We start from the raw sequence: 57671 nt of genomic DNA on the forward strand, positions 1-57671 counted from the left end.
ATTAATATTTGGCGCTTACGACTTTCCCACTAGAGTGCGTTGATGACACGAGAACTAATAAGGCTGGAAAACTGTTCCCAGTTTTCCAGCCAATACAATGAATAATGTCTCTATTTATATATAATCTCCGTTTTTACTATACCTCAAGTTCTCTTATTAATGAGTTCGCTGATCCTACTTCAACAATTTCTCCTGTATCAAAAACGAATACCTCATCGCACTTCCGAATAGTATGCAGTCTGTGTGCAATAAAAATGCAAGTGATATCTTGGCAATTTCTATATATCATATCAATAATTCCTTTTTCAGTAATAACATCTAAGTTGCTAGTTACTTCATCAAAAATTATTATATCTGGCTTTTGTAACAAAGCTCTAGCTATACCTATACGTTGACGTTCACCTGCGGATAAATTATGTGCATTTTCGGATAGAACTGTATACAAGCCATCTTCTTTCTTATTAATTATCTCTTCCAATTGACAATCATATATAATTTTTTCCAACTGCTCTTCAGAAATTTCGTTTCTTCCCAGAAGCAAATTATCTAAAATTGTTTTAGAAAACAAAAAAATGTCTTGCGGCACATATGCAATTTTTTTATGAAGACTATTAGAATCTATTTTATTTATATCTTCACCACAAATTAAAATTTCTCCTTCTTCTGTTTTTCGTAAACCTAATAATAAATTAACTAATGTAGTTTTACCACTTCCACTCTTTCCAACAAAAGCCACTTTGCTTCCTTTTTTTACTTTAATATTAATGTTTTTTAGTGTTTCATCAGAATAACCATATGAAAAAAACAAATTACTAATTTCTATGGCATTATCACTATATCTACTTATTTTTGTCTTTTCATGATCTGTGTCATTATTTTCATAAACAACATCATTTAACCTTTCTATAGATACAACAAATCTTTGGATCTTATCTTGAGTTTCTATTAAGCTCCTAACTGGAATTAGCATATTCTGCGCTAGTATAATCACCACTAGTAATTCACCAATTGTTACAAGACCTTTTAAACTAAAGAAAAATCCACACCAAAATATAACTATAATTCCTATAGCTTCTATTGATAAGGAAAGTCCCCTATTCAAAAATGCAATTTTTTCATTCTTATAATTAGAACTTACTAATTTTTCTATTTTTTCATTATTTTCTTGTTTAACAAATTTCTCTGCTGCAAATGATTTTATTGTAGTAAAACCATCAATGGTTTCTTTGAATATAGCTAATATGTCTCCATGATTTTGTGCTATTTCTCGATTAGTGCCATAAAACACTCTATTAAAACATACCACTTCCACAATATATACACTAATAATAATACAAGTAATCATAAATAATATAGGGCTCTTCGTTAGTATAATAATTCCTGACGTTATGGCAGTAATCAAATCTAAAATAATATTAACTATTGTTGTACATAAAGTTTCTTTTATATGTTCAATATCATTTAATCTTTCAAGCGCTTCTCCATTTTTCCGACTATCAAAGTATGACAACGGAACCTTTAGTAAATTTTCGAGAAAATCTTCAAGAAAATCCTTTTCCATATCACGAGAAAGCATAGCTGCTACAATTCCCCTAAATATATATATGCCCAGCCTTAAAATATAAAGTCCAATTACGATAGCAAAAATAGTATTGACTTCTTTCATCAGTTCAAAATTTGGATGTATCATAAAATGATCGATAATATGTTGAAACATAAGAGTGCTTAATATTGTAATTCCAGTGATCAATAAAGACATACCTAAAATTTTCAAAAATTCTTTCCTATATTTTTGTAGTAATAAGAAATAATTACGATAAGTCCCTTTTTTTAAATTCCCTTCTTTAAAACGAGATGTTAATGTAAAAGAGATAAAATAACCCGTCCAGATTTTAGCAAATGAATCTAATTTCATTTTTACATTACCTCTATCCGGATCAAACAGCCATACAAATTTTGTATTTATCTTCTTTATAACCATAAAGTGATAAAAATCATCTTTTATTGTATGTACGATGAGTGGTACCGAGATTTCCTTTGTCTCATTTATATTGTAAAGTAACTCTTTTATCTCTCCTTGAAATGCATCTGCAGCTATTCCCAGGATATCTGCAGCCTTACATATCCCGTAAATACTAGAGCCGTTCATGTTCACTTTTTCTAATTCTCGAATAAGAGATAACGGGACTTTTAACCCATAAAAGCTACACACTGTGGCCAAGCATGCAACTCCACAATCTTTTGTGTCATGTTGATAAATTCCGTGAAATCTCATTTTCTCACCTCTTTATGTCCTTAATAATTCTCCCATCTTCAATATAAATAATTCGCTTGCTATTATTTGCAATTTTTTTATCATGAGTAATTAATAAAATTGTTTGTCCATATGCCTCATTTAACTCTCTAAAGAGTTTTATAATTTCAAGACTGTTTTTCTGATCCAAATTTCCAGTTGGTTCGTCAGCTAAAATTAATTTAGGCTGACTAATAAGTGCACGGCCAATTGCTACTCTTTGTTGCTGCCCTCCCGATAATTCATTTGGCAAATGATCCGCTCTCTCTTCCAACCCAAGTATTTCCAACAGTTCCTGTAATCTTCCTCTATCTACTTTCTTATGATCTAAAAGTAACGGAAGACTAATATTTTCTTTTACATCCAGCACGGGAATAAGGTTATAAAATTGATAAATCTGCCCAATCTCCCGTCTGCGGAATATTGTCAAATCATGATTTTTCATTTTGTAAATCGAATGTCCGCCTATAAAAACCTGTCCCTGTGTTGGTTTGTCTACCCCACCAATTAGATGAAGAAGTGTAGACTTTCCAGATCCAGAAGGGCCTAAAATTGTAACAAACTCTCCTTTCTCTACAGAAAAAGACACTCTATTTAATGCGATTACTTTATTTTCTCCATAGCCATATTCCTTTGTTAATTCCTCTGTTCTTAACACTTCCATCTTATTCCCTCCTTCCTATATATTCTCATCCCTAATAGAGTCTATAATATTCAAATTTTTTAACTGAGACATAGCACAAACTACAGGTACAAAAATCAAGAGGATTGCAATTACAATTTGTACCGGAATCATATCCCATGGCATTTTCCATACGATTGCATATGTTAGCCTAAAACTGAGGTATACCTGATGCAAAACAATAAAACTAATTGGTATGCCTAATAAGCATCCACTTAGTCCATATATAGCAGTCTCTAAAACTAACATGTTTCTCAATGTGTTCCGGGACATTCCTATAGACTGATAAGCAGAAAACTCTTTTCTTCGCATCCGCATTGCTGTAGAAATATTTTGAAAAATATTTGTCAAAGATAAGATTGTGATAAACAATACCAAACCATATCCAAGGATTAACTGAAGAAATTTTTCCGAATGAAAATATTGATTTCTTTGCCAAAGCAACCGGCTGTTAAAAGAGAATGTATCATTTTCTGGCAATTTCATTCCATCCGCAGTCATCCGATCATAATCAGATGGTTCTCCCGGTGTCAGTCCTACTTCCTTAGCAATCTGTTTAATTTTCTCCCCCATATTCTCATCTTCTTCAATTTGGGAAGCTTCTCCTTTCCCATGTAATATTTCGTTTAGTAGTGTATCGCCATCACTCTTTCCCGATTTCTCAATATCAAATTTTAAATACGTTGCAATGCTTTTGTGACTTTCATAATTAAAAGCATAGGTATCTGTCGGATGTTCTCCATATGTTTCACTATAAGCAGGATCTTCTAATAATTTTTCAAAATCACTCATAGTCATATAAATATGGCAAATACCTAATGTTCTTTCTTGATATCCATCTATATCATCTTGCATGCCGGAAAAATAAGGATATGGTGGAACTATTTCTGTTGTTCCGATTACCTTGAAATTCCCCTTCCTTATCTCATCAAGTTCTCCAGACATCCCCCCTGTATAAGACTCCATATCTCCATATCTACTATAATAAAAAGAAAATTCGCTGCCTGGCTGTAAATCCAGTATACTTCGTTGATCCACACCTTGCGGTGTCTTGACTTCTTCATAATCCTCTATAAGCACAGAATATGACTGTTCTGAATGTTGTGGGATTTCATAACCTGCGGTTCTCACATAATTTTGAAAAGTATAATCATCCAGGCCAACAATCACTGTACGCAGGTAATATCCCTCTATCCATTTTCCTGAATGCATATCCTTAACCTTCTTAATCTGTGATAAGTCTTCATTCCATGAGAATCCCGTTACATCTGATATCTTAAATTCCTCCAAATCCTTCTGAATTTGCTCGGGTTCTAATAATATCCCACCCAAATCTAGATTCCTTTCTAATGAAACCGCTGTTATCTCTGGAAGCTCTTTTACCTCTTGATATAACTTCTCAATCTTGTCATTATCCATCGTATACAATTCTGTCCACAGTTGCAATTCCTCCCGTTTACGGTCATCTTTTGGATAATAGTCCCCGTTTAATCCACGCATAACAGCCATTCCATCTAAAATCATACAAAACGTGAGAATTATTAATATTCCAGTAGAAATATAATTTTTCCGGCGTATCCAAACATTTTTTGCTGCCATCATTCCCACTGTCCCTAATACCTTGTGGCTTCTAAGTAAATTGGTCTTCTGACGTATTTTTACTCCTATGCTATAAGGGCGTACTATAAGCTCCAAGCTGGAAGCATTAACTGCTTTCCACGCCGGGAAAAAACAAGCAAAAAAAATCATGAGAAATCCGAGTATAACAAGCAAAATAATTTCTTTTGGCGTCACAATAGCCGTAAGTGAGCTATCAAAAAACAAAAGCTTCTGTAATCCAAGGACAATCAATTTTATCAAAACTATGCCTATCCCAATCCCAACAGGAATACCTATTATTCCTTCTAGAGCACCTTCCCAATAAACTACACTTGCTTTTTGAAGTCTAGTAGCACCAATACTGCCAAGTGTCCCCAAGTATTTTAACTTTTCGAAAGTGGAAATTGCATAGGCATTGTAAATCAATACACTTCCCATAAGCATCACAAGAATAAGGATTAAATTTATGAGTGACCCTACGCCAAATTTGCCTATCTGATTAATCCCATAATATTGCAAAAGTTCCATATGGTATGAAACATTATATTTTCCAATCTCACGATATGGTAATTCAATCCATTCATTTTTTGGAAGCTGTTTCATCTTAATTTTTTTTGCTATATCCTGAGTAGCAGAAAATATACGCCAATTAACCTTTTTCATCTCTACTTCAGCGCATGTGTTATTATTGGTCCCGTGGCTGTTACACTCTCCTAATTGTATATGCCTAATTCTCTTATCGTTGCTTAAGCGCATATACTGTTCTTGATCCAACTCATGAAAAATCACGTGGTAACTTCCTTGCTCATCTCCAATATTACTTCTAAGCATGCCTAACAAAGTATTTGAAAAGAAATAAATTGTACTAAGGACAGTTAATGTACACACTATTCCAAGTATTGTAGCCTTTGTACGTCTTCGGTTTTTCTTCATATATTGCACTGTCAATTTATAAATAATACTCATATATTACCCCCATAGTAAAAAAACCATGGCATTTAGCCATGGTTTTCAGCTCATCCATTATGACCAATGTACATTATGAAGTCCCCAATAATGCATAACCATTACGTCATGAAAGTCAGTGGAAAAGCTGCAGTACTGACACTTATATCTCTTTCCACCTACCACTTTTTTCGCTTCTTCTTTTGAAATTTTTTTCATAATTGACGCCTCCTTTCTTTTTTTATTCCGATATTTGTTAATAAAATAATACATCATTTTCTCATTTTTCGCAACAATTTTATTTATTTTATATTGCAATATCATGTTTTCACCTTAAAATATCACACTTTTTCTCTATCACACTTTTTATTTTCAAAATGTATAATCCCCTTTCTTTCTCTAATCTCTGAAATCCTTCATCTCTCTTCCTCCTTTCACATATCAAAATGGAATATTTAGTATAATAGCATTTGACCAAAACTATATATAGTGGTATACTTATTTTGTAACATATATCTTGTGTCTATCCGGGATGGATGATCACACGCTGTTTAGGTTTGTAATTAGTCAGAGGGATTTCTGCCGTTATGGCAGCTCCTTCTGACTTTTTTATTTTGCATGAATATTTGCACGCAGTCTGAGAATGAAGCATATCGTCATTCTCTTTTTTTATGTCCAAACCGGAACAGAGGATTGTTTTACCAATTCTACGGATAGATGCCATAACAGAAAGGAGAAACCAATGACCTACAAAGAATTTGAATTAGAAATGCAACGCCGGATCCAGAGCATGATCGGATCTAGAGTTACTGTCACACCGCAAATATCAGTAAAGAACAATCAGACCTTCCAACATGGTCTTCTGTTTCGGGAAACACCCGAAAATCCGGGAATATCCATTTCACCTATAGTTTATCTGGATGACTTTTATTGCGATTATCTGGAGGGAACTTCTTTGGAAGAAATTGAGGAGAAACTGCTGAAAGCTTACGGAATTGCTCTGGAAAGTAGTGCAATCTCGCTCGAATACTCAACTTGCTTTGATAGAAGCAAAGGAAACATCGTTTACCGGCTGATCAATCGAGATATAAATAAGGAAATGTTGCAAAACATGCCTCACGTTCCTTATCTCGATCTTGCTATCGTTTTCTATTGCATACTGAAGTTTACTGACGATCTTATGGCCTGTTTTCCTATTATGAATGAACACTTGGAACAATGGAATCTTCAGGTAGAGGATCTTCAAAAGTATACACAGCAAAATACTCCCAGAGAACTTCCCTACTCTTTTCAAACAGTTCAAACAGTCCTTTCTGAATCGGGAGAGTTTGACCCCTCTTTGTTTCCGGAAAATCCAGCGACACAGCTTTGGGTTCTGACAAATCAATTTCGGCAACACGGTGCTGCGTGTATTCTCTATGACCATGTTTTAGCTGAGATCGGAAAAACACTTGGCGAAGATTACTATGTCATCCCAAGCAGTATCCATGAAGTATTGATCATAAGAAGCAGCCAGACCGAGGATGTCTTTGAACTTAGCAATGTCATAAAGGAGGTTAATGCAACGGCTCTTTTAAAAGCCGATATTCTCTCCTCACATCCTTACTTCTACAATTGCACCACCAATACATTAACATCTGTTGACTTAACAGACGAAGGAATGTAAAACATGAGTCAAGCGAAACATCTTAGACATCTAGACGGTTCCTTTTTCCGTTCAGAAAGGGGTGACGAAGCTATGGAAGAAAGAAAACACACCATTTTAACTTTAAAGTTTATCGGCATCGATGATTTCGCCTGTCCGACCTATCAGGATCAGTACGGGCGTTTTTGGAAGGATCAGAATCTGGGGAAGTCTGAAAATCCAGACTTATACTCTGTTACGGTCAATGACCCGGATGGGGAACCACTATCCCCCATCCAGCAGGAGCATACTTTTGATCCAAAGCCATTCCGAAGAAGCCTGTATGAGTTTCAATATATGATGTTAGGCCGGCTGCAGAGCGACTGTGAGTATTATCTCGGATATGGACGCCGGAGCCTTTCCATTTTATCCGGGAAGGATCCAAGGCATCATATTAATCGTATGAAAGAATTATGGCAGGAGTTCCCTGAAGACGAAAAGCCGGAATGGTTGACCTGGGAACAGCTACTGGAATATGAAAAAGAAATGTGTATAAATCCTCCTGTCTCAGAAAAATCTTGCTAACAAAAATTTTCTTATCTGACATTTTTAACGTAGAATAAAGCAATCGCAATCATCAAAAGTGAAATGAGGTACGGTCATTCCTGTACCTCATTTCTTTTCAATCATCCTTTTATGCTTGTCCCTTTTCTCTTCAAAGCACTATTTGCATCTTTTATAAATTGATCCTTTCCACCTCTCTTCAGATACAGACGCCACAAATCTTTATGAATTTTCTCAGCACTCTTACCTGCAGCCTGATTCTCCAGCATCTTAACAAACGGATAAACCATGGTCCCTTTAATTTTTCCGGACTGTGTAACACTCTCCTCTTCCATCTGATACACTTCATAAAGACATTCCAGAATTGCCCCTGTATCTGTTACCTTTTTTATTTCTGGTTTCACCCACTCCTTCTTCATTTATATTTCCTCCTATATACGAACGCTCAATCCATCCAGTTTCGTCTCTGGAAATCCAACTAAGTACCACTGACCGTCCATATTTATTTCAATCCGGACCGGCACCCAGACTTCTTTGACCTTAACTTCGAAACACTCTCCACAATGCAGTCCCCCATAGTAAAACTCTACTCCAAAACAAATATCATATCTTCCATCCTCCTTGTTAAAGAACAAATTTCCTTCCCGTTTTTCCATTCCATCTTCCTCCTAACATCGTTCTATATGATAGAAACCAGATTGTACAGTATTTTGGAATATTTTATAGCCGGTTCGCCTTTTCCTTCATCTCTCTTCTACTCGTATTTGTATACAGCAGAGTAGTCCGTTCACTTGAATGACCAGCCTGATTTGCCACTTCCGGAATACTGTACCCGCATTTAAGAGCATGTGAGCAAAAGAAGTGTCTGAGTTTATGAGGCGTAATTCGATCTGAACACTGTCTAAAGAAACGGTTCACACTACTCCGATGCAACTTTCCACCTTTTCTGCTGACAAACAGGTATTCACTTTGAGATTTTCGTTCCTTCAGATAATCGCGAACTGCATGGATGATCTTATCATTAATAAATACAATCCGCTGCTTGTTTCCTTTTCCTATCACACGTAGTTCCCGTGCTTGAAAGTCAATATCCGTCAAAAGAATATTAACACTTTCACTAACCCGCAGGCCAGCATATGCCAAAAGTGTCGCAATCGCATAGTTTCGTTTCCCGGTCTCTACAAGTACTTCTTGAAGAAATTCATCCACTTCCTGCTTTTCAATATCCGCCGGGCTCGCAATCATCTGTTGAAACTTCAGTCTATCCTTTGCTGTTATTACCTGTTCTTCTTGGATTCCATTCTCAATCAGGAACTCATTATAGGAAGAAAGTGCTGACAGTTTTGCGTCAATGGAATTGTATTTCAATCTCTTTATATTCTCGAGATAGGAACGGTAGTCCAAAATATTAACATGATAAAGTTGAAGCATTTCTTGTCCATAGGATTCTTCATACCATAGAATGTATCCTCTAACATGCCCCAGATAAGTTTGGATTGTATTCTCTGCTTTTCCCCTCTCTTCCAGATATTCCTGAAATTCCATTAGCGAAATCATCCGTTTCCCTCCTCAATGCAATTATGTTGCGTTCATTTCCCGGTAGTTGGTGTGAAATTATGTTGCGTTCACACGGTGTTTTCCGGTGTTTTTACCGTTCTAACACAACATAATTGCTATTATGTTGCGTAAAGAAAAATCCCTTTTGGGATCCTCCCTTGCATTACTTCCTACATATAATAAATACGTCTCTGAATTAGAGAACGCAAAAAAGACAGCGGATCGTCTCCGCTGTCTTCAGTGTGTACAACCATTCAAACCTCAATTGATTTACTATACTACTAGAATACTGGTATATAAAAAATTAAAGAAATTAACAAGTTCCAAAATTCATATAATTATACTTAGACTACCTCCCACGAACATAATACCTAATTCAGTAGACTTGAATTCATCTGTCAGTTGCTCTCTTGACTCCCCTTTTTAGAACAATCATCGAGTAAAGTTAAAAACTGGTTTTCATAGCTATCCTTACAGTTAAAAGAGTCGCTCATTATAGAATTATCTGAGGCAACAGAATAGTATTCTACGAAAGACGTATAGAAAATATATCCAAATGTAAGCCTTCTCATTTTTCATTTTACCTTTTTTCTTTCACTCTGATCACTTTCAGTATCCGCTTGAATAAATATACAACGCCTCATAAGTCGGGAACTCAGCAACATCAGTAATCAGTTGAATTTTATATATATACCATCTACCGTTTCTTGAATTTGTACGTTAATTCCTTGATTGCGTAACGAATTCAACAGCCTGTTTTCATAAGAAAGTTGTCCACATTTTCGTAACCCCACTATTATTTTTTTACAAAATTGTTCGCTTCTTAATTTCCTTATCAGATAGTCCTTAGAATATGCACTCTTTGAATGGTATTCAAAAATTTGTTCTAGATTTTCGGCTTCCAGCTCTGTATTACTCATTTCGCTAAATGCTAACAAAAGATTTAGTGTTGAGATTTGTATCTCTACATCATAATTTCTTTGTTCTTGAGAAGCCATCGGAGTATTACTCAAAGACCATAGATCATAATTTTCTTCTTCCTCATGTTGTCTTTCAATAATTGCTTGATGTACCATTACTGCATACGCTTCAAATTCTTCTTCAGAAATTTCTCGATAAGTGTTTTCGAGACCTATATTAACACAAAATTTTCTATGTCCTTTTATTATATCTAAGACTTTAGAAAACTCTCTATTACTAATATTATATTTCCTTTTTACTTCTTCTCTTATTTCGATAAACTGATCCTCACCCCATTTCTCATACTTAGGAAGTGATCGCGAAACATTCTCAATATCTTCCCTCGATAAGTTCTTTGTAAAAGTATGCAACTGATATTCTCTTATACAATTTTCGAGAAAATCTATCATTTTATCCAATTTTCCCATAATATCATTGAACTGCTCTCCAAATGTGTTAATACAAATATGGGATATTTTATTATGAATCATATGAGGAACTTCATGTACATCTTTCTCATATTTAAAAGCATCCCCATCTTTATCAAAATAATAAAATTCAACCAATGGTTCTATTCCCTTATAACAACTAGGAAGTCTCCGATCTACTTTTGCTAAACTTTCAACCATTTCAAACAATGTTTTAATATCATGACAATGTATTTTCTTTTTTTCTTCTTTTATAATTTCATCTGACTTTACAATTCCTTTTAACTTTTGCAATTCCCACAGTTGTTCAATAATAATTTTTAAAGCCAATTCAAAACTATGCCTAGCATTATAAACAAGTGGATATACTAATGTATCTTCCGTTTCATTGTAATTACTTGACAGTTCAATTAATATATTAGCAGTTCTTTGAAATCCACTTTTTATAACTTCATTATCTGTTCCACCATTATCCCCAACACAAGCTATTATTGGATCATTTTCTTGAAACTCAAATGGATTAGCGTATTCTTTCATAAACATTATGCCTCCCTAATTATAAACAATTTTTCTCACTCCATCTTAATCCTCTTTACCACTTAATGAAATTTATTTGCACTTTGGAATTCTCACTATCGCATATGCTCTGAAATCTTTCCTTCGCACCTTCATCACGCCAAAAGAAATCTATTTTTTCTGCACGCCTTACAATTTCTTCTACATATATGTAATCTTGTTCTCCACATGCCAGTCCCAGAAATACAACCTTATCACACTGATTTATATGTTCAAAAAAAGATCTATTACATTCTAAAACAGATTTACTATCCTTATAATATAATTTTGCTGCCTTTAACAATACATTATCTACTTCTTCCATTGACTTTGTGCTTCTATAATCTGAATCTTCATTCCACTCTACATTATACAAATCCGGTTCTTGATAATCGTTATGCCCGATTATTAGATCTTCACCAACTTTTCCATGTATATGCAATATATTTGCCCTATCAAGCGAATAGTTTTTTTCAATAGTTTCTGTATAGTTAAATGTCAATATAAAATCCTCTTTGTCTGGCATAAAATAAGCATCTTGATTTATATTTACATCAATATCGTTAATCCAATTGGTGAACTCTTGTTTTAAAATATCGATATATTGTGTGTAATAGCCGACATTCCAAGCCGGGCTATCAAAAAAGTCTGCTCTTTCATCATCAGTTTCAGCATTACTCAATGCTTCTTCATATATTTCATCCCTGTCTAAGTGGCAAAATACTACAAGCATGTCCTCCAAACTGTTCCATTCCTCAATATCCTCTGGTGCATTCGGCATATTATATCTAGAAAATAAATCATCTATTCTTCCTACAACATCAGGGTTTACTGCAGCTAGATATTTTTTAAATACTCTATAACTTGTTTGAAGCCCATAATGTAGATCAAATCCATTGCCAATAACATAGAATACCATTTAGTCATATCCCTTCTACTTTTTCTTTATATGTATATTATATGTATTTTATATCAAATAAACAAAGAAAAATAGCAGTCTCTACACTCATATTGTTTAATAATGAAAGGAGTGCAAAACACAGCACTCCTTTCGACTCTCCACTTTACTTAGCCAATAAATCGGAATTTTTTAATGCAATAGAGAAGTACTCGATTCAACTCCTGATAAAGATCTTCATCAAAAACTCCCTCCACAATCGCATGTTTAATCAAAAGTGGTTTATACATCTCTACGATTTTGGCTTTTGCCTCCGGATCCCCCTCCTGCGCCTGCTGTAAAATCATCTCAAAACTCAATTTCTATTCACCTCTCATTCGATAACGGATCTTCTTGATCGCATAGTAATAACGGTTCACCAATTTTTTCTGAGGAATTCCCAGCTCCTCGCTCATTTCCTCAAAAGACTTTTCCTGGAACACATGCCTGAAAATAATATCTCGCTCCTCCTTCTTCAATAACTGTATTGCCCGAACCAAGTGATCGTTTGACAGTTCATTCCAGTCCGGATAACTTCCTTGCATTTCTGCCTCCAGCAGCCTTTCTCTCTCTCTAACCGTATAATAATCGTCAAAGAGCCCAACTGGTTCAAATTCCATATCATCCTCTAAATAATTTTCCATGCTCTCACGGTAATGCTTTTTGGCCAAGTACTTTTTTCTCGCCCCGCCAAGACTCTTTACAACATATCCCGTAAACATATTCTGGATTTTATTCTTATATGTATCTTGATTATCCATGTTTGTCCTCCGTAATCCATATCTTTCGTTCCTTTCATTACGATTGATTTGCGGAACGGAGGACCGCGACTACTTTCGCCAATTTTCGACAAAAAAATACCGAGCCAGCATATTGCCGGCTCGGTTTCTTCTTCATCTGTTTGTGTTTCTTCTATATATAATGCGTATTTAAAAATTGATTCTTTACGCTTGGCCGAATCAATTTTTTCGGATAATCACTTTTCTCTCCACACCTAGAGAATGTACCTCCCCAAGATTACTTCTTCCAAATATAATACCATACTATTTTCATATATAATATATGTAGTGGTAGAAGCACTGAGCAACTACCCCTACTTTCCATATTCACCGACGAAACGCCGCCATATTTCTCAACACACTCTTGGCCAGTTCCGGATCCTTTTCCACATACTCTGACACATCGACCACAGTTTCTTTTGAAACGGTTTCCTCTTTTTGTTTTTCTGAGTACTCTTCCTTTAGGATTTGTCGGATTATCTGACGAAGATCTGCCGGATCCACTTCTCCAGCTTGCAGCGATTCCCCCTCATAGGCCAGAATCGCTCTTGCAATATAGTCCGCTTTTTCACCTTTGCCAAGTTGATTCAAAATCTGTGCCACCCGGACATGATCTTCTTTTTTCTGGTTAAAGCCAATGGTAAAGAAATATGGATTTTTCTTCTCTGCCATAACAATCACGCTTCCTGCTGATACAGATAGTCATATCCTTTTGCGTTTGCATGAATATCCTCGATAAACAAATACCGGTTTAACATCCCGGTCTTTTCTATCAGTGGTTTCAGCAGGATCGAGCCGCCTCCTAAGAAAATCAAAAAGGTGGATTTCGGATCAATCCCGCGCTCCCGCAGACTGGAAAGAATATCTGTTACATAAGCCTGTGCTTCCTGAAGGACCGTTTGAACAATCTTACCATCATAGAATTCTATCTTTCCCCGAATAATACTGTCGATATCCGTTTCTTCCAGAAGCAGATCATAATCTGCACGTAACCTTGCAATCACATGGTTATACAGGCTGATTACGCCGGTTTCCATAGAATCGCAAAACTCCATATCAACATCACCGGTACGAAACATCAGGTAATCTGTTGTAAATCCTCCGATATCTACACCTACGGCTCTTGGATACTGCCGGATCATCTGGAACTGCAGCATGATGGCTGCATAGTCCTGTGGAAACGCCCGGACATCTTCAATCAAGATATTATAATCCTGCTGATTATAGTTGAAATGAATCATCTCCCCGTTTCCCCGGAAGTATTTCTCGTATTTCTCATACAATTCCGCAAAGTGTTTGGGTGGAATCCCAATCGGAAGCTGCACTTGTATAATATCTCCTTTTTCTACATTCCTATTCCTTTCCAACTCTTTGGCAATTCCCATCAGTGTCAATGCATAAAAGCGAACATCTTTTGTCTTGTCACGCTGGTATGGCATCCGCCGGTTACTCGGCAGATAATATCTCCCATCATATTCAAGATACGTGGTCCCTCTCCCCGGCATAATGTCACTGACGGCGATTCCTGTTGTGAATACCGTGTTTACAGTCTTTATATTCCGATTTCCGAGGTCGATAGCAATTCTTGCGCGTTTAATCATAGCAACATCTCTCCTTTTCTCTGTTTACTTAATATATACGTACAAAACACATAAGCGCAAAATCCTACGCGGCAAATTTTTGATATTCCTTTGGAAATATCGCCCTTGCTTCCTCCGGAAGAATCCGCACAAATAATTCCATGTATCTTTCACCCGCCTCCTGTTTTAACGGCGCTTGCAGAGAGGTCATACTCCACACAAGCAGTTCCTCTTCCTCCGTATCGTATTTTGACCCGATCCTGAAGCGGTTCCCATCAAACTCCGGATGCGGCGGCTTTTTGATTTCAGTTAGTTCCCCTTTGGTACGAGCTTCCACGATCATTTCCACTTTCTTTTCAAAAAAAGCAAGAATCACCTTATCCATCATTCCACGTTTCTGATAGGCGCTCGCTCTGGCATAGATCTGCTGCAGCACATGAAGCCGGACTTCAAAAAGTGAATCATTTTCCCGCAACAACAGGGTTGCCAGTGCTTCTGCATATTTAAACTCCAACATAATTTCCCTCCATTCTCTAGAAAAGCCCGTATGGGGTTACCCATACCGACTCATTTCCTTTCCTCTTTTATGGATTGACTTGTTCCTGTTCCAGGACCCCATGCACCAAAAACCGTTTGTATCTGCTGGTGTTGGTACAGGTAGACAGCGTCACGATCCGATCTTCCGGCCCCACCTGGGTTCCCGTATCATACACGGAATTTCTCAGCATTTCATCAAGGAATGACTTAAATTCTTCCTCTTTGGAAAACAGATAGGTATAGGCCACGCTATCGGTATATCCCTCATATGCAGATAAAATGCGATAGATAAACACTTTATCCGGCAGATAAAGATAAAAATACGGCTGACTCTCATACGTAGATCTTTCCAGATATCCGTCCAGCTTTCCAAACATACTGTCATCCCGCATGTTATGACCATAGATAATCGTATTCTGATCCGACAGATCCGGGTGGTTCTGGCAATCCATGAAAACACTTCCGCCCGTTCCATAGGCACCAGATGCCAGATGGGAAAGATAATACGCATTATCTTCTTTTTGGAGAACCGGATAGCTGATTCCCACTCCGGGAATATCAATCCATCCGATCACATCCGGGTTGGCGGCTTTCAATCCAGCAAAATCAATCTGCAAGAACTGGTATCCATTCTCGCTTGTCCGTTCCTCCTCCGGAAGTTGCGGATGATCCACAAACTCTTCCTTCATCTCATTATAAGTGTCCTGGCTGTCTTGGTAGTTCTGGTAAGCTTCCAACAGCTGCATGACTACCAAGATAAGAATACCGGCCGCAACCACCATCAGGATCAGCGCAGCCTTTTTTTTCAGTCGTTCCATAAACCGCTCCTTTCTTCTCTTAACGCAGCATAATAATCATCAATCCCTTTTTCTGTCCCATTCCACTCCCCTTTCTCATCCAGGCTCCATACCATTCGATGACAGGGCAGGGAGAGCTCATTACAGATCCGGTAAAGCTGCATACAGCCTCTTTGAATATTGTCCCTTTTTACTTTCAGACGTTGGCACCGGATCTCTGATACCTGTATGCGAATTTGTCCGGGGAGGGAACGATATCCTTTATAGGATTCACATTCCGCTTGATTCTTACAGGTGCGGCAGGCTTCTGGAACTACTGCGCAGCGGATCAACTTATCCATATCATAGGCTTCATTTACACAGACCAGGCCTTGCTGCTTCAATGCCTCCAAAGCCTCCGGCAGTTTCTTATACTGCATGACGCCCGCAACACATAGAAAGGTTTTCCCCGTCAGATAATGTGCGATCGTTCCCTTCAGAGGCCCTTCTGTCACATACACTTCGGGGGCCGGCCTTCCGATCATATGAAGTGGGCTTCCCGACGAAGTCCCCTTCCTTCTGCCGCCACTGGAAAACCAAACGTATTTCCGGTCATCGACCACATGATCCGTGCGGATCTGCATCCCTTGTATCTTCCCATCAAAGGTTCTGACCGGAATCAAAAACCCAGAATTTCTCCTATGGAAATTGATCGTCCACTCACCGTTTTTATCCTGATAAAATCCAGGTACTCCTTCCACTACACATTTCATTTCCTGCAATGTACCGGCCAGCTTTTTGACTCCAAAAACCGGCGTGCTTCGATACCCTTCTCTCTTGATCTGCTCCTCTGTCAATCCACGGGCAAGCAGATCCTCCCTGTGTTTTTGTGAAAGAGTTAAGTGTGAGAGCAGCACGGAATAGGTATGATGGATTTCCTCTTCGGAAGCTCTGATGCTTTCTGGAACAACACTGTTTGCGTCTTCTGATCCCGGCACTTTCGCACGTTCCACAGATTCCTCAAAACTCAGCTTCTGACAGATCTCGTCATATGCCTCTTTTGCTGTCAGATGGTAGTAACTGGCATACAGATCTACCATCCCTCCGCCAGCGCCACACTTCACGCATCCGTATACATTTTTCACATAATTGATATTCATCTTCCCTTTGCCGCCGCAGAAAATACAGTTAAAATCACTGTTTCCCGAATGAATCCGTACCGGTTGAAGTCCCATCAACCTCTGAACATCACCAATGCGGAAAGGGAAATCTTCAATCGGGTGTCTCATAACCCTCCCTTTCTGCGGCTCCAGGCCGGGGAGCCGCATATAAACTACTCCTTTTATGCCGCTTGCTGAAGCAGAACTTGTGCCGCCGCACGCAGTAGATTATTAGGTCCTTTATAGCTCTTGATATACCATTCCAGAGAAGCTGGGTTCTCTATCGCAAGCTGTCCCATCGTCTTACCGCTGTTGACACCGTTTCCAGGAATCACAACCGCCTTCGCCTGTTCAAAATTCAAGCTGCGCAGCAATTCTGCTACGGATGCTCTCGGATCAAGCATCGGCATATTCGGTTCTCTCTGGCTGTTTCCCCTTGCCTCTAATCCAGGATTTCCTGCGCCATTCGCATAGGGCATTGTTCCGGGCATATTGGGCATAGGCACTGCCTGGCCATTCCCTGGATATCCTTGTGGCAGTGGGATGCCAGCGTCCACTTGATTTGGGTCGTTTTCCTCGCTTTCCACGAATTGAATTCCATAACCTGCGTCGGCCAAGGCGCGGCCCGTTGCGGCGGTCTCAGCCGTCTCTAAAAATTTATTTCCAAACTGAGGGTCATCGGTCCGGAATTTCTGAGACAGCGCAGAAGCAATATATCCTTCCTCTGGATCGTCTTTATCCAGATAGATTTTTGCTTCCACGACTGCCATATTCTCCTGAAGAGATAAAATTTTCTTTGAAATCTTTCCTCTTGGATTACAGAGCCGAAACCAAAGTTTTCTGAACTTTACGTCCAGATAGAGCTGTGGTTCCTGCCCATCGTTTTGGATGAGCCGCGCAAGTTCCATCGGATCAAATCCATCCACTCGGTTTAAATCAGCGACCGCCTTTGAGCGGTTAAATAATGGTTCACTCATCTTGTCACTTCTCCTTTCACACAGAAGAGCAGACCATCTCTCATGAAATAGAATCCGCTCTTCCTCTGTTTTCTGGAAATTAAATTGCCAGTTCTAATTGCTCATACTTAGCTTTCTGCCCAGCTCCAGTCGCCAAGCGGTATTCTTCCACAATCCGCTTTGCCAGCAGGGTATTTCTTTTTCCACGATTATCTGCCCGGATTGCCTGGTAGATGGCCGGTCGTTCTCCGATAATGATCAATTTTTCCTTTGCCCTGGTAACTGCCGTATATAAGATTGGACGTTTCAGCATGGTATAAAACCCTTTGAGCCAGGGAAGAATCACTATGGGATACTCAGACCCCTGCGATTTATGGACGGTCGTGGCATAAGAAAGTTCTACTTCCTCCATCTGCTCTGAGGAATAAATCAGTTCCCGATTCTCAGAGAATAGAAGCTTCGCCTTTTTCTCGCCTTCTTCGTCCTTGTAAAATTTTAAAATTTTCCCGCTGTCCCCGTTGCTTACCTCATTCCGGTTTTTTGTCTGAAGAATCTTATCTCCTTCCCGAAATTTTTTTCCAGCTACGGTCATCGTCCGCCTCTGGCTATCTGACGGATTCACAACTTCGCGAAGCACTTGATTCAATTCATTGACACTGGCCGCACCACGTTTCCGATAGGGTGTCAATACCTGGACATCCTCCACGGTTCTTCCCTGCAGCTCCTGCCGGAAAACTTTCTCCACCAGGCTTGCTGCCTCTTCCGAGCCATGGCAGTCCAAGATCTGGAAATCCTCTCCTTCCACGAGTGCTCCACTGTTGTTCTTAATCCGTTGTGCGTTTTCATAAATTCGGATATGCTCAGCCTGCCGATAGACCAGATCCAGCACCGTCACCGGGATTAGCCCGCAATCAATCAGCTCACGAAATACCTCACCTGGTCCCACACTAGGGAGCTGGTCTGCATCTCCGGTACACAGGATCCGCACGCCTTTCACCAGATGCCGGAAGAACTCAAAAACAAGCCGCATATCCACCATGGAAAACTCATCCACGCATACGAAGCCTGCTTCCAGATATTCAAAATCTTCCGCACACTCATCGGCGCCGGTTAAGCCAAGGGCTGTATGCATCGTAGAGGCCTCTGTCTGGCCGGTGCTTTCCGCCATCCTTCTCGCCGCACGCCCCGTAGGTGCCATCAGGCACACTGGATCGCTGCAAAGTTTTTTGTAAATATACAGGATGACCTTCAGTACCGTGGTCTTTCCGGTTCCAGGGCCGCCGGTAATGATGGCGACTGGATGGGCAAACGCCATCCGGACTGCTTTGGCCTGGGCAGTTGACAACTGAATCCCAAGGACCTGCTGTGCCTCTTTTAGTTCCTGCTCCACATTGTAGACAGGAACAGCATCCAGCAGATGATCGACTAACATTTTTGCAGTCTTTCGCTCCATTTGATAGAATCCGTATCCATAAATCCGACTGCCTTCCACAACAATATCCTGCTGCAATGATAAACGGTACAGAACACTTTGTATCTGCCGTTCTGTAACCGCCTGATATGAAAGTCCCCGATTCAGAAGTTCCAAGGCCTGTGTAAATAGCACCTGCTGGTACATAAACAAATCCCCTTGACCGGATGCCTCCTGCAGCAAATGGGAAATACATCCCGCTATGCGGATTGGATCATCCAAAGCACCGTTTAATTTCCGTGCAATCTCGTCGACCGTAAGGAATCCAAAGCCTTTGACCGCACAGAGTTGATAGGGCCGCCGCCGGATAATCTCCGTTGCATTGGAACCAAATTCCAAAAGAATCTTCTTTATTTTTTTCGGTGTAACTTGAAAAGGCGCCAAAAAAGTCATAAGTTCCCGAAATGTCTGGTTCCTTCCGTAGGACTCCTTGATCTCCTCCAATTTCTTTTCTGTAATTCCTCGGATCGCCAGCAACTTCTCCGGATTCTGTTCCATAATCTCCAGCGTCTCCAGCCCAAAACGGTCAAAGATTGCCTGTGCAGTCTTTTCCCCAATTCCCCGGATCACGCCGGATGACAAATAACCTATGATACCTTCCTTGGTCCGCTTTACCACTTCCATGTGTGTTTCCACCAAAAACTGTGTCCCATATTTGGGATGGTTGACCCAGTGTCCTGTCATCTCATAAGTCAGGTTTTTCGTCAACGGGAGGTCATTGCCTACTGCTGTAATGATATATCCGTTGCCTGCAGGCTTTTTCTGTGCCTCGCTTGGAAGAGACGGATCCGCAGTCCAATAAGTGGCTATCGTATAGCCACCCTCCTCACTCTGATAAATTTTCGACTGATACCTGCATTTCATTTAATTGCCTCCAATCATTAATAGCGACCAGAATATGCTTCTCTCCTGGAAGATAACGGAAAACAGCAATATGCTCTTGAAACGCCTTTTTAATTTCCGCTTCCATTCCCTTGCTGATCCGCGTCCCGCATATGATAAGCACCTGACAGATTGTCAACAATTCTATTGCGAAAGAAAGGGCAAGAGCCCTTTCCTCTGGATCATGGTCATCTAGCAGTTCCGGCAGATACGCATGCGGTGCATAGGTCTGATAGCCAAACACGTTCCGGATTTCCTTCATGCACGCTCTTGCATATTGCATGTTCTTTTCTACTTCCAGATCCGTTTCTGCAGACAAAGGGGAGCAGATATATGCTCGTACTCCTTGTTCCATTAAGCTGCCTCCTTTTTTACCCGGAAAGTGCGGCTGACGGATTCAGACACTACATCCGCATACGCCTCCGGATACAAATTTTCCAATTTTACGATATTTTCTTTATTCACCGTCTTTCTGCTGGTTGGATTATAAGTAATTCTGTATCTGTCGTTTCCAGATAACAGAACCGCCGAACAATTCTTCCCCATTTTCTCCACAAAGGGGATGCTCAAGCTTTTTTGTTCCTGTTCAATCTTTTTCCTCATTGCATCCAGACGGGATTTTCTTTCCGCCAACTGAAGATACCGTTCAATCAGGGCTTTATCCGCTTCATCCAGATTGATCGGCGGAAGCGTTTTATCCGGGGTCCCCGCATAACGGCGGATACTCTCCAGCACAAGGTCCGGCCTTTCTTCGTAAGGCGGCTCATTTCTTGCTTCCACCTGGTCTATCCAGAAATTCTTTTCCTCCTGGATTAGCTGTTCTTCCAGCTCATAATCTCTGTCAATCCTGCGGATAAAGAACTCTGAATCGTTATTCCCGTACAAGCAGGCTATGTAGGCGACATCACAATTCTTTATCGCCATATAATGCCGGCACTGCCACTCATAGTTAATCGGAACCTGATTGTCCTTCCACTTGAACTGACTGTTATAATTGCAGGTCTTACATTCCAGAATCCCTTTTGTTCCATCTGGAAAAACAATCACAAAATCCAGGTCCGCAATCATAAAAGGATAAAAGGGATGGCTGTACATATTCTTGTCCTCATATACTTCCAATCCCGTTTTCCTTGCAAAGATCATGGCAACCAGTTCCTCTAATCGATTTCCGACCTGCTTTGCCACCCAGTTGTCTTCTTCTGGATCGATCTTGATTGGATTCTTGCCAATCTTATCGTAATAAAGATCTCTCTTGGTTGCCCAAGGTGATACCCCCATGACGATAGACGCTTCACTGCCTCCGATTCCGCGCCGCCGGTCATTCAGCCATTCCTCCCTTGTCATATTTTCTGTGCTCTTTATAATGTTTGGTTCGTAGCTTAAATTCAACATATACATCCTCCTTATTTCCACGCAACCGTTCCGGATACATCAAATTCGCTCCAGTCACACTGGATGACACGCATCAATTTTTCTTCCAGTTTCAAAAGCTGTGTATTGTCTTTTCCCCGGCAAGCGGCAAAAAAGAGCAGTTCATTCAGTCCGTAATAAATTTCATGGGCATTGGTTGGACCCTCCCCATTCTGAGCCACAAAAAGCTCGACCGCGTTGCTTCCGATTTTCTTCCCAAGCTGATATCTATTGATGATTCCAATCATCGTGTTTACCGGATGCTCAATTGGAATCTCCAATAATTTCTGCATAGATAGAATCGCCTTTTGATAACGCGGATAGATCTGTTTCAACTGTTCCCGGAACTTCCCTATATCCGCATTTCCTGCATGGGGAAGCCGGATTGGATATCCCAGGTTGATTCCCTGCGGCCCGTTATCACACAATAACATCTGATGGATGGTAACACTTTTTGCAGCCACGTCAGATGTAGAAAGCTGCAGGGCCGGCGCATAGACTCTCCGTTTAATCCCATACGTATCTAAAGCATTTTGATAATCCTGTATCAGCTCCGGATTCCCGGATAATTCCCAGATTGCAGATACGGAAGAGTGATCATAGGTTCCAGAACTTTCCACGTAATGCACTCCCGGATACTGAGAATGAAGATAGAAGATCGTCTCCTGGAATAGTTCTTCTATATCCAGAATCTTATATTCCGTTTCATCCCCGCCATGTACCGCAGACACTTTTCCATCTGACAGTTTGATCAATGCCAATCCTTTGGTACACTTCAAGCAGGCATTAATGATTTCTGCATATTTCTCATGTCCGACTCTCTTCAGTCCATCACCCCTAATACCTGCACGCGATAAAATGGTATGCATAGCACAATCCCTGACTGGAAGGAACTCTCCTGGATAAGTGGAATCCGGTACTTTTAGCATCAACTTTGTGTTTTTTCTCGTATCCGCTAAAACTTCATCATACGCAGGTAAGCCCTTGTATGCTACCTGAACCCTTTCATCCTCCATTGGAACCAGCTCCAATTCATTTGTAGGCCTCCTCAGCCACTCTCTGTTCTGACTTCTACGGCGTAAAAACGTCATCATGTCTCCCTGTCTTGCAAAACTGGTAAAGTACCTGTCTGCAATTACATTTTTGTCTCCCATGTTGCTTTCCACCTTTCTTAAATTAATTTATTCATCAACGGCTCAAAAGCCGTTTCTGACAATAAAAAAAGAATGGAATAACGCTATCGTTCTCTCCATTCTTTCGGTGTGGCACATCTGCCAACAAAAAATGCCATAGTCCGCCTTTTGAGCAGTCTATGGCACTACTTACAATCATAAACAACTTATGCTGGATGGCAAAACTACCGCCACCTTTATCGTTTGGGATTCATATCTATCCCAAAACTTCCCCCTCTTTCTTGGGGTACACATAATGAATAATACAATTGTATATTAACACAATATATAGTGTGCGTCAACTTATCTAATACTGTATTTTGTATTATTCAATAGTGTTCATCATAATCTTACTTAAAAAAATGTGAATGTTTACGTTTTTCAGTGTTATTGAAAATCACCTCGATTTTATTTACTCCATGGATTATCTTCGATTAATTTACTTAGCTCCTTTTTAATTTCTTCCTCATAAATCTCATTTTCCGCACTATCTTCTGTTTTATTTTCAACCGAAAGCAAAAACGCCACTACATCCATCTGATCAGAAGCTTGAAGTTCTAAAAACTGTTTTGTCAAGACAAAGTCTTTAATACGCGGATATGCTTCTTCTATATCAATAAATTCTTCAAATCTTTTTTTATTCAATTCCCATATTCTTCTAACTGTAAAACTTGCTTGCGTTCCATGTTCTATTGAATAAGAAATAATTTTTACCAATGAGATATCTTGCGTAATAAGCAGTTTTTTCTTACTTTCAAACAATTCAGGGTCTAACTGTTGTAATAAAGACAAGAAATTTAGTCCCCTTTCTTTACGTAAGGCGCTCCCTGATTCTATAGCTTCTAGTGCACGCCTTTTAAAAATATTTTCTAATTTTTCAACTTCTTCACGAGAACATATCTGTTTTGATTCACTCGGGGTCCTTTCAGTAAAACGACCACATTTCGTTTCGAAGTCACGAAGTAATAAAGCAAGAGTAGAGGCATCTACTTCTTCATCCTCAAAAATTGATTCAATAAATAAAAACCGAACATCTGGATTAATTACATCTAATAACAGATCGACACAATTTAGGTATCTCCAAGCAAATGGTACAGAAAACATCCCTGTATCATCCACTTTAAATGAACTCCACTGTTGCGAAAGACACCGAATTAGTAATATTGCTCTTTCCGATGTTATAGTGCTATTACTCTTTTTGACCGCATGAGCCTGTATTTCATCCAAAAGACGTTCAATTTTCCCTTCTTTGTATAATTTCAAAACACCTTCTTTCAATTCTTCTTCTTTGCAATGATAAATCAGATTTTCTACAATAGACGTCGGAATTGCAGCATCTTCTAGCCTTAAAGAAAAATATCTATCAAAACACTCAAGAGCCGCAATATTGTTATTAATAATAAAACTTTTATCTACATAGTGTCTCCCTATACCGTAAAAAGAATTAACAACGACTCTAGTTCTGGGGAACAATATTCCAAGAATATTCTTAGCAGCATCTACGTTTGAAATTGTTCCATCCCCAGGAACAAGCATCTCTATAGTTTGCTTCACTTTTTCTTCATCTTGTTTCTGTGATTCATATGAATATCTCAGGTTATTACCACATAAGTTTTCTTTATAATAGGGAAGTTTTGAATAAAGCATTGGTTCAAATACCTGTAAACATGTAAGACCAAGTAAATCAACAGGATCTGTTTCATCCTGTAGTAATTTGTATTTTAAAGAAAACACATTCGAATATCGAATAACATCGCGGATAGATTGTACATATTCTTTAATTCCAAATTGAAACAGGTTGGACCATATAGCTGTATCCCATTTTTCATCTGGAATATCCCCTAATATCGCATTAAGCTTTGAGAAAAGCGCATTATGAAAATCCGTCATGATTGGAGCAGGTATTTCAAAAGGAACCTGAATAACCTTTTCCAAATATTCTTTACCATCACCATGCTGAATTTCCTCTAACGCTTTAACTACGACCTCGTAATCAAAAGCAAGAACATAAACTGTATTAGGAAAATCTCCTAACGATTTAACCAACTGAAAAGCAGCAATGATTTCCTCATTTGAAAGCCTATCGATATCGTCAATCGAAACTATAATTTTAATATTTTCTTCTCTTAGTTTATTTGCAATCTGATTTTTAATATTTTGTAAATCACCACGTTCCTCATTGTGTTTTCTAGCCTTTTTAGACAACAACTTTCCTACCGCCGCCATTGCGCTACCCACATATGGAATTATGTTTACGGCTTCAATAAGTTCCGCATAGCCATCTATAAGTCTACAAAGCTTATCGAAATTACTTCCCTGCATTTTCAGTATAGTTCCCATTTGCTTAAAAAATTGAACAATAAGCTGTTTGGGGTCGGAACATAACCATGGATTAAATCTGAAAACTATTGTTTTGTTATCAATTTTCTCTATATTTTCAAACACCATATTAAGCAGCGAGGTTTTTCCACTTCCCCATTTCCCATAAAGTCCTAAGACAAACGAATAAGATGATATAGGATCTTTTATCAAAACCTGAGCAAGCATTTCTGCAAAAGTTCTCCTATTCAGCATATCATCTTCGGATTTCATTATGGGAAGATCTGGATTGAGCATTATTTTCACCTCTATTTTTTATATATAGTATAAATTCTACAACATGTAGTATAACACAGAAATATAGAATGTGATGTCGAAATTTCTGTATGAGTATAGCCATTATTTTTTCCATAAAAAAACATCTTACAGATTCTTTATTACAAAGAGATTATCTCTGAATATTTAGTTCCTTGACAACTTCACATCTGCCCCGGTGGTCATAGAGGCGCTGTAGATAGTATAGCATTTTGCGTGCCTGCAGCTTAATCCTGGCATAGCCAGCCCTGATACGTGGCTTTAAGAAAGGCATAGGAACTGAACCGGCGGCAGCTCTTTTGAATCTTACATAAGAGTGAGGTGTTTTTTTGAATAAACAAATAAACCCCGATGATTTCAAGGCTTATTCTGTGCTGGAGATCTCACAGATGCTTGGAGTCGGAAAAACAAAGACCAGAGAAATGCTTGACAGCGGAATCCTGCCGGTAACAAAAATCGGAAGACAGTATTTCACATCTCCTTCATCCATACAAAACTTCCTAAAGAAAAATATCGGAAAAGAATTGTATTTTTAGGATACGCCAAAGGATTGCCACAGATATAGATCTATATTACAATAGACCCATACCTTAGTTGGCACGATTTTGGCTCTGAAAGGAGTAAATCATGGCAACAACTACGAAAGGTACACAGCAAAAACGACGATCCAAGGGTGATGGATCCATTTTTAAGAATAAGAGAGGAGGTTGGACAGCCCGGTATCGAAAAAAAGGGCTGCCGGATAAAGAATTTAACGCACCCACCAAAGGAGAAGCAAAAAAGCTGCTGGATGAATGGAAGGTAAAGATTGCGATTCAAGACGCAATCACCACTAATATCAAAGTCTGCGACTATGCTCAGAAATATCTTTTCCGCAAACTCCTATGTGTAGAGGCTGGCAACTATAAACAAAGTAGCTTGGATCGCCTGGAAAGAACCTATAATACACATATACGAGATACCGACGCAGCAAAAAAATCTTTCACGAACCTGACTGCAGATGATATAACCCAGACAATCAATGCAAAGAAAGAAGAATTAAGCTATTCATCCCTAAAGAAAATCTATCTCTTTTGGTCTGCATTGATTAGACACGCGAAAGATACGGGCGAACTTCCGCAGAATTATTCCATCATGAAGTCCGTCATTATGCCTACCGAAAATTCACTGATAGTGGAAACAAAGGAAATTCAAATCATTGACGCTAAAGATATCCCCATTATTGAGGAAATCGCAATGATGCCAAGTCCGAATCGGAATGAACAGTTCCTATACCGCTATGGACCTGCTATTGTATTTCTTTTGCACACAGGTCTTAGAGGCGGCGAACTTCTAGGTCTGGGAAGGACAAAAATTCTATGGCGGGATAAACGTCGCTGTGTCAAAATTGATCGGACATTGAACCGTGTAAAAAATCGTGACAAAGGAACAACAGCAAAAACGAAACTTGTTTTGACAGCTCCAAAATACCCCAATAGTGAAAGGATTGTCCCGTTAAACAAGAAAGCAGACTTCTGTCTGCAATGTATGCTGGATTTGTATGACACAAATTATTTTGATAGCGATCTGATTCTTACAACCCAGAATCATCTCAGTCCAACACTACAGAATTTGCGGAATACACTGATAAAAATATGTCGTCGGGCTGGTATACAGGAATACTCTTTACATGCCTTAAGACATACATTTGCAACTAATATCGTCCGCAACACAACAAACATGGGGGAACTAAAAGATGCTGCCGAATTGCTGGGAGACAGTTATGAAGTAATTTTAAAAACTTACTTCCATACTGACACGCAAAAGAAAATGGCATTGGTCGATGCAATCGCATAGTGTCCACCTTATGAACCACCTTATGAAACGATTTTATTCGATTTTAAGCGGTTTCTAGCGATTACAAATTTGAAACTTTTTAATTGAAATTAGAACGAACAAGGTAAACATTAAAAATTTTTTCGTTGGTCTAAAAAATCTGCCACCTTATTTTTTTAAGCGTCATAAAACAAAAAAAGAACCCGAAAAACCTTGATTTTCCGGGCTTTTTGAGAGGCGCAGACCGGATTTGAACCGGTGCATCAGGGTGTTGCAGACCCATGCCTTACCGCTTGGCTACTGCGCCATCATTGAAGGATTTTGCTATATAGTTGTCAATATATTGGCACTTATCAAATGGTGTGAGGCTGGTGTTGCAGACCCATGCCTTACCACTTGGCTACTGCGCCGCGGTGTTCCGCTTCCTGCGGAACACTCATATTATAGCAAACTCCATCTCTTTCGTCAATGAAAAGATTCTTATACTTTTTGATTCTGTTTTCCGTAATACTGTTCTCTGGCGAACCTGTTCAGGGATTCCCCGTCGAAAGGAACAACGATCACTTTACTGGCATGGCCGTCATTTCCTTTATCTTCCTCCTTTGGAAGATCCAGTACCGAAAAGGTCATAGCCTTCACAACCCCCTCTTCTAAATATACCCCGGGACGCTCTATTTTATTCCATCTATTGACCACATCTGAATCCTCGTATCTGATAAAATCACGGAGAGGGCTGTAGGCGATGCCATCCGCCAGCTTCCAGCCGTCCACTCCATTTTCCGAAATGATATAAAAGGCGGTTCTGGCGCTCCACTGGTTCACCACGCAGTGGTACAGCCCGCCGCTGTACCAAAGTACCGGATCCTCCATGTTCTCCGTTGGCAGACCTTTTATTTCCGGCCAGATATTTTCATGTCTCAGGTGAAATGTATCCAGAATACTCCCCTCGCACAGGGCGATGAGACCGTCTCTGTTCAGCAGCTCATAAACACCGTCCGGTCTTAGGATGATACAGATCTTTCTGATCATACGGCCCATACAGGTGATCACTTACCGCCTCGACCGCCAGGGAGCCGCTCCACCCTCCTGTTCCATTGACCTTTTCAAAACCGTCCGCCTCATCCCAGCGGCTGGCGAACATATGATATTTGCCACAGCCGTCCTTATCATACAGGATAGTGCCGTCCCAATATGTATAATTCACCTTTCCGGTTATGGCAGGATCCTCCAGCACTTTATCTTCCAGCCCGTTATCCTGGTCTCTTGGAAGGACATGTTCCGCACCCCAGCAGTCCCCGGTCAGCTGCCCGGTCACAGGCACAGGGAGAAAGCAGTCCATAAATTGTTTGATTTCCGTTCTTACAAAACCGCTCATCATCAGAACCCCAGCGCCTCATCTACCAGGATAACCTTGATCCTGCCCTTGATCTTTGAAAATCTCGTGATCAGGATCTGGCAGCAGATAGTGTCCGGCGATTTGCAGTCGTAACACATTCCATTCTTTGAGCAGGGCGTATCCAGGCCAAATCTTTGCGTGTTGATGGGAGCCGCCTCATTTCTTGCTCTGGAATACGCATCTTCCAGGCTTTTGACCACCTTATTCATCCCCGCGATCACCAATACCGTCCTGGGCCCCGCCGCAATTGCAGACACCCGGTTTGCAAAGCCATCCACATTGATCATCTCTCCGTCTTCTGTAACCGCATTGGCGCTGGTCAGGAAAAAGTCACAGTCATAGGCCGCAAGCTCTGCCGCTCTTTTTTCCTCCGGATTTTTCGCCGCATCCCGATTATAAACTTTGTAATTTCCTGAACATACCGCCTCCTTCAGACCGATTTCCGCTATCGTCATCGATCCTCCCCAGGAAAGACTGCTGCCCTCCGGAATTAATTCCAGCGCCTTCTTCAGCGCCTCCTCCTTTGTCTCTGCATAATACCCTTCCATATTCCGGGATTCCAGTCCTCTGATCACCCGATCTCCCAGCAGCCGGTTCCTCTTTACCCGATTTTCATTCATATGTCTGTCCTCCTTTTCCCAAACAGGTTATCACCTATTGAATCTCTGCATTTATGCAACCATTATATCACAATTATCCCCATAGTTATCCACACACTTTCCCAAAAATCGTGGAAAACTTCAATTGGGGACGGGGGATTTTTAAAAATCCCCCGTCCCCAATTGAAGGATATAAAACGCCACCAAAATCCGTACCCGGTTTTCATTATTCAAAATATCGTACCCCAATACTTCCTTGATGGTGTTCAGTTTATATGTCAATGTGTTTTTATGACAGTACAGTGCCTTTGCGGTACAGATCGTGCTGCAGTCATTCTCAAAATAGGCTCTTAGAATTTTCATGTAGTCTGTTCCCTGCTCTTTGTCATATGCAACCAGCTTCCCCAGTACCTCCTCGACAAAATCCGGGTAAATCCCCGGATCCTTAATGTCAGTAAGAATCTTATAAATCCCCAGTTCATCGTACACCAGAAAATTTTTGGGGATGGTGGTCTTTGTAAGCTGATAGGCTGTATACGCATTTTCATAGGAGCGGTGAATATCTTTCAGACGATTTACCGTGGTTCCCGCACCAATATAAAGATTCGGATCCTCCCGGCACAGCTCATAAAATTCCTTCTGCAGCCATTCTCCCCGGTAACCGGCCGCCAGAACGATCAGTCTTCCCTCCTCTTCGTACACGATGGTTCTCTTCAGACGGAAATGCAGGGTTCTCTGAATCGCTTCCAGAAGCTCGTTCCCTTTTTCCGTATCGTAAGTGTGGCAGCTTATGATGATCACCGTATAGGAACTGTCCCTGGAAAACCCGTTCCGCTCCAGATGGTTCAGATAAAGCTCTTCATTATCCGGATAAAATATGGCATTCTTCAGCGCCGCGATCAGGTTTGTCTCCCTCTGTTCATTTTTCAGCAGGATCTCTGAAAATTTGCGCATAATATCAATATACGGCGTATTTCCTGATGCGGAAAACAGCGGGAATCTTCGCTCATTACACCAGTCGATCACCTTCTGCGGAAATACCTTCCCCTCCTCCAGTGCCAGGATCACACCGCCAGCTCCCGCCCGGTCCATAGCCCTCAGAAATTCCTCCAGCCATTCCTCGGAGTTGTAATTCAGTCCCGAATTAAATACCAGTTCATCCCCGTACAAAAATTTTGCATGTTCGCTTCCTTCCACCATATGAACCCAACTGATCTTCCGGTCAAAACAGGACTTTGTATGAAGCTTCACCTCGTACTCTGGCCGGATTTCATGATACAAATACTGTAATTCTACTGCCATTTTCCGCCCTCCTTTCTATTTAGAATACCATTTTTGTGCTCGAAGCACAATTATTTTGCAAATCTCTGTACCAAAAAAATATTTCCAAAGGTTATTCTCTGTGATATATTGTAATCGAAATACAAAACAAGTATTTGTACCCCGAATCTTTGTATTTCCATCACAATCTCTAGAATAAAAAAATGCGGCGTGTAAATACACGCCGCATTTTCGTATCCTTAATATTCTGGTATTCTGCTCACATCCCAGAGTCACTTTCCACCCTCTTCTCTGAGGATGCGCCTTCTCTCCCTCCAGTCCGGCAGGCACGCTTCTACATACGCCCAGAACCCGGGACCATGTCCAGGCTCCAGCAGATGACACAGCTCATGAACTACTACATACTCCAGACATTCCTCCGGATACAGGGCAAGCCTTGTATTGATCCTGATCCTTCCGGTATCCACCGTACAGCTTCCCCACCGGGTTTTCATCTCCCGCAGGATCCATTTCTTTGCGTGAACCTTCAGTACCGGTTCCCACCGGCGCGCATAGAAAAGAACTCTTGCAAGCAATATTTCCTGCTCTTCCGGGGATATCCTCCGTCCGGCTCCCTTTCCCTTCCCCGCACCTTCTCCTCTGCTGACATCCGAAAAAGCCTTGCGTACTTTCTCCTGATTTTTCCGGATCCACGCTTCCTTGCTTTCCAGAAATTTCCGGATGCTGGAAACATCTGCCAGCGGAGGCGCCGTCACCAACACTCTTCCATCGGGCGGCTTGATATAAAGATTGATATTTTTTACCTTCCGATACTCCAGAGTTACAGAAATCCCTCCTATGTTCAGCTCTCTGGACGGTATTTCAGATGCTTTCCTTCTCACGTAACCACTTCCTTATCCCTGTCCCTATGCCTCCTGTACCCCGGAAAGCTCCGCCATCTTCTCATAAGTAAAATGATTAAAAACTGCAATGGACCGTCCGACGCCAATCACCGCCAGCACCGTCCCGATGCCGACGCCAACCAGTCCTCCGGCCAGCAAAAGCCCTACCAGCGTACTGATGGTAATATTCAAAAGGTCAAAACAATTCTTGGTAAATCCCACACTTTTGTGTGCACAATCTGCAATCGCCTGTACAATCCCATCTCCCGGATTTGGGATGATACGCATATTCAAGGACATGGCTGCCCCGATCCCCGTCAGAATAATTGCAACGATCAGCACAAGGAGCCGCAGGACATAGCTCCCCGGCGTATTCTCCCCTTCTCCAAACTGTGGAATATAGTCCGAAAATACATTCAGGAACCTTGTAAAAACAAGACTCAGCGGGAGCTGCAGGACATCCATCAAAAGAACCAGGCGCCGGTCTGTCCGCCCTGCATTTTTCAGTGCCTGCCCCTCCATGCTTTCATATCTGCTGATCCTGACCATATGGAGTATGATCTCTATTAGCACAAAAACCCCGTAAATCACAAACGTCATATCTCCGAAATTCTTCCCCATGACCACCGACAGGCTGTATGAAACCGATATGATCGCCGAAACCCCCAGGCCCGCTTTCGTATTCAACGTAAGCCCCAGTGCCAGGATCAGAAGACCAGCCACATAAAAAAATATCCGGAATCCCAGCTGCTTTCTTCCTTCAGATGTCTTCCCTGTTGTCAATCTATTCCCTTCTTCCCTGAACTATTCTTTGTTCTGCGGCTGCAGTTTTTTCTGTTCTCCGTACCCACAACGATTCTATTGTATCATATTTGTGCCTCATGCATAATACCTTTCCGTTTTCTTCCTTCTCCTGCCCGCATGAGCAGCGGCCGCCGCAAAGTCCGAAAGGACTCCGCTGACGGCCGCTGCCAGGTTTTATATAAAGAAAAGGGGTTACAGATAATCCTGTACCTCCGCCAGCAGCTGTTCTGTTGACGGAGAAGGCGTCGAATAAATCCGGAGGGATAATCTGTCTGCTTTACTGATTTCAATGGTGCCAAGTAACGATTTTGCATCCACGATGTGATTGCCGCTGATCAGATCCATCTGAAACGGATACTGATTCACGATTTTTACAAATTCAACGGCATCTTCTGTACGCTGAAAATTTACAGGAACTTTGATCATCGGTTTTCTCTCCTTTCTACCATTATTATACAAACATCCCTTCTAAAAGGTTAGACCGATGATTGCAGAAAACCCGTCTTTTTTTGCCATCAATCCTCACCCTCAAAAAATTCTGTCTTTTTTGTCGAAAAACAGAACAAAATCTGAAAAAATGTGTTATAGTGGAATCAGAACCCGTCGCCTAACAGAAAAAGGGATGTGAGACATTTGAATAAAGATCTATTAGAATATCTTGAAAAAGTAAATGCACAGGAAGAACAGATTCTCAGACACGAGAAACCTGTGCTTTCTTATTTTGTAAAGGGCGAAAACAGTACCGTCTTCGACTCCGGCACTGTCATGGCCCCCATGACTATGATCGACATCTTAAAGCAGCCAAGATTTGTTCCCCTGCCGGATCACAGCCACAATTATCTGGAGCTGATCTATATGTGCAGCGGCTCCACTACTCATATTATCAATACACGCTCTGAGCTGACCCTCAAAGAAGACGAGCTCCTCTTTCTTCCACAGGGAACTTCTCATTCCGTCAGCGCGGCCGGATATCATGATATCTCCGTCAGCTTTGCCATTCTCCCTGCTTTCCTGCAGTATCCTCTGAGTATGCTCCGGGAAGACACGCTTCTTCGCCGATTTATCCTACAGGTCTCCGAGAACGACAAAACAGAATTTGAATTTTTGCATTTTCATCTGCAGGATATGCCCGAAGCAAAAAACCTCCTGGAAAATATGACCAGAATCCTGCTGAAAAGGCGCAGAAACAGCCGGCAGATCCTGCAGGCCACTATGGGGGTGCTGCTTCTGGACCTGTCAGGCCGGACCTACAAGATCACGGTAGGATCCCCCTCTTCTTATGAAGAGAAAATCGTACTGGATGCGCTTCGTTATATCGAAACAGAGTACCAGACTGCCAGTCTTGCGGATTTCTGTGAACGGCAGGGCAAACCTGATTATTATATCAGCCGTCTCATGAAACGATACTTTCCTTATACATTTACCCAGTATCTGCAGAAACGTCGTCTCCTGCAGGCTGCCTATCTGTTGACCGAAACAAAGGATCCCATTGAATCCATCATCCTGGATATCGGATATGAAAACTCCAGTCATTTCCATCGGCTTTTCAAAACCACCTATGGAATGACACCTAAAGAGTACCGTAAACGATTTACCATGACAGAATGGCCCATGTTTGACGCTTAAAAAAACACGGCAGGAACAGATGGAAGTCCTGCCGTGTTTTTTTATTTTATCTCTTATTCCGTCTTCCCGTGGCTTTTCACCTGCATAGCTATATTGCAGTCCGCCACTTTTTCACCATTGACATCCAATTCATAGATAATATTCACATCAATCCTGTCTTCGGATTCCTCCAGCCTGAGACTCCTGGTGTGAATCCCTACCAGCAGCTCCCCGTAAGGGGTTTCATACTGTGTCATGTGGATCTTATCCTTCTCAAATGTCATATGGGTGTTGGCCAGCCCGGATTTCATGATCTCTACCATCTGGCTGTCTGTAATGCGGATCTTCGTCTTGATGGTTCCCGGCATCCCTTCCAGCACCTCATCGTAGACAATGTAATGCTTTCCATTCTTATAATAATATGACGCCGGAGTGATCACCTCAATCGGACCATTTTCCTCTTCCGCTCCGGGCTCGTCCGGGATTCCGGTCATGTCATAGTGCAGCCCGGATATACTCAGCAATATATCTTTCGTCATAACTTCACCTAATATTCCTCTATATTGATCTGTCTGGTGGCGGCCACATCATAAGGCAGGATCGATCCCGCAAACTCTGTAAACTTTTCCGCCGCGTCACTGACATAAAAACTGTATTCCCCTGTCTTTTCAGAATCATTAAGGAGTCCCTTTTCTTCCAGGACTGCTTTTAAATCCATTGCAGTCTCGTAAGCAGGATTCACGATGTGGACCTTTTCCCCAAAGTACCGGATGATCCGGGAACGCAAAAGCGGATAATGGGTACAGCCAAGGATCATGGTATCAATGTCCGTCTCTTTCATCTGGGAGAGATAGATGTCGATGACCTCCTCCGTGATATGATGTTTGGCGAAGCCTTCCTCCACCAAAGGCACGAACAGCGGACATGCTTTCCCGATCACCTGCGCATCCGGACGGAGCCGCTTTATCACCTTGGTATAGGTCTCGCTCCGGATGGTGGCCTCCGTCCCTGCCACTCCGATGCATCCATTCCTGGTCTCCCTGACGGCAGCCCTTGCTCCCGGCTCGATCACACCAATAACCGGAATATCCGTTTCCTGCTGCACAGTCTCCAGCGCCAGGGCACTAGCCGTATTACAGGCGATCACAATAGCTTTTACATCCTTTGTACGCAAAAAGCGGATGATCTGTCTTGAATATCTGATGATATTATTTTTTGACTTGCTCCCGTAGGGCACTCTCGCCGTGTCTCCGAAATATACCACATTCTCGCCGGGCAGCTGGCGCATAATCTCCCTTGCCACTGTAAGTCCTCCGACTCCCGAGTCAAAGACCCCCACCGGCGCGTGCTTTTTTTCTTCCATTCCCACGATCACTTTCGTCTCCTTTATCTTTGTCTTCGTATTACAACATTGTAAACGCTGCATGGCGGAAATTCAAGTCAAATTCCCATTAATCCGGGTACACCAAAAAAGGCAGATCAGATCTTAAGCCCAAAACTTAAAATCTGCCTTCTGCCTTTTCGAATCTAAGCGCACACTATCCTAAAGTGCCAGAGCCTTTGCCACATCATACTGGTACTGCGGAATTCCCTTCTTCATACCCAGCGCCTCGTCGATGTCAAAGTCCACATACTGTCCATGTTTGTAGCCAACTACACGGTTGCTCTTTCCTGCTACCAGAAGATCTACCGCCATTGCTCCCATAATGGATGCGTAAACACGGTCCTTACAGGTCGGGCTTCCTCCACGCTGCATGTGTCCGATAATGGTGGCACGGGTCTCCATACCGGTAGCTTCCTCAATACGTTTTGCCATATTAATGGAATCTCCGATTCCCTCTGCATTAATAATGATATAGTTCTTCTTTCCGCGCTTTCTGCATTCCTGAATATCGGCAACAATAGCCGCCTCGTCATAGTCGTGCTCCTCAGGCATCAGGATACGCTCTGCTCCGTTGGCAATTCCGCACCACAATGCCAGATATCCGGCATCTCTTCCCATAACCTCGATGATAGAACATCTCTCATGAGACGTAGAAGTATCACGCACCTTGTCAATAGCTTCCATCGCCGTATTTACCGCGGTGTCAAATCCAATCGTATATTCTGTACAGGCAATATCCAGATCGATGGTTCCCGGAATACCTACTGTATTTACACCCAGGTTTGCCAGCTTCTGTGCTCCGGCAAAAGATCCGTCTCCGCCGATAACAACAAGCCCGTCAATTCCATATTTCTTACAAATCGCTGCAGCCTTCTGCTGTCCTTCTTCTGTACGCATCTCCTCGCAGCGCGCTGTCTGAAGAATGGTTCCTCCGCGCTGGATCGTATCGGACACATCTCTTGCAGAAAGGTCAATGATTTCTTCATTCAACAGTCCCTGGTAGCCTTTCCGAATACCTCTTACTTTTAATCCTTTTCCTAAACCGGTTCTGACAACTGCACGGATTGCAGCATTCATTCCGGGAGCGTCTCCTCCGCTGGTCAGAACACCTATTGTTCGAATTATTTTGTCTGCCATGATAATTCCTCCATTGTATTCATTCTAATAATTACTACCTCTTCCGAGCACCATTTTACCGTAATTAAGGGGTGTTTTCAATGGGTTTTTCTATCAGTTTTACACAAGTTTCTCCCAGATAATTCGTCAACCTGCTCAATAGGACTTTATCCGCAGCCACGCTTCTGCCCCTTGGAAGCTTCTTGACTGCCTTCTCCTTTTTACAGTAAATGACTACCGTATCCTCGCCGTCCGAGTCCGCCAGCATCTCAAAAAGCTTCTGCTCCTGGCCAAGATACGTCTCCTTGTCCGGATACTGGAGCCACAGTTCTTTGCGTGTCTGTTCAAAAGGAATCACCGTCTCACAGATCAGCTTGCTGGCCGCGTCATCCTCTTCAGATACCCGGCCCCGGATAAATACCTTGCTCTCCTCGTTCAGATACTGCTGGTTCTTTTCATAATCTCTGGGGAATACGATGACCTCCACACTTCCCGCCAGATCCTCCAGGGTGAGGAAGGCCATTACCTTATTATTCTTCGTATACTTAATGGTCCTGGCAGTGATCATGCCCCCCACCGTTTCTCTGGCTCCGTCATGGACCTTTGTCCTTCCCGTCTCTTCATCCAGCTGGAAGTCCAGGGTAGTCCTGGAAATGTTTTTCTTCCACTTTTCCTCATACTCCTCCAGAGGATGGCCGCTTAGATAGACCCCCAGCACCTCCTTTTCGAAGGCAAATTTCGTCTCCTTCTCATATTCTCCCACGTTAGGAAGCTGAATATCAAACTCTGCCTTCTGGTCGTCGGATACAATATCAAACAGAGACATCTGCCCTGTCATGGAATATTTCTTTTCCTGGCTGACCTGATCCAGCACCTGCAGATAGATGACCATAAACTGCTTTCTGGTCCCTCCCAGACTGTCAAAGGCCCCGGACTTGATAAAGCTTTCTATGGTCCGCTTGTTGACCTCTTTTCCGGAAAGCCGCTCGATAAAATCCTTCAGGTTCTTAAATTCTCCGCCTCTTTCCCTCTCCTCAATAATGGACTGGATCACCGGGCGCCCGATACTCTTGATCGCCGCCAGGCCATAGCGGATCTTTCCTCCGTCTACAGAGAAGTTTCCCACACCCTTATTGATGTCCGGGGGCAGGATCTCGATTCCCATCTGGCGGCAGGTATAAATATATTCTGACACCTTTCCTGAGTTATCGATAACAGACGTCATCAAAGCCGCCATAAACTCCACCGGATAATAATATTTCAGCCATGCAGTCTGATAGGCCACCACCGCATAGGCCGCGGCGTGAGATTTATTAAACGCATATTTTGCAAAATCAATCATCTCATCATAAATCTGGTTGGCCGTCTTCTCATCAATGCCGTTTGCGATACAGCCGGGCACGCTCTCCTCCGGATTTCCATAGACGAAGTTGTGCCGCTCTTTCTGCATTACATCGCCCTTCTTTTTGGACATGGCACGCCTCAAAAGATCGCTTCGCCCCAGCGTGTATCCGGCCAGATCACGCACGATCTGCATAACCTGCTCCTGGTAGACGATACAGCCGTAAGTAGGCGCCAGGATATGCTCCAGCTGAGGGCAGTCATAGGTGATCAGCTCCGGATGATTCTTCCCCTTGATGTATTTAGGGATAAAATCCATCGGGCCCGGCCGGTACAGAGAAATCCCGGCGATAATATCCTCCAGGCTCTGAGGCTTAAGCTCCTTCATAAAGCTTTTCATTCCGGAGCTTTCCAGCTGGAACACGCCGTCTGTCTTTCCTGTTCCGATAGATGCCAGCACCTCTTTATCATCATAATCAATCTTCTCTACATCTATTTCTTTCCCAGCACTTTTGCTCGCCAGCTTCTCGGCATCCTGGATCACCGTCAGAGTCCTAAGCCCCAGGAAATCCATCTTCAGAAGCCCCAGCTCTTCCAGCGTAGTCATGGTAAACTGGGTAGTCACCGATCCGTCAGACCCAAGGGACAGCGGAACAAACTCATCAATAGCCTTCTGGCCAATGACCACGCCCGCCGCATGCATGGATGTATGTCTTGGCAGCCCTTCCAGGCGCTTGGACATGTCGATCAGCTCCCGCACCTGTTCATCCTCCAGGTACAGCTTCTTCAGCTCCGGATTCATGGTCAGCGCCCGGTCCAGCGTGATGTTCAGTTCTCCCGGTATCATCTTGGCTATACTGTCCACGTAACCATATGGCAGATCCATGACTCTTCCCACATCTCGGATCACACCTTTTGCCGCCAGTGTACCAAAGGTAACAATCTGGACCACCCTGTCCGCGCCGTATTTTCTCACCACATAGTCGATGACCTCCTGGCGCCGTTCGAAACAGAAGTCCACGTCGATATCGGGCATGGATACACGCTCCGGATTCAGGAACCGCTCAAACAGCAGCTGATACTTGATCGGATCGATGCTGGTGATGCCAAGGCAGTAGGATACGATGCTTCCCGCTGCCGACCCCCGTCCCGGCCCCACCATGATTCCCTGTGTACGGGCATAATTGATAAAGTCCCATACGATCAGGAAATAGTCCACATATCCCATGGAGCGAATGGTGGATAACTCATATTCTAACCGTTCCTTCAGGGAATCATCCCCATCCGGATAACGTTTTTCCAGACCTTCAAAGCAAAGCTTATTCAGATATTCCCAAGAGGTATATCCTTCCGGCACGTCATATTTCGGGAGCTTGGTCACCCCGAACTCAATCTCTACCTGACACCGGTCTGCGATCCTCTGGGTATTTTCAAGGGCCTGCAGGGCATAGGGAAACAGCTCGCGCATTTCAGCCTCGGACTTAATGTAGTACTGGCCTCCCTCATAGCGCATCCTGTCTTCATCCTGCAGCTTTTTTCCCGTCTGAAGACACAAAAGGATATCATGAGGCTTCTCATCCTCTGCATAGGTATAATGCACATCGTTGGTAGCCACCAGCTCGATGCCTGTCTCCTGGCTCATCCGAAGGAGCGCCTGATTGACCAGCCGCTGCTCACTCATGCCGTGATCCTGCAGCTCCAGAAAGAAATTTCCCTCCCCGAAGATCTCCTGATACCGAAGGGCCGCTTCCTTTCCTTCTTCATACATACCCCGCAGGATATTTTTCTGTACCTCGCCCGCAAGGCATGCACTTAAGGCGATGAGCCCCTCATGGTATTCTTTTAAAAGCTCCAGGTCTACCCTGGGTTTATAATAATAGCCTTCCGTAAATCCGCGGGAGACGATCTTCATCAGATTGTGATAGCCCTGATCGTTTTCCGCCAGCAGGACCAGATGATAATACCGGTCATCACTGCTGCCTCCGGCTTCTTTTTCAAACCGGCTGTCCGGCGCCACATAGACCTCGCAGCCCAGGACCGGCTTGATCCCCGCCGCCTTCGCCGCCCGGTAAAAGTCAATGACGCCGTACATGACACCGTGATCCGTGATGGCCACGCTGTCCATGCCAAGTTCCTTTACTCTTGTAATACACTCTTTGATTTTATTGGAACCGTCCAGGAGGCTGTACTCCGTATGGACGTGGAGATGTACAAAACTCATATTTCCCGCCCGCTTTCTTTATTTTGCGTATTCTTCTTTCACTATATCAAAAAAAAGATCTCCGGAAAAGAAAAACTTCCTTCTCTCCGGCAGATCTTTTATTGCAGTCATTTATTCTTTTTGCGTCCAGGCTCTAGCAGTTCATCATATATTTTACCAGTTTATCAATATCCTCCGGCTCATAAGCTACAACCTCCAGCTCCGGGATCTCTCCGCCGGAGAAGATATTCGCCATAGATACATACTGGGACAGCTTGGACTTCAGGTTCAGTCTGTCTCCTTCGCCTGTTACTAACTCAACCTTTCCTTTACAGGAATCTACTACTTCAAAAAACTTATCAATGTCTGTAATATTCTGCACTTTCATCTGAATTGGTCTCCTTTCCAATACTTTCCTTACGCTTTTCATTATATCCTATTTATCCAGGATTTCAATGCTTTTTTCCATAATTTGTATCTTCCCGGCCTTCAGAAGACGGCCCACTGCCCGCTTAAATGCGTTTTTGCTCAGGCCAAACTCCTTTTTAATCAGCTCCGGATCCGCCTTGTCCGTAAACGGCAGGCTTCCGCCATATTCCAGCATCCTTTCATAAATCTGCTTCGCATCCTCGTCCATCTGAAGATAAGCCTTTTCCCGCACGCTCAAGTCCAGCTTGCCGTCCTCCCTGACCCGGAGCACTCTGCCCTTGATGCGGGTTCCCACCTTCAGATCGCCAAAGGCTTCTCTCCGGGGGATCAGCGCACTGTAGCAGTCATCCACGGCCACAAATACGCCAAACCGTTCACTGGTCTCATAGACGATCCCTTCCACCTGGTCATCCTTCTGATAGGGGGCGTCTGTCCGCAGCATCTCATAGACCTTCATCGTAGCACAAAGCCGGCCGGATTTGTCAATGTAGAGAGATACCAGCACCTGGTCTCCTTTTGCTACTTTTCCAGTCTGTTCCTTAAACGGAAGAAGAAGATCCTTGGGCAGACCCCAGTCCAGGAACGCCCCGATCCTGCCGGTGTCCGCCACTGTAAGTGTCTTTACTTCTCCCAGCTTTATCTTCGGCTCTCTGGTAGTGGCGATCAGCCTGTCCGCAGAATCCTTGTAAAGAAAAACCTCCACCGGATCCCCGATCTCCAGGCCTTTCGGCACTTCTTTTTTGGGCAGCAGGACACGCTCGTCCTTATTTCCAAGATACATGCCAAACTCTACCTTCTTGACTGCCATCAGTTGTTTCTTTTTTCCTAATCCATCTGCTAATGCCATACGTTTATCTCCTCTTAAATTCCACCAGGGCATATGGCTTTCCCGCCTCGTCACAGAGGGATGCCACCTCCCGGTCCTCTTCTTTTGCATATTCCGGATATATCATATCTCCGTAAACCGCGGATTTTTTATATTCTGCCCGCATCTTAAAGATTCCTTCCGGATCCGGCAGGATCTCCTGGGCCATCTGCACATACTGACAGTTATTCACGTGTTCGTTCGTATCAATGTGATACCGGCGCACCGGAAATGGCGTGCCTGCTTTTGTTTCCTTCGGGAGTGCGATCTTCCGTGATGCATAGTCCATGACAAGGGGTTCTCCGTAGCCATACCTCCTTACCTCTTCTTCATCCACCTTGATCGGCCGCCCTTTTTTCATATCCATATATACCCAGACACTGAACGCATATGCCGCCATCCGCCCTTCTTCATCCTCCAGGCAAAAATTCCGGTATCCGTACAGGCCCTGGAATCCGCAGGCCCAGGTGCGGACCGCCACTGTTTCTCCGAATTTCGGATATCTGTCAACCTCCACCTGCCAGGAGGAAAGCACCCAGCCCCGGCCTCTTTCCATACATGCTTCGACGCCCACTCCCAGAGCCTCTGACTGAAAGGTACTGCAGTCCTGAAAGTAATTGATGATCCCCGGCAACGTAATCTGTTGGTGGTGGTCTGACTCACTGAAACGCACCCGGCTTTTAAACATGTATTCATTCTCTCTTTTCATCGTCCCACGTAGCTCCTTTCCATCGTGATCACGCACTGATAATTTTCCCCTGTCAGCTTAAGAAGCTTAACCACCGATTTCTTAAGCTCTTCCTGCTTCTTTTCATCATACTCAAAAGGAACCACCATGTCAAAAATCAGATTATTCTGATCTTTTCCGCTCACCATCCGGAAATCGTGAATAGAAACCTTGGGATCCAGAGCTTCCAGAATCTGCTCCAGCTTATGCCGTGTTTCTATTACCTTCTCATCACGTGTCTCTACCGGATCCATATGGATCACCAGGAAGATCCCCAGATTTTTAATACTGTCCCTCTCGATCCGGTCAATAATCTCATGGGATGTCTCAATATCCACGTCATTGGGCACCTCTGCATGGATCGACGCCATACTCCTTCCCGGCCCGTAATTATGTACGATCAGATCATGGCTTCCGACGATCCCGTCATAGCCCTCCACAAACTGGCTGATCCTGTCATATTCCTCCGGTGTTACCGGCTCTCCGATCAGCGGCTCCAGCGTATCCCTGGCAATCCCGATACCGGCCCACATAACGATCAGCGACACTGCAAGTCCGACGATCCCGTCCACATTCCATCCGGTAAAATGAAAAATCAGAAGGGAGGCGATGGTCGCCGATGTGGTCACCACATCGCCCATAGCGTCCGTGGCCGTAGCCAGCATCACCTTGGAGTCGATCCTTTTCCCCAGCTTCCGGTTAAAAAGTCCAAGCCACAGCTTTACTCCGATAGACAGGATCAGGATTACCACTGATACCATCTGGAAATTCATTTCCTGCGGATCTCTGATCTTTCCAATTGCCTCCTTAAAGAAGGTAAATCCAATCTCCAGCACCAGGAACGCCACCACCAGCGCCGCGATATATTCGATCCTGCCGTGCCCGAAGGGATGCTCCTTGTCCGCCGGCTTGCTGGCCATCTTTACTCCCACAAGCCCCACGATGGAAGAGCCTGCGTCCGACAGATTATTAAATGCATCGGCCAGAACCGACAGGCTCTGAAGAAGAAGGCCGATGCTTCCCTTCACCAGAAATAAAAAAACGTTACAAAAGATGCCCGTCAGACTGGCCAGCACACCGTAGGCCGTTCTGACAGACACCTTTTCGATATCTTCATAGTCTTTTACAAATCTTTTTACTAAAAAATCAGTCATCACTACTGTCTCCTAAAAAGAACCATTTTATCCGAAATTTTGTTGATGCCGTGATCATCTCGTACTCTTCCGCCGTCAGGGCTTCCTCCAGTTCTTCCTTCCCCTCTTCATCTACCACGGCACAGACAGGATCTGTAAAGCACAGGCTCGGATACAGCACACACCACCAGTTATGGCCCGCCCCTGTTCCCAGAGTGATCCGGAGCGCCCGGTATCTGCCCGCCGGGAACAAAAGATCTCCGTACCGTTTATCCGGGAAATAGCAGGTCACCACTTCTGCGCTGGCTCCGTAAGTCTTTCCTTCTGCCCGGACCACGTTCTTTGCCGTCTCCTCCAGCTCCTCCAAATGAGAAACCGCCCATTTTTCTGTATCCCCGGCGCTTTTCATCCCGCTTTCCGGCATCTGATCTTTCATTTCCTCCAGCACAGCGTCCCGGACCTTCTGCTTGATCGCCTGGTCCTCCCTGCTGTCACTGTCTGCCACCACATGGAAACGGAACACCTCCTCTGCCAGCGCCTGCTGGGTCTTCCCCACCTTTGCCTCCACTTCCTGTGCTCTCTGAAAGCTAAACAAAAGTGTCCCCGCGATCGCAATGCAGATGGCCGCCGCCATACAGATTTTCTGTTTCATAACCCCTGTCATCTCCTTTTCCCCTCTTACAATTTCTATAGAGAGTCTTGACAGGAGTTCCCTTCTTTATTCAGGCGCTTCTGGTTTTCTTCCCGCGCCTTTTATTCTCCTTGTTTGGTGCGGATCACACCGGTCACCACTTCTGCCTGGTTGTCGATATGCCGGCATACGATATCCGCCGCTTCCTTCTTTTCTTTATTCTCAATCCTGCGGATGATCTCCTCATGCTCGGCGATCAGGATCGGATGGGATTCTTTGCGCTTGATGCATTCCACACGATAGCGGTACATCTGCTCTCTTAAGTTATTCAGGATCTGGATCAGCTTCTGGTTGCCGGTGGCCAGATAAATAATATCATGAAACCGCACATCAGCCTCCGCAATCTCCGTCACATCATCGCTGGTCTTTAGAATCCTCCGGAAATCATCCGCTGCACGGTGGAGCTCCTCGATCTCTTTACCTGTAATCTTGTCACAGCAAAGCTGAACCGCCAGCTCCTCCAGCGCTTTCCGTACCTCCAGCACGTCCATCAGACTCTTTTCCGTGATATCCGCCACCTCTGCGCCTTTTCTTGGGATCATCAGCACCAGCCCCTCCAGCTCCAGCTTCCGGATCGCTTCCCGGATCGGCGTACGGCTTACCCCCAGCTTATTGGCCAGCTGAACTTCCATCAGCCGCTCTCCCGGCTTTAATTCTCCCCGCAGGATCGCCTGTCGCAGGGTATTGAACACCACATCTCTCAGAGGCAGATATTCGTTCATGTTCACAGTAAAATTCGACTCCATCTTACTTCCTCCTCGCATTATGTACATTCGTCACGTAAACCTGCTTTGCAAGCCTCGTTTCCTTTATCCGGGCGGCCGCCTTCTTGGCCTGTTTTCTGTCTTCAAAAATCCCGAACACCGTCGGTCCGCTGCCGCTCATCATCGCATTTAAAGCGCCGCCTTCCTTCATGCACTGCTTGATCTTCTCGATCACAGGATAGGCCTCTACGGTCACCTTCTCCAGTACATTTCCCATGCAGTCTGCTACCTTTTTAAGATCTTCCTCCTTTAATCCGTCGATGATTCCGTCGATATCCGGATGGTCTTCTATCTGGTGGCTGTCCAGCTTCTCATACACCATCTTGGTAGAGACACTGACCGGAGGCTTGGCCACCACGATCTGGCACTTTGGCATGGCAGGCAGCGGCGTCAGGATCTCTCCGATCCCTTCCGCCAGCACTGTCCCCCGCATGATGCAGTAAGGCACGTCCGCCCCCAGGGTGACGCCCCGCTCCATCAGTTCTTCCATCGAAAGCCCAAGCCCGTACATCCGGTTCATTCCGTACAGAACCGCCGCGGCATTGGAGCTGCCTCCTGCCATCCCGGCCGCCACCGGGATATGCTTCGTCAGAGAGATCTTTACTCCTGTATGGATGTCAAACTCATCCATCAAAAGCCTGGCGGCCCGGTATGCCAGATTATTTTCATTAACGGGCAGATAAAACAGATTGGTGCTGATCTCTATTCCCGACTCTTTTTTCTTTTCCATGATGATCTGGTCATACAGATAGATCGTCTGCATGACCATCCTCACATCATGATAGCCGTTTGGCCTTTTGCCCAACACATCCAGTCCGAGATTGATTTTTCCCAGTGCTTTTAACTCTATTTTATCCATCCGAGATTCTCTCCTTGCACATCAGATTCTGTATCTTGTATACAGTGTACTCATAGTATACTCATATTCTCTTTAAAAATCAATATCTTATCTCCCGTTTTTATCTCCCCGTTCTCCAGTTTATTGACCTCCCGGATCGACTCCTCCGTCGTCTGATACCGTTTGGCAAGATCCCACAAACGGTCGCCGGAGCGGACGATATAGCCCACGATCCCGGGCCTCGCTTCCAGCTCCTCCGCCTGCACAGGCTGGAAGGCAACACTCTCGATATTTGGCACCGTCACAGGCCGCTTGAAAAAGCAGTAGAAGGCCAGCACCGCCCGCACCTCGATCTCATCGCTTCCCAGGAGGTTCACCGACAGCTGCTCCACGCCTTCCGTCAGACCATAATCCATATCCTCCGTTGTCTCATTGCTCTCCAGCGTATAGGAAAATGGAATCATGCCCTGCCAGGTATCAAAAGGAATCTGGTCGTCTGCTTTTATATAGAGGAAACTGACGTGCAAAACCCCTTCGATCTGCAGCCCTTCGTCTGTGGCACGCACACTTTCCGTCTGGATCCGGGCGCTGCTGTGGCAGATCTGCAGAATGTTATCCTTGATCTCCGGCAAAGAAAGCTGTTCCGACACTTTGCATTTGGAATGATTCTGCATCAGGAGCTGTTCCGCCTGTTCCTCCCGGATCTCGGGAACGCAGGTCTTCTGCAGACAATAAAGGTCCTCAAGCACCGACACCTTGATCTCCCTGTAAACGACAAAGCGGATCTCAAGCGCCGCTTCCACACTGAGCACCCGCATTTCTCCGTCCTCATCCATCTGCGGCTCCACGCTTACCTCTGCAAGCTCCGGAAAAATCTGATGGTACATAGTCTCCTCCGCTCCCTGGCACTCCGTCCGCCCCTCAAAAGGCAGGGTTCTCTCTACCCAGTCTGTTTTTCCCTCCCCTGCATCATAAAGAGCAAACAGCTTAAGTTCTCCCTGAAGCCGTATACCGTCTTCCTCCAGCCTGGTATCAAATTTCCGCAGGTTTACCTCCGTCCACAGAAGCGTCTCTATGTTTTCCTTCGTTCCCTCCAGCGCCGCCTCCTCCCGGATCCTGAAAATATCCCGTTTAGACGCAAATGCGCTTAACAGCTCCCTTTCTTCATATCTCTTATACAGCGGAGCTTCCCCGGCATCTTTATCCTCTGTCAGATCTGTCGTAATTTCGGTCTCTACGGCCTCCTCCGTATGTACGGCGATATCACAGACCGCCCGGATCTGAAGCTTTCTGGAATGAATAACCGTGGCCGTAACATCTACGTTCACCGGGGCAACCGCCAGATTTCCGATCGTCTCCTGCTCCAGGCACACCATTTCCTCAAAGGGAATCCTTCCCTCCAGGCTGGATACCGTCCGCTCTGCCGCATCGGTTACATAGAGGACCCTGAACTTCAGCTTTCCTGTTATCTTCACATAATTTTCCACCACCCGTACATCCTCCGGCATAAGGCTCCCCGCCCCCAGGATCACCTCCCGCACGTCCTCCTTTGCATCCGGCACGTTATAATCATGGTCCATATAGAACTGATCCGTCACCGGCTTTCCTGTCTGATACGTCTGTATCCGTTCGGTCTGATATTCCATCTCCTTGCTCCTCCTATTACTCAAATATAACCTGTTTATCAATATATTCCATCTTTACCACCACATAAGGATAGGTTGCCGCCTCTGTGATCTCTTCTCCTTTGTCCGGCCCCAGCAGGGCGGTTTCTATGTAAACGGCCCGCTCTGCCTCATAGCATGCGGTTACCTCGATGCTGTACCCGCTGGTCTTCTGTTTTCCGTACCCCCTTGCAGCATACAGACATCCCTGATCTGCATAGCTTAATTCAAACGGCTCTTCTTTCGCCTCCTCGATCCGCTCCAGAAATTCTTCCGGCACGTCTTCTTTATCGGTCACCGTATATTCCACATCCCGGATCTTTGCCGGATCCAGCTTATAGGCCACACAGCCCGAGGGGAGCAAAGCCACCCCCGCCGCAGTTAAAAGAACAGCCAGGATACAGCGCCACTTTCCCATAAGCCCCCTGAAACTACAATTCTTCTTTATTATCATACACACCCGCCCTAGGAATAATTCCTGGAATGTTGTATAATGCTTTTATGATCGTAAAAGAGAGGTTACCATATGATAAGATTTCTGACTATCGCAATTATTTTATTTCTTTATCTGCTGCTGGGGATCCCCGTCCTTCTGATAGAAGGACTGATCGCCAAAGTAAACCGCCAGGCCAGCGACTATCAGTGTCTGCGTCTGGTCCAGTGGACCTTCCGCCTGATGCTGAAGGTGGCGGGCGTTGAAGTTACCGTGATCGGCGAGGAAAATGTGCCGGACGAGCCGGTCCTCTTTATCGGGAATCACAGAAGTTATTTTGACATCCTGCTTACCTACTCCCGCTGCAAAAGGCTGACCGGATATATTGCCAAAAAGGAAATGCTCCGGTACCCGCTGCTGCGTGACTGGATGAAACGGCTCTACTGCCTGTTCCTTGACCGTTCCACACCTAAAGAGGGGCTGAAGACGATCCTGACTGCCATTGACTATATCAAGCAGGGAATCTCTATCTGTATCTTCCCGGAAGGCACCCGCAACACCGGAGAGGAATTGAGTATGCTGCCCTTTCACAGCGGCTCTTTTAAGATTGCGGAAAAGACCGGCTGCACCATTATTCCCATGAGCCTGAACAACACGGCGGCCATATTCGAAAACCATATGCCACTGGTCAAAAAGACTCACGTGATCCTTGAATACGGCAAGCCGATCCGCCTCTCCGAAATGGATAAGGAGACCAGAAAGCATGTTGCTTCGTACTGCCAGGACCTGATCCAGGAAACCATACGAAAAAACCAGTCCCTTTTGTAGGGGCTGGTTTTTTTCTTTTACATTTGCCTGCACAAGTGCTATAATGAACCCAATGTATAAAAGCACCGTTCCGGTCGTATGAAGAAAAAGGAGTATAGAAAAATGAATAAGCAAGATCTAACCCTATTGACGGACTTGTATGAGCTGACTATGATGCAGGGATATTATGTCAAAGGTCAGAACGAAAAAGTGATCTTCGACGTATTCTTCCGTGCAAACCCTTGCAACAACGGATATTCTGTCTGCGCCGGCTTAGACCAGGTGATCGACTATATCAAAAATCTGAACTTTACTTATGAGGACGTAGATTATCTGAGAGGTCTTGGCATTTTCAGCGAAGACTTTCTACATTATTTAAGTGGCTTCCATTTCAGCGGTGATATCTATGCCATCCCTGAGGGCAGCGTAATCTTTCCCAAGGAACCGATCCTGAAGGTCATCGCCCCGATCATGGAAGCGCAGCTGGTGGAGACGGCGCTTCTTACCATCCTGAACCATCAGTGTCTGATCGCCACCAAAGCATCCCGCGTGGTCTATGCGGCAAACGGCGACGGCGTTATGGAATTTGGCTTAAGAAGGGCCCAGGGTCCGGATGCAGGGCTCTATGGTGCAAGAGCCGCTATCATCGGCGGCTGTGTCGGTACGTCCAATGTCCTGGCCGGGCAGCTCTTTGACGTTCCTGTCATGGGAACCCATGCTCACAGCTGGATCATGAGCTTTCCGGATGAGTATACTGCATTTAAAGCTTATGCCGATCTGTACCCGGACAACTGCACGCTTCTGGTAGACACCTATGACACGCTGAAATCCGGTGTACCCAACGCCATCCGCGTGTTCCGGGAATTTAAGGAATCCGGCAGGACCTTTAAAAAATACGGCATCCGTCTGGACAGCGGAGACCTGGCTTATCTTTCCAAACAGGCACGTAAGATGCTGGACGAGGCAGGCTTTACCGACGCTACCATCACGGCATCCAATGATCTGGATGAATACCTGCTCCATGACCTGAAAATGCAGGGCGCGGCTATCAACTCCTGGGGTGTGGGAACCCATCTTATCACCTCCAAGGACTGCCCGTCTTTCGGCGGCGTATACAAGCTGGCTGCAATCCAGAACGAGGAGGGAGAATTTATCCCGAAGATCAAGATTTCCGAGAATACAGAAAAGATCACCAATCCCGGCAACAAGACCATTTACCGGATTTATGAAAAGGACTCCGGAAAACTGAAGGCTGATCTGATCTGCTTTGCCGATGAAACCTTTGACCCTTCCGAGGACCTGCTCCTCTTCGATCCTATCGAAACCTGGAAGAAGACCAGGCTTCCCGGCGGCTCCTACACAATGCGCGAAATGATGGTTCCCATCTTCCGCAACGGAGAATGTATCTATCAGTCTCCGTCCGTAAAAGAGATTGCCGACTACTGCCGGCAGGAAAAAGAAACTCTGTGGGAAGAAACACAGCGTCTGTTCTACCCGCATCAGATTTATGTCGACCTGTCCCCGAAGCTCTATGAGGTCAAGAAAAACCTGCTGAATCAGGTAAACAAGGGGTAGACCGGCACAGAAAATATGATATTGCATAGATAAAAGAAAACCATATTTGAAGGAGACCATTTTTATGAAAATCATTGTACTGGCAGGGGGCCTTAGCCCGGAGCGCGACGTGTCATTAACCTCCGGAGCCGGCATCTGTAAAACCTTGCGTGAAAGAGGCCACCAGGCCTTTCTGCTTGACGTCTTTTTCGGCCTTCCTTATCCTTCCGAAAAGCTAAGCGAAGTCTTTGAGCTGCCCGGCGCGGGCCTTGAGATTGCCGACGGCATTAAAACCACCACTCCAGACCTTAAGGCACTTAAGGCTTCCCGCCCGGATCAGTCCGAATGTTACTTCGGACCAAATGTCGTAGAGCTGTGCCGGTTGGCAGATATCACATTTATCGCCCTTCACGGCTCTGTCGGCGAAAATGGAAAGATCCAGGCTACCTTTGATATTCTTGGCATTAAATATACAGGCCCCAACTCCCTGGGATGTTCTCTGTCTATGAATAAGCTGGTGGCAAAACAGATATTTAAAATGTCCCGGGTACCTACCCCCCGCGGCACTTCACTGACCTGGAAGACCAAGGATACACCGCTTGACGAACTGGGATATTATCTTCCTCTGGTAATCAAGCCCTGTTCCAGCGGTTCCAGCATTGGTGTCTATATTGTCCACACCGAGGATGAATACAGGGAAGCAGTCCGGCAGTCCTTTGAGGTTGACCGCCAGGACGAGGTAGTGATCGAGCCTTACATCAAGGGCCGGGAATATGCCTGCAGTATTATCGGCGGAAAAGCTTTTCCTTTGGTAGAGATCATCCCCAAAAACGGTGTCTTTAACTATGAAAATAAATATCAAAGCGGAGGTGCCGAGGAATTATGCCCGCCCAGATCCCTGGACGAGAAAACCCAGAAGAAGATCCGCCGTGCGGGAGAAAAGGCCTTCGAGGCTCTGCGTATGGATGTCTACGCCCGTGCAGACTTTATTGTAGATGAAACAGACGGACGGTTCTATTGTCTGGAAATGAACGGTCTTCCGGGCATGACTCCATCCAGTCTGATTCCCAAAGCCGCAAAGGCAGAAGGTCTGGACTATGGGGATCTTTGTGAGCTGATCATTGAGGAATCTATGAAAACACGTTATTTATAAATGAAGAAAGGAACCAGAAACATGAAAAACCTTACTCTGGAAAATATTACGAGGGTCTGCCGCGGCACCTATCACGGAGATCCTGCAAAGCTTGGCCAGGAAGTCTCCGGTGTAGTGATCGACAGCCGGAAGGTAGAGAAAGATAATCTTTTTGTCGCTATTGACGGAGAGAATGTCAACGCTCACCGTTTTATCCCGGACACTATCGAAAAAGGGGCGCTCTGTGTGGTTTCCCACGAGGATCTGGGCGAAACTGATTTCCCCTATATTCTGGTGGAATCCACCGGGCAGGCGCTTCTGGACATCGCCAAGCTCTACCGGGATTCCTTCGACATCAAGGTCGTAGGCATCACCGGCAGCGTCGGAAAGACCAGCACCAAGGAAATGATCGCTTCTGTACTTGCACAGAAGTATAAAGTCCACAAAACACTTGGCAACTTCAATAATGAATGGGGGCTTCCTCTTACTATTTTCCAGCTGAATGAAGAACACCAGATCGCGGTTCTGGAGATGGGTGTTAATCATTTCGGCGAAATGCGCCGCCTCTCCTCTGTCGCAAGCCCGGATATCTGTGTGATCACGAATATCGGCGTGGCCCATCTGGAATTTTTCAAGACCAGAGAGGGTATTCTCCAGGAAAAGTCTCAGATGATCCAGGATATGAAGGCCGGCGGATCTATTATCTTAAACGGCGATGACGATCTGCTTTCCCAGATGGGCCCTGTCAAAGGCGCTTCCCCTGTCTTTTTTGGTACCGGGGACGGCAATCAGTTCCGCGCTGACGGCATCGAGCCTCTGGGACTTCGGGGAACAGCCTGCAACATCCATCTGCCGGACGGCTCTTCCTTCCCGGTCATCATACCCCTTCCGGGAGCGCATATGATCTCCAATGCACTGGCAGGGGCTGCCGTGGGATATACCATGGGACTTTCCGCAGAAGAGATCAAGGCGGGTATTGAAGGCCTTCCTTCCATGCCGGGACGCAACAACATCATCAAGACAGACCGCCTCATCATCCTGGATGACTGTTATAATGCCAACCCTATCTCGACCAAAGCTGCCATTGATGTGCTTTCTATGGCTATCGGGCGCAAGGTCGCTATTCTTGGCAATATGGGCGAGCTGGGCTCCGACGAATGTGCTCTTCACCGGGAAGTCGGCACTTACTGCGCCAAGAAAGGCATTGATGTAGTCTGCGGAATCGGAGATCTGGCAAAACATTTAGTGGAAGGCGCTTCCACGGACAGCACCGTGGAAACACACTGGTTTGAATCCAAGGCAGATTTTCTGGCCGAAATGAAGGATATCATCCAGCCTGGCGACAATGTACTGGTTAAGGCCTCCCATGGCATGTGGTTCCCCGAATTGGTGGAATCTCTGCAATCTTTCTAATTGTCACATAAAATAGAGACTGCAATTTTCAGAAATTTTAGTTTACATTTTCGACATTTTGTATACGTTTTCATCCCGTCAGTTGACTTATTTCGTCAATATGGCTATAATATAGAGAGATTCAATTAAAAAAATTGAATCTCTCTATATTTTTTCTACAACATTGTACATCGAAAGGAGGACGAGAAAATGTGGGGAGAAATTTTTAACATGGACAATCCGCTGGTCGGAGCGGATAACACCTGGGTTCTGTGGGCGATCTGTGCTGCAGGTGCTGCCGGAGCGATCTATCTGGAGCAGAAGTACACCTGGGCGGCAAAAGCCAGTGGAGCGATCGTAGCTCTTGTTATGGCGCTGATTCTGTCAAACTTAGGAATCATCCCGACCGCATCCCCGGTATGGGATACTGTCTGGAATTATGTAGTGCCGCTGTCCCTGCCTTTACTGCTGATGCAGTGTAATGTTCGTGACATGGGAAAGGATTCACTAAGACTTCTGGGAATATTCCTATGCGGTTCTGTCGGTACCATGGTGGGCGCCCTTATAGGTTTTGCAGTGCTTGGCAACTTCATTCCGGAGCTGAACGCACTGGCAGGTGTATTTACCGGCACCTATATCGGCGGATCTGTAAACTTTGCAGCTCTTGGCGAGGCCTTTGGAGTAACAGGCGAGATGCTGTCTGCCGCTACTGTTGCAGATAACCTTCTGATGGCCCTGTACTTCTTTGTACTGGTTATGATTCCGGGTATCAACTTCTTCCGCAAGCACTACAAACATCCACATCAGGATGCTGTAGAAGCAGGAACCGCTGACAATGATTCCGAGGGAACCGCAGCAGCAGCTTACTGGGGACGTAAGGAAATTTCCTTAAAGGATATTGCCCTGGCAGTTGCAGTTGCATTCGTGATCGTGGCAGTTTCCTCTATCGTTGCTGATTTCCTGGCCGGTGTGATCCCGACCTCTAATCCGGTTCTGTCCATGCTGAATACACTGTTCGGCAACATGTACCTGTGGATCGCTACGATCTCTATGATCTGTGCAACAGCAGCCCCTGGATTCTTTGGAGAGATCAGAGGAACGAATGAGATGGGAACTTTCCTGATCTACCTGTTCTTCTTCGTAATCGGTGTTCCGGCATCCATCCCGCTGATTGTTCGGAATTCCCCGCTGCTTCTCGTATTCGCAGCGATCGTTGTTATCGTAAATATGCTGTTCAGCCTGGTTCTTGGAAAAATCTTCAAGTTTGACCTGGAGGAAATCCTGTGTGCATCTAATGCAAACATCGGTGGACCTACCACTTCAGCTGCTATGGCAGTTTCCAAGGGCTGGACAAAACTGGTTGGACCTTGTCTGATCGTTGGTACGATCGGATACGTTATCGGTACATACTGTGGTCTGATCATCGGCAGTCTTTTAGGTGCAGCCTAAAACCTGGTTATTCGCAGGGGCGGTTTTTCCGTCCCTGTATTTATATTTACAAAGGAGGACTGACTTATGAATTTTGATGCTCACTGTGACATTTGGACGGATGTGACTCACCACTATCTGGACGGCGAACACGATATCTTCCGCAAATACCACTATGAACGGCTGAAAAAGGGAGATATCGAGGGTGGTATTTTCGTCATCTGGAATGATCCGCCTTATGACAAGGATCCTCTGAAACGGACCCATCAGATGATGGATGCTATTACCCAGGAAGAGCCGGAGTGTGCGGATATTATGAAGGTATGCCGTTCCTATAAGGATATGATGGAGGCAAAGGCGGACGGAAAAATGTACGCCTTCATCGGTCTGGAGGGCCTGAAGAGTATCGGCGAGGACGTTGATATGATCGATGAATTCTACAAGTTCGGCGCCAGACACGCAAGCCTTACCTGGAACGAAGAAAATCCGCTGGCTACCGGCGCAAGGGGAAGCAAAGACCGCGGGCTTACAGATCTTGGCCGTAAAGCCGTGCGCAAGATCCAGGATCTGGGGATGATTCTGGACATGTCCCATATCAACGACAAATCCTTCTGGGATGTTCTCGACGTGGCCACCGGCCCTGTCGTAGCCACCCATTCCAACTGCCGGGCACTCTGCGACCAGGCACGCAATCTTACTGACGAACAGCTGAAAGCTCTGGCCGACACCGGCGGCATGGTGGGATTGAATTCATTCAATGAATTTGTACACCCTGTAGAGTCCGAACAGACCGTGGACAACCTGGTAAAACATCTGATCCACATGGTAGAAATCATGGGGATCGATCATGTAGGATTCGGGTTTGATTTCTCCGAATTCCTGGAAGGCGCTACCTTAAGCTCCTTCAGCAGCCAGGCAACACCTTATACCATCGGTCTGGAAGACGCTTCCCATGTGCCGAACCTGATCGCAGCGATCCGGAAAGCCGGATTCAGCGAAGAAGAGATCGAAAAATTCGCATACAAGAACTGGCACGACTTAATCCGCCGTGTACTGCACGAATAGTTAATTATACAAGTGTAAGCAAACGGGGACGTACACCTACTGCGTAGGTGTACGTCCCCGTTCACATTTTCTTCACATTATTCTGCGATCTTAATCACTGCTTTTACAATGTCTGCTTTGTTATGGATGCTGTGGTCCATAGCTTCCTGGGCCTGATCTAAGGTGAATATATCTGTAACAATACCTTTCAGATTTACTTTTCCTTTTGCTACCGCATCGATTGCCATCGGATAAATATGACGGTAGCGGAATACCGTCTTGAAGGTCAGCTCTTTATCCAGCGCCAGGCTCATCGGAAGTGTCATCTCTCCGCTCTTGCTGTAACCTACCAGGACGATGGTGGATCCTTTCTTCGCAGCGTGGATAGCCTGTACTGTTGTCGGCTGTGATCCGGCTGTCTCAATGATCAGATCGGCGCCCAGGCCTCCGGTCAGTTCTTTGATCTTGGCAACCACGTCTTCCTTGCCGCCGTTGATCACGCCGGTAGCGCCAAGCTCCATGGCCTTTTCCAGACGCTTATCCATCAAGTCTACCACATATACTTCGGAGACGCCTCTTGCCTTCAGCGCCATCATAGATACCAGTCCGATACAGCCGGCTCCCATAACGACCGCTGTCTGCCCCAGGTGTGCATCCCCCTGGATAGCCGCATGGAATCCGACAGCCAGAGGCTCGATCAACGCACCTTCCAGTGTGCTCACATTATCCGGCAGCTTAAAGCAAAGATCAGCCTCATGCGCCACATACTCCTGAAATACTCCGTCAACCGGCGGAGTTGCAAAGAAGATAACATCCGGACAGAGATTGTATTTTCCCTGTTTGCAGAACTCACATTTTCCGCATGTCTTTCCTGGCTCCAACGCCACACGGTCACCGACTTTTAAGTGCTTTACATCCGCTCCCACTTCTACAACGGTACCGCCCGGCTCATGTCCCAGCACGAACGGAGGCTCTACTACATAGTCTCCGATAGCTCCGGTCTCATAATAATGCATATCAGATCCGCAGATTCCCACATATTCCAGCTTTACCAGCACCTCATCCGCAGCCGGTTTGGGAATATCTCTTTCCTCAAATCCCATTTTGCCGATTCCGGTCATGACTGCCACTTTCATTTTTCCATCCATAGTCCTAGACCCTCCTGCTTTATTAAGATGTTTAAAAAACTTTCTGGTCTTATTATAATGCAAAACCTATGTTAAAACAATGCCTTATTTGCAAAATATATTTCTTTAAAACGGAGGAATTCTTCTTCGTATAATTTTACATTTTCCGGTATCGGCTCTGTCACCTCCGGGCTCAGATGTACCATCTGCCCGCAGGCTTCTTCATAGTCCTTAAAATATCCGCTTCCTACTGCCGCCGTCATGGCCGCTCCGATACTGGCCTGCTCTTTTCCCTGGTTCGTGTAGATCGGACAGTCATACATATCCGCCTGGATCTGACGGAACAGCGGACTTTTTGCCCCGCCGCCGGCTGCAATGATACGGTCTCCCTTAATTCCCAGAGACCGGAAAATAGCGTAGGATTCCTTCATACTGTAAACAATCCCCTCCATGGTACTGCGGATCATGTGCCGTTTGTCATGACGCAGAGTCATGCCCAGATAAACCGCTTTAGCGTTCGGATCATTGTGAGGGGTGCGTTCGCCATTTAAGTAAGGCAGGAAGAGAAGCCCCTCACTTCCTGCAGGCACCTCCTGCGCCAACGCCGTCATTGCATCAAAGCTTTCTGCACCCAGGATATTGTTCTTCAGCCATTTTAAGGCAACACCGCCGCTCAGGTGCGCCCCCATAATGCTCCAGAGATGCTCCCCGCCATGGCACCAGGTATTGGTCCGAAGCTTGGGATCAAAAAGCGGCGCATCCAGCGCACAGGTCAAGTGGCAGGCAGTTCCGATGGTAGATGCCATAAGCCCTCCCCGGATCATACCGTTCCCCAGTTCCATCATCAGGGAATCTCCGCCTCCGTAGGCCACAAACGTTCCTTTCTTAAGTCCGGTAAGCCCGGCACACTCCTCGGTCACCTGTCCTGCTTTTTCATAGGATTCATGGCTCTCTACCAGTAAGTCCTTCGGGATCCCCAGCTTTTCCAGGATCCCGTAGGCCCATGTCCGGTTCTTCATATCCCACATGCCGGTACTGCTGGCGTCAGAAGCATCTGTCCCCAGCTCCCCGCAGATCTTATAACGGATATAGTCCTTCGGCAGCATAACCTTATAAATCTTTTCGTAGCTTTGCGGCTGCTTCTCCCGCACCCACACAAGGGACGGCAGGAGAAATCCTGCACTCAGCCGGTTTTCAAACACCCTTCCAAACTCTTCTTCCGGAACAGTTTCATAGATATGGGAAATCTGCTCTCCTGTCCGCTGATCCGCCCAGATGATCGCATTGCCGATGGGCCTTATGTCCTGATCCACCATCACCAGGCCGTGCATCTGCCCGGAAAATCCGATGCCCCCTATCTGATCCTTTATTCCCGGCTTCTCATCCAGCATCTGCCGGATAGCCAGCACCGTAGATTCCCACAGCTGGTTCATATCCTGCTCCGCCCGGTCAAGCTCCGGTTTTTTGATATCATACTCGCACTGCCCCGCAGCCACTGTCTGTCCGGAAACGTCCACAGCTACCGCACGCACGCTGGAGGTTCCAAGATCGATTCCTACAAAGTATTCCATTCATCTTCACCATCCCAGATATCCCGCCAGTCTTTCGCATCCTCCCACAGGAATACCTTCCCTTTGATCAGACGGGCGTTTTTATCTGCCTTTCTTAATATTTCCATTTCCTCTCCGCTAAGGAAGTCTTCTGTCGTACATTTCAGATT

The 57671-nt window shown here is 44.6% G+C and carries 56 protein-coding genes and 1 tRNA gene (1 of these 57 running past the window's edge); 11 read left to right on the forward strand and 46 right to left on the reverse strand.

Features of this window, described 5'->3' with window-relative positions:
• Positions 1–136: 136 nt before the first annotated feature.
• From BKD12_RS11865 to BKD12_RS16980, 4 genes are read right to left on the reverse strand one after another with little or no spacing between them, the layout of a single operon-like run.
• Positions 137–2275 (reverse strand): peptidase domain-containing ABC transporter, encoded by a 2139-nt coding sequence (locus BKD12_RS11865; protein WP_070089559.1) that lies wholly within the window; start codon positions 2273–2275, stop codon positions 137–139.
• A 4-nt stretch (positions 2276–2279) separates the two neighbouring features.
• Positions 2280–2957, reverse strand: a complete 678-nt coding sequence (locus BKD12_RS11870; RefSeq protein ID WP_070089560.1) for an ABC transporter ATP-binding protein — start codon at positions 2955–2957, stop codon at positions 2280–2282.
• 15 nt (positions 2958–2972) lie between these two features.
• A complete protein-coding gene (locus tag BKD12_RS11875; RefSeq protein ID WP_070089561.1) occupies positions 2973–5540 on the reverse strand; it encodes an ABC transporter permease in 2568 nt (855 codons plus the stop codon).
• 57 nt (positions 5541–5597) lie between these two features.
• Positions 5598–5738, reverse strand: coding sequence for a hypothetical protein (locus tag BKD12_RS16980; protein WP_176730961.1), 141 nt, complete (start codon positions 5736–5738; stop codon positions 5598–5600).
• Positions 5739–6261: 523 nt separating this feature from the next.
• On the opposite strand from BKD12_RS16980, the gene BKD12_RS11885 reads away from it, so the two are divergent.
• On the forward strand, positions 6262–7185 hold the full coding sequence (locus BKD12_RS11885; protein WP_070089563.1) for a DUF5688 family protein: 924 nt from the start codon (positions 6262–6264) through the stop codon (positions 7183–7185).
• A 72-nt stretch (positions 7186–7257) separates the two neighbouring features.
• The gene (locus BKD12_RS11890; protein ID WP_070089564.1) at positions 7258–7728 is read left to right on the forward strand and encodes an LPD11 domain-containing protein; all 471 of its coding nucleotides are present in this window, start codon (positions 7258–7260) and stop codon (positions 7726–7728) included.
• 101 nt (positions 7729–7829) lie between these two features.
• Here the strand turns inward: BKD12_RS11890 and BKD12_RS11895 are convergent, their stop codons facing one another.
• The 18 genes from BKD12_RS11895 to BKD12_RS11980 all read right to left on the reverse strand — a co-directional run bounded on the left by BKD12_RS11895 (position 7830) and on the right by BKD12_RS11980 (position 25459).
• Entirely contained in the window at positions 7830–8126 is a 297-nt protein-coding gene (locus BKD12_RS11895; RefSeq protein ID WP_070089565.1) for a hypothetical protein, read from the reverse strand.
• Positions 8127–8138: 12 nt separating this feature from the next.
• On the reverse strand, positions 8139–8363 hold the full coding sequence (locus BKD12_RS11900; protein ID WP_070089566.1) for a DUF5348 domain-containing protein: 225 nt from the start codon (positions 8361–8363) through the stop codon (positions 8139–8141).
• A gap of 64 nt (positions 8364–8427) precedes the next feature.
• Complete coding sequence (locus BKD12_RS11905) at positions 8428–9252, reverse strand: tyrosine-type recombinase/integrase (RefSeq protein WP_242872765.1); 825 nt, start codon at positions 9250–9252, stop codon at positions 8428–8430.
• Positions 9253–9935: 683 nt separating this feature from the next.
• A complete protein-coding gene (locus tag BKD12_RS11910; protein WP_070089568.1) occupies positions 9936–11189 on the reverse strand; it encodes a hypothetical protein in 1254 nt (417 codons plus the stop codon).
• A gap of 55 nt (positions 11190–11244) precedes the next feature.
• Positions 11245–12126 carry an AbiH family protein gene (locus BKD12_RS11915; protein WP_070089569.1) on the reverse strand — a complete coding sequence of 294 codons (882 nt, stop codon included), beginning with the start codon at positions 12124–12126 and terminating at the stop codon, positions 11245–11247.
• Positions 12127–12275: 149 nt separating this feature from the next.
• Entirely contained in the window at positions 12276–12464 is a 189-nt protein-coding gene (locus BKD12_RS11920; protein WP_070089570.1) for a helix-turn-helix domain-containing protein, read from the reverse strand.
• A 3-nt stretch (positions 12465–12467) separates the two neighbouring features.
• The gene (locus BKD12_RS11925) at positions 12468–12905 is read right to left on the reverse strand and encodes a sigma-70 RNA polymerase sigma factor region 4 domain-containing protein (RefSeq protein WP_083262946.1); all 438 of its coding nucleotides are present in this window, start codon (positions 12903–12905) and stop codon (positions 12468–12470) included.
• 345 nt (positions 12906–13250) lie between these two features.
• Positions 13251–13595, reverse strand: coding sequence for a hypothetical protein (locus BKD12_RS11930; protein ID WP_070089572.1), 345 nt, complete (start codon positions 13593–13595; stop codon positions 13251–13253).
• Between the two features lie 5 nt (positions 13596–13600).
• On the reverse strand, positions 13601–14524 hold the full coding sequence (locus tag BKD12_RS11935; protein WP_070089573.1) for a ParM/StbA family protein: 924 nt from the start codon (positions 14522–14524) through the stop codon (positions 13601–13603).
• A 64-nt stretch (positions 14525–14588) separates the two neighbouring features.
• On the reverse strand, positions 14589–15020 hold the full coding sequence (locus BKD12_RS11940) for a hypothetical protein (RefSeq protein WP_070089574.1): 432 nt from the start codon (positions 15018–15020) through the stop codon (positions 14589–14591).
• A gap of 67 nt (positions 15021–15087) precedes the next feature.
• The gene (srtB, locus tag BKD12_RS11945) at positions 15088–15858 is read right to left on the reverse strand and encodes a class B sortase (RefSeq protein ID WP_094078757.1); all 771 of its coding nucleotides are present in this window, start codon (positions 15856–15858) and stop codon (positions 15088–15090) included.
• Entirely contained in the window at positions 15846–17105 is a 1260-nt protein-coding gene (locus tag BKD12_RS11950) for a hypothetical protein (RefSeq protein ID WP_083262952.1), read from the reverse strand. The genes srtB and BKD12_RS11950 overlap by 13 nt, the downstream gene beginning before the upstream one ends.
• Positions 17106–17158: 53 nt before the next feature.
• Positions 17159–17953 carry a hypothetical protein gene (locus tag BKD12_RS11955; protein WP_070089575.1) on the reverse strand — a complete coding sequence of 265 codons (795 nt, stop codon included), beginning with the start codon at positions 17951–17953 and terminating at the stop codon, positions 17159–17161.
• Positions 17954–18032: 79 nt separating this feature from the next.
• The gene (gene recD2 / locus BKD12_RS11960) at positions 18033–20267 is read right to left on the reverse strand and encodes an SF1B family DNA helicase RecD2 (RefSeq protein WP_070089576.1); all 2235 of its coding nucleotides are present in this window, start codon (positions 20265–20267) and stop codon (positions 18033–18035) included.
• On the reverse strand, positions 20230–20640 hold the full coding sequence (locus BKD12_RS11965; RefSeq protein WP_070089577.1) for a DUF7768 domain-containing protein: 411 nt from the start codon (positions 20638–20640) through the stop codon (positions 20230–20232). Before BKD12_RS11965 ends, recD2 begins: the two co-directional genes overlap by 38 nt.
• Positions 20640–21677 carry a YqaJ viral recombinase family nuclease gene (locus BKD12_RS11970; RefSeq protein ID WP_242872766.1) on the reverse strand — a complete coding sequence of 346 codons (1038 nt, stop codon included), beginning with the start codon at positions 21675–21677 and terminating at the stop codon, positions 20640–20642. Before BKD12_RS11970 ends, BKD12_RS11965 begins: the two co-directional genes overlap by 1 nt.
• 11 nt (positions 21678–21688) lie before the next feature.
• Positions 21689–22849, reverse strand: coding sequence for a hypothetical protein (locus BKD12_RS11975; protein WP_070089578.1), 1161 nt, complete (start codon positions 22847–22849; stop codon positions 21689–21691).
• A 426-nt stretch (positions 22850–23275) separates the two neighbouring features.
• Complete coding sequence (locus BKD12_RS11980) at positions 23276–25459, reverse strand: KAP family P-loop NTPase fold protein (RefSeq protein ID WP_242872767.1); 2184 nt, start codon at positions 25457–25459, stop codon at positions 23276–23278.
• Positions 25460–25830: 371 nt separating this feature from the next.
• On the opposite strand from BKD12_RS11980, the gene BKD12_RS16535 reads away from it, so the two are divergent.
• Both BKD12_RS16535 and BKD12_RS11985 read left to right on the forward strand, forming a co-directional pair.
• A complete protein-coding gene (locus tag BKD12_RS16535) occupies positions 25831–26037 on the forward strand; it encodes a helix-turn-helix domain-containing protein (protein ID WP_094078758.1) in 207 nt (68 codons plus the stop codon).
• 91 nt (positions 26038–26128) lie between these two features.
• On the forward strand, positions 26129–27337 hold the full coding sequence (locus BKD12_RS11985) for a tyrosine-type recombinase/integrase (RefSeq protein WP_070089580.1): 1209 nt from the start codon (positions 26129–26131) through the stop codon (positions 27335–27337).
• Between the two features lie 214 nt (positions 27338–27551).
• Here the strand turns inward: BKD12_RS11985 and BKD12_RS11990 are convergent.
• The 8 genes from BKD12_RS11990 to BKD12_RS12025 form a co-directional block, all read right to left on the reverse strand.
• Positions 27552–27623, reverse strand: a tRNA-Cys gene (locus tag BKD12_RS11990).
• Positions 27624–27796: 173 nt separating this feature from the next.
• Positions 27797–28345: a glycoside hydrolase family protein gene (locus BKD12_RS11995; protein ID WP_070089581.1), complete on the reverse strand. Its 549-nt coding sequence runs from the start codon at positions 28343–28345 to the stop codon at positions 27797–27799.
• Positions 28299–28694, reverse strand: coding sequence for a glycoside hydrolase family protein (locus BKD12_RS12000; protein WP_070089582.1), 396 nt, complete (start codon positions 28692–28694; stop codon positions 28299–28301). The genes BKD12_RS11995 and BKD12_RS12000 overlap by 47 nt, the downstream gene beginning before the upstream one ends.
• Positions 28694–29332, reverse strand: a complete 639-nt coding sequence (locus tag BKD12_RS12005; RefSeq protein WP_070089583.1) for a lactate utilization protein — start codon at positions 29330–29332, stop codon at positions 28694–28696. The genes BKD12_RS12000 and BKD12_RS12005 overlap by 1 nt, the downstream gene beginning before the upstream one ends.
• 141 nt (positions 29333–29473) lie before the next feature.
• Positions 29474–30613, reverse strand: a complete 1140-nt coding sequence (locus tag BKD12_RS12010) for a PucR family transcriptional regulator (RefSeq protein WP_070089584.1) — start codon at positions 30611–30613, stop codon at positions 29474–29476.
• A 251-nt stretch (positions 30614–30864) separates the two neighbouring features.
• Positions 30865–31473 carry a M48 family metallopeptidase gene (locus BKD12_RS12015; RefSeq protein ID WP_242872768.1) on the reverse strand — a complete coding sequence of 203 codons (609 nt, stop codon included), beginning with the start codon at positions 31471–31473 and terminating at the stop codon, positions 30865–30867.
• A 24-nt stretch (positions 31474–31497) separates the two neighbouring features.
• Positions 31498–32256 carry a DUF6198 family protein gene (locus BKD12_RS12020; protein WP_083262948.1) on the reverse strand — a complete coding sequence of 253 codons (759 nt, stop codon included), beginning with the start codon at positions 32254–32256 and terminating at the stop codon, positions 31498–31500.
• 213 nt (positions 32257–32469) lie between these two features.
• Positions 32470–32703 (reverse strand): HPr family phosphocarrier protein, encoded by a 234-nt coding sequence (locus tag BKD12_RS12025; RefSeq protein ID WP_070089585.1) that lies wholly within the window; start codon positions 32701–32703, stop codon positions 32470–32472.
• Between the two features lie 207 nt (positions 32704–32910).
• Between BKD12_RS12025 and BKD12_RS12030 the strand changes: the two genes are divergently transcribed.
• Positions 32911–33903, forward strand: a complete 993-nt coding sequence (locus BKD12_RS12030; RefSeq protein WP_070089586.1) for an AraC family transcriptional regulator — start codon at positions 32911–32913, stop codon at positions 33901–33903.
• 53 nt (positions 33904–33956) lie between these two features.
• Here the strand turns inward: BKD12_RS12030 and BKD12_RS12035 are convergent, their stop codons facing one another.
• The 13 genes from BKD12_RS12035 to BKD12_RS12095 form a co-directional block, all read right to left on the reverse strand.
• Positions 33957–34421, reverse strand: a complete 465-nt coding sequence (locus BKD12_RS12035; RefSeq protein WP_070089587.1) for a YwiB family protein — start codon at positions 34419–34421, stop codon at positions 33957–33959.
• A gap of 8 nt (positions 34422–34429) precedes the next feature.
• A complete protein-coding gene (gene murI, locus BKD12_RS12040) occupies positions 34430–35245 on the reverse strand; it encodes a glutamate racemase (RefSeq protein WP_176730966.1) in 816 nt (271 codons plus the stop codon).
• Positions 35246–35425: 180 nt separating this feature from the next.
• Positions 35426–36403 carry a 6-phosphofructokinase gene (gene pfkA / locus BKD12_RS12045; RefSeq protein WP_070089588.1) on the reverse strand — a complete coding sequence of 326 codons (978 nt, stop codon included), beginning with the start codon at positions 36401–36403 and terminating at the stop codon, positions 35426–35428.
• 64 nt (positions 36404–36467) lie between these two features.
• The gene (locus BKD12_RS12050) at positions 36468–39944 is read right to left on the reverse strand and encodes a DNA polymerase III subunit alpha (protein WP_070089589.1); all 3477 of its coding nucleotides are present in this window, start codon (positions 39942–39944) and stop codon (positions 36468–36470) included.
• 133 nt (positions 39945–40077) lie between these two features.
• On the reverse strand, positions 40078–40311 hold the full coding sequence (locus tag BKD12_RS12055; protein WP_070089590.1) for a polya polymerase: 234 nt from the start codon (positions 40309–40311) through the stop codon (positions 40078–40080).
• A 48-nt stretch (positions 40312–40359) separates the two neighbouring features.
• Entirely contained in the window at positions 40360–41199 is an 840-nt protein-coding gene (locus BKD12_RS12060; RefSeq protein ID WP_070089591.1) for a CvfB family protein, read from the reverse strand.
• Between the two features lie 4 nt (positions 41200–41203).
• Complete coding sequence (locus BKD12_RS12065) at positions 41204–41926, reverse strand: acyl-[acyl-carrier-protein] thioesterase (protein WP_070089592.1); 723 nt, start codon at positions 41924–41926, stop codon at positions 41204–41206.
• Positions 41923–43098, reverse strand: a complete 1176-nt coding sequence (locus tag BKD12_RS12070; protein ID WP_070089593.1) for a cation diffusion facilitator family transporter — start codon at positions 43096–43098, stop codon at positions 41923–41925. The genes BKD12_RS12065 and BKD12_RS12070 overlap by 4 nt, the downstream gene beginning before the upstream one ends.
• On the reverse strand, positions 43091–43729 hold the full coding sequence (spoIIR, locus tag BKD12_RS12075) for a stage II sporulation protein R (protein WP_242872769.1): 639 nt from the start codon (positions 43727–43729) through the stop codon (positions 43091–43093). Before spoIIR ends, BKD12_RS12070 begins: the two co-directional genes overlap by 8 nt.
• Before the next feature lie 101 nt (positions 43730–43830).
• The gene (locus BKD12_RS12080) at positions 43831–44514 is read right to left on the reverse strand and encodes a GntR family transcriptional regulator (RefSeq protein ID WP_070089595.1); all 684 of its coding nucleotides are present in this window, start codon (positions 44512–44514) and stop codon (positions 43831–43833) included.
• A gap of 1 nt (position 44515) precedes the next feature.
• Positions 44516–45391, reverse strand: a complete 876-nt coding sequence (gene ispE, locus BKD12_RS12085) for a 4-(cytidine 5'-diphospho)-2-C-methyl-D-erythritol kinase (protein WP_070089596.1) — start codon at positions 45389–45391, stop codon at positions 44516–44518.
• Positions 45392–45441: 50 nt separating this feature from the next.
• On the reverse strand, positions 45442–47016 hold the full coding sequence (locus BKD12_RS12090; protein WP_070089597.1) for a DUF3794 and LysM peptidoglycan-binding domain-containing protein: 1575 nt from the start codon (positions 47014–47016) through the stop codon (positions 45442–45444).
• Positions 47017–47032: 16 nt separating this feature from the next.
• A complete protein-coding gene (locus BKD12_RS12095; RefSeq protein ID WP_070089598.1) occupies positions 47033–47452 on the reverse strand; it encodes a protease complex subunit PrcB family protein in 420 nt (139 codons plus the stop codon).
• A gap of 108 nt (positions 47453–47560) precedes the next feature.
• Here BKD12_RS12095 and BKD12_RS12100 point away from each other — a divergent pair, with 108 nt between their 5' ends.
• The 6 genes from BKD12_RS12100 to BKD12_RS12125 all read left to right on the forward strand — a co-directional run bounded on the left by BKD12_RS12100 (position 47561) and on the right by BKD12_RS12125 (position 54845).
• Entirely contained in the window at positions 47561–48295 is a 735-nt protein-coding gene (locus BKD12_RS12100) for a lysophospholipid acyltransferase family protein (protein WP_070089599.1), read from the forward strand.
• Between the two features lie 102 nt (positions 48296–48397).
• Positions 48398–49849, forward strand: a complete 1452-nt coding sequence (locus tag BKD12_RS12105) for a nicotinate phosphoribosyltransferase (protein WP_070089600.1) — start codon at positions 48398–48400, stop codon at positions 49847–49849.
• Positions 49850–49913: 64 nt separating this feature from the next.
• Positions 49914–50981, forward strand: a complete 1068-nt coding sequence (locus BKD12_RS12110; protein WP_070089601.1) for a D-alanine--D-alanine ligase family protein — start codon at positions 49914–49916, stop codon at positions 50979–50981.
• Between the two features lie 21 nt (positions 50982–51002).
• Positions 51003–52373, forward strand: coding sequence for a UDP-N-acetylmuramoyl-tripeptide--D-alanyl-D-alanine ligase (locus tag BKD12_RS12115; RefSeq protein ID WP_070089689.1), 1371 nt, complete (start codon positions 51003–51005; stop codon positions 52371–52373).
• Between the two features lie 189 nt (positions 52374–52562).
• Positions 52563–53801 (forward strand): DUF819 family protein, encoded by a 1239-nt coding sequence (locus BKD12_RS12120; protein ID WP_070089602.1) that lies wholly within the window; start codon positions 52563–52565, stop codon positions 53799–53801.
• 66 nt (positions 53802–53867) lie between these two features.
• Positions 53868–54845 carry a dipeptidase gene (locus BKD12_RS12125; RefSeq protein ID WP_070089603.1) on the forward strand — a complete coding sequence of 326 codons (978 nt, stop codon included), beginning with the start codon at positions 53868–53870 and terminating at the stop codon, positions 54843–54845.
• Between the two features lie 77 nt (positions 54846–54922).
• On the opposite strand, the gene BKD12_RS12130 is transcribed toward BKD12_RS12125, so the two are convergent.
• From BKD12_RS12130 to BKD12_RS12140, 3 genes are all read right to left on the reverse strand, one after another.
• Positions 54923–55972: an NAD(P)-dependent alcohol dehydrogenase gene (locus tag BKD12_RS12130; protein ID WP_070089604.1), complete on the reverse strand. Its 1050-nt coding sequence runs from the start codon at positions 55970–55972 to the stop codon at positions 54923–54925.
• Positions 55973–56043: 71 nt separating this feature from the next.
• Positions 56044–57522 (reverse strand): xylulokinase, encoded by a 1479-nt coding sequence (gene xylB / locus BKD12_RS12135; protein ID WP_070089605.1) that lies wholly within the window; start codon positions 57520–57522, stop codon positions 56044–56046.
• Positions 57507–57671, reverse strand: partial view of an aldo/keto reductase gene (locus tag BKD12_RS12140; protein WP_070089606.1) — the end only. 849 nt of this gene lie beyond the right edge of the window; the window shows 165 of its 1014 coding nt (coding positions 850–1014); the start codon falls outside the window, past its right edge; it ends in the stop codon at positions 57507–57509. The genes xylB and BKD12_RS12140 overlap by 16 nt, the downstream gene beginning before the upstream one ends.

The sequence above is a fragment of the Merdimonas faecis genome, from assembly GCF_001754075.1.
Taxonomy (GTDB): Bacteria; Bacillota; Clostridia; order Lachnospirales; family Lachnospiraceae; genus Merdimonas; species Merdimonas faecis.

Coding starts and splice junctions, on each gene's coding strand:
- BKD12_RS11865 (WP_070089559.1), bottom strand. CDS start 2,275: ATGAGATTTCACGGAATTTATCAACATGACACAAAAGATTGTGGAGTT.
- BKD12_RS11870 (WP_070089560.1), bottom strand. CDS start 2,957: ATGGAAGTGTTAAGAACAGAGGAATTAACAAAGGAATATGGCTATGGA.
- BKD12_RS11875 (WP_070089561.1), bottom strand. CDS start 5,540: ATGAGTATTATTTATAAATTGACAGTGCAATATATGAAGAAAAACCGA.
- BKD12_RS16980 (WP_176730961.1), bottom strand. CDS start 5,738: ATGAAAAAAATTTCAAAAGAAGAAGCGAAAAAAGTGGTAGGTGGAAAG.
- BKD12_RS11885 (WP_070089563.1), top strand. CDS start 6,262: ATGACCTACAAAGAATTTGAATTAGAAATGCAACGCCGGATCCAGAGC.
- BKD12_RS11890 (WP_070089564.1), top strand. CDS start 7,258: ATGGAAGAAAGAAAACACACCATTTTAACTTTAAAGTTTATCGGCATC.
- BKD12_RS11895 (WP_070089565.1), bottom strand. CDS start 8,126: ATGAAGAAGGAGTGGGTGAAACCAGAAATAAAAAAGGTAACAGATACA.
- BKD12_RS11900 (WP_070089566.1), bottom strand. CDS start 8,363: ATGGAAAAACGGGAAGGAAATTTGTTCTTTAACAAGGAGGATGGAAGA.
- BKD12_RS11905 (WP_242872765.1), bottom strand. CDS start 9,252: ATGGAATTTCAGGAATATCTGGAAGAGAGGGGAAAAGCAGAGAATACA.
- BKD12_RS11910 (WP_070089568.1), bottom strand. CDS start 11,189: ATGAAAGAATACGCTAATCCATTTGAGTTTCAAGAAAATGATCCAATA.
- BKD12_RS11915 (WP_070089569.1), bottom strand. CDS start 12,126: ATGGTATTCTATGTTATTGGCAATGGATTTGATCTACATTATGGGCTT.
- BKD12_RS11925 (WP_083262946.1), bottom strand. CDS start 12,905: ATGGATAATCAAGATACATATAAGAATAAAATCCAGAATATGTTTACG.
- BKD12_RS11930 (WP_070089572.1), bottom strand. CDS start 13,595: ATGGCAGAGAAGAAAAATCCATATTTCTTTACCATTGGCTTTAACCAG.
- BKD12_RS11935 (WP_070089573.1), bottom strand. CDS start 14,524: ATGATTAAACGCGCAAGAATTGCTATCGACCTCGGAAATCGGAATATA.
- BKD12_RS11940 (WP_070089574.1), bottom strand. CDS start 15,020: ATGTTGGAGTTTAAATATGCAGAAGCACTGGCAACCCTGTTGTTGCGG.
- srtB (WP_094078757.1), bottom strand. CDS start 15,858: ATGGAACGACTGAAAAAAAAGGCTGCGCTGATCCTGATGGTGGTTGCG.
- BKD12_RS11950 (WP_083262952.1), bottom strand. CDS start 17,105: ATGAGACACCCGATTGAAGATTTCCCTTTCCGCATTGGTGATGTTCAG.
- BKD12_RS11955 (WP_070089575.1), bottom strand. CDS start 17,953: ATGAGTGAACCATTATTTAACCGCTCAAAGGCGGTCGCTGATTTAAAC.
- recD2 (WP_070089576.1), bottom strand. CDS start 20,267: ATGAAATGCAGGTATCAGTCGAAAATTTATCAGAGTGAGGAGGGTGGC.
- BKD12_RS11965 (WP_070089577.1), bottom strand. CDS start 20,640: ATGGAACAAGGAGTACGAGCATATATCTGCTCCCCTTTGTCTGCAGAA.
- BKD12_RS11970 (WP_242872766.1), bottom strand. CDS start 21,677: ATGTTGAATTTAAGCTACGAACCAAACATTATAAAGAGCACAGAAAAT.
- BKD12_RS11975 (WP_070089578.1), bottom strand. CDS start 22,849: ATGGGAGACAAAAATGTAATTGCAGACAGGTACTTTACCAGTTTTGCA.
- BKD12_RS11980 (WP_242872767.1), bottom strand. CDS start 25,459: ATGAAATCCGAAGATGATATGCTGAATAGGAGAACTTTTGCAGAAATG.
- BKD12_RS11985 (WP_070089580.1), top strand. CDS start 26,129: ATGGCAACAACTACGAAAGGTACACAGCAAAAACGACGATCCAAGGGT.
- BKD12_RS11995 (WP_070089581.1), bottom strand. CDS start 28,345: ATGATCAGAAAGATCTGTATCATCCTAAGACCGGACGGTGTTTATGAG.
- BKD12_RS12000 (WP_070089582.1), bottom strand. CDS start 28,694: ATGATGAGCGGTTTTGTAAGAACGGAAATCAAACAATTTATGGACTGC.
- BKD12_RS12005 (WP_070089583.1), bottom strand. CDS start 29,332: ATGAATGAAAATCGGGTAAAGAGGAACCGGCTGCTGGGAGATCGGGTG.
- BKD12_RS12010 (WP_070089584.1), bottom strand. CDS start 30,613: ATGGCAGTAGAATTACAGTATTTGTATCATGAAATCCGGCCAGAGTAC.
- BKD12_RS12025 (WP_070089585.1), bottom strand. CDS start 32,703: ATGATCAAAGTTCCTGTAAATTTTCAGCGTACAGAAGATGCCGTTGAA.
- BKD12_RS12035 (WP_070089587.1), bottom strand. CDS start 34,421: ATGACGAAAGATATATTGCTGAGTATATCCGGGCTGCACTATGACATG.
- murI (WP_176730966.1), bottom strand. CDS start 35,245: ATGGAAGAAAAAAAGCACGCGCCGGTGGGGGTCTTTGACTCGGGAGTC.
- pfkA (WP_070089588.1), bottom strand. CDS start 36,403: ATGGCAGACAAAATAATTCGAACAATAGGTGTTCTGACCAGCGGAGGA.
- BKD12_RS12050 (WP_070089589.1), bottom strand. CDS start 39,944: ATGAGTTTTGTACATCTCCACGTCCATACGGAGTACAGCCTCCTGGAC.
- BKD12_RS12055 (WP_070089590.1), bottom strand. CDS start 40,311: ATGAAAGTGCAGAATATTACAGACATTGATAAGTTTTTTGAAGTAGTA.
- BKD12_RS12060 (WP_070089591.1), bottom strand. CDS start 41,199: ATGGCATTAGCAGATGGATTAGGAAAAAAGAAACAACTGATGGCAGTC.
- BKD12_RS12065 (WP_070089592.1), bottom strand. CDS start 41,926: ATGAAAAGAGAGAATGAATACATGTTTAAAAGCCGGGTGCGTTTCAGT.
- BKD12_RS12070 (WP_070089593.1), bottom strand. CDS start 43,098: ATGACTGATTTTTTAGTAAAAAGATTTGTAAAAGACTATGAAGATATC.
- spoIIR (WP_242872769.1), bottom strand. CDS start 43,729: ATGAAACAGAAAATCTGTATGGCGGCGGCCATCTGCATTGCGATCGCG.
- BKD12_RS12080 (WP_070089595.1), bottom strand. CDS start 44,514: ATGGAGTCGAATTTTACTGTGAACATGAACGAATATCTGCCTCTGAGA.
- ispE (WP_070089596.1), bottom strand. CDS start 45,391: ATGGATAAAATAGAGTTAAAAGCACTGGGAAAAATCAATCTCGGACTG.
- BKD12_RS12090 (WP_070089597.1), bottom strand. CDS start 47,016: ATGGAATATCAGACCGAACGGATACAGACGTATCAGACAGGAAAGCCG.
- BKD12_RS12095 (WP_070089598.1), bottom strand. CDS start 47,452: ATGGGAAAGTGGCGCTGTATCCTGGCTGTTCTTTTAACTGCGGCGGGG.
- BKD12_RS12100 (WP_070089599.1), top strand. CDS start 47,561: ATGATAAGATTTCTGACTATCGCAATTATTTTATTTCTTTATCTGCTG.
- BKD12_RS12105 (WP_070089600.1), top strand. CDS start 48,398: ATGAATAAGCAAGATCTAACCCTATTGACGGACTTGTATGAGCTGACT.
- BKD12_RS12110 (WP_070089601.1), top strand. CDS start 49,914: ATGAAAATCATTGTACTGGCAGGGGGCCTTAGCCCGGAGCGCGACGTG.
- BKD12_RS12115 (WP_070089689.1), top strand. CDS start 51,003: ATGAAAAACCTTACTCTGGAAAATATTACGAGGGTCTGCCGCGGCACC.
- BKD12_RS12120 (WP_070089602.1), top strand. CDS start 52,563: ATGTGGGGAGAAATTTTTAACATGGACAATCCGCTGGTCGGAGCGGAT.
- BKD12_RS12125 (WP_070089603.1), top strand. CDS start 53,868: ATGAATTTTGATGCTCACTGTGACATTTGGACGGATGTGACTCACCAC.
- BKD12_RS12130 (WP_070089604.1), bottom strand. CDS start 55,972: ATGGATGGAAAAATGAAAGTGGCAGTCATGACCGGAATCGGCAAAATG.
- xylB (WP_070089605.1), bottom strand. CDS start 57,522: ATGGAATACTTTGTAGGAATCGATCTTGGAACCTCCAGCGTGCGTGCG.